Annotated in this window: 38 protein-coding genes and 2 pseudogenes; 19 read left to right on the top strand and 21 right to left on the bottom strand. The window is 70.2% G+C overall.

Annotated elements, in window-relative coordinates:
• Window positions 1-138: 138 nt before the first annotated feature.
• From AC3A6X_RS35650 to imuA, 3 genes are read right to left on the bottom strand one after another with little or no spacing between them, the layout of a single operon-like run.
• Window positions 139-3,507 (bottom strand): error-prone DNA polymerase, encoded by a 3,369-nt coding sequence (locus tag AC3A6X_RS35650; protein ID WP_487846584.1) that lies wholly within the window; start codon window positions 3,505-3,507, stop codon window positions 139-141.
• 15 nt (window positions 3,508-3,522) lie between these two features.
• Window positions 3,523-4,941 carry a DNA polymerase Y subunit UmuC family protein gene (locus AC3A6X_RS35645; protein WP_487846583.1) on the bottom strand — a complete coding sequence of 473 codons (1,419 nt, stop codon included), beginning with the start codon at window positions 4,939-4,941 and terminating at the stop codon, window positions 3,523-3,525.
• Window positions 4,910-5,710: a translesion DNA synthesis-associated protein ImuA gene (gene imuA, locus AC3A6X_RS35640; RefSeq protein WP_487846582.1), complete on the bottom strand. Its 801-nt coding sequence runs from the start codon at window positions 5,708-5,710 to the stop codon at window positions 4,910-4,912. Before imuA ends, AC3A6X_RS35645 begins: the two co-directional genes overlap by 32 nt.
• 89 nt (window positions 5,711-5,799) lie before the next feature.
• Between imuA and AC3A6X_RS35635 the strand changes: the two genes are divergently transcribed.
• Entirely contained in the window at window positions 5,800-6,633 is an 834-nt protein-coding gene (locus tag AC3A6X_RS35635; RefSeq protein WP_487846581.1) for an aldo/keto reductase, read from the top strand.
• Between the two features lie 35 nt (window positions 6,634-6,668).
• On the opposite strand, the gene AC3A6X_RS35630 is transcribed toward AC3A6X_RS35635, so the two are convergent.
• The 6 genes and pseudogenes from AC3A6X_RS35630 to AC3A6X_RS35605 all read right to left on the bottom strand — a co-directional run bounded on the left by AC3A6X_RS35630 (window position 6,669) and on the right by AC3A6X_RS35605 (window position 13,537).
• On the bottom strand, window positions 6,669-7,628 hold the full coding sequence (locus AC3A6X_RS35630; protein WP_487846580.1) for a Bug family tripartite tricarboxylate transporter substrate binding protein: 960 nt from the start codon (window positions 7,626-7,628) through the stop codon (window positions 6,669-6,671).
• 57 nt (window positions 7,629-7,685) lie between these two features.
• Window positions 7,686-9,377 (bottom strand): dihydroxy-acid dehydratase, encoded by a 1,692-nt coding sequence (gene ilvD, locus AC3A6X_RS35625; RefSeq protein WP_487846586.1) that lies wholly within the window; start codon window positions 9,375-9,377, stop codon window positions 7,686-7,688.
• Window positions 9,378-9,416: 39 nt separating this feature from the next.
• A pseudogene (locus AC3A6X_RS35620) lies at window positions 9,417-9,830 on the bottom strand (aconitase X swivel domain-containing protein); the annotation flags it as partial.
• Between the two features lie 53 nt (window positions 9,831-9,883).
• Window positions 9,884-11,179, bottom strand: coding sequence for an aconitase X (locus AC3A6X_RS35615; RefSeq protein WP_487846579.1), 1,296 nt, complete (start codon window positions 11,177-11,179; stop codon window positions 9,884-9,886).
• A 16-nt stretch (window positions 11,180-11,195) separates the two neighbouring features.
• Window positions 11,196-12,032, bottom strand: a complete 837-nt coding sequence (locus AC3A6X_RS35610) for an IclR family transcriptional regulator (RefSeq protein WP_487846578.1) — start codon at window positions 12,030-12,032, stop codon at window positions 11,196-11,198.
• A gap of 38 nt (window positions 12,033-12,070) precedes the next feature.
• On the bottom strand, window positions 12,071-13,537 hold the full coding sequence (locus AC3A6X_RS35605; RefSeq protein ID WP_487846577.1) for an FAD-dependent oxidoreductase: 1,467 nt from the start codon (window positions 13,535-13,537) through the stop codon (window positions 12,071-12,073).
• A gap of 148 nt (window positions 13,538-13,685) precedes the next feature.
• Here AC3A6X_RS35605 and AC3A6X_RS35600 point away from each other — a divergent pair, with 148 nt between their 5' ends.
• Both AC3A6X_RS35600 and AC3A6X_RS35595 read left to right on the top strand, forming a co-directional pair.
• Window positions 13,686-14,681, top strand: a complete 996-nt coding sequence (locus tag AC3A6X_RS35600; protein WP_487846576.1) for a Bug family tripartite tricarboxylate transporter substrate binding protein — start codon at window positions 13,686-13,688, stop codon at window positions 14,679-14,681.
• Window positions 14,678-15,670, top strand: a complete 993-nt coding sequence (locus AC3A6X_RS35595) for a Bug family tripartite tricarboxylate transporter substrate binding protein (protein ID WP_487846575.1) — start codon at window positions 14,678-14,680, stop codon at window positions 15,668-15,670. The genes AC3A6X_RS35600 and AC3A6X_RS35595 overlap by 4 nt, the downstream gene beginning before the upstream one ends.
• A gap of 3 nt (window positions 15,671-15,673) precedes the next feature.
• Here the strand turns inward: AC3A6X_RS35595 and AC3A6X_RS35590 are convergent, their stop codons facing one another.
• Both AC3A6X_RS35590 and AC3A6X_RS35585 read right to left on the bottom strand, forming a co-directional pair.
• Window positions 15,674-16,555, bottom strand: a complete 882-nt coding sequence (locus tag AC3A6X_RS35590; RefSeq protein WP_487846574.1) for an alpha/beta fold hydrolase — start codon at window positions 16,553-16,555, stop codon at window positions 15,674-15,676.
• A gap of 44 nt (window positions 16,556-16,599) precedes the next feature.
• Entirely contained in the window at window positions 16,600-17,466 is an 867-nt protein-coding gene (locus tag AC3A6X_RS35585; protein WP_487846573.1) for a DODA-type extradiol aromatic ring-opening family dioxygenase, read from the bottom strand.
• A gap of 91 nt (window positions 17,467-17,557) precedes the next feature.
• On the opposite strand from AC3A6X_RS35585, the gene AC3A6X_RS35580 reads away from it, so the two are divergent.
• The 14 genes and pseudogenes from AC3A6X_RS35580 (at window position 17,558) to AC3A6X_RS35515 (ending at window position 32,902) form a co-directional block, all read left to right on the top strand.
• Window positions 17,558-18,463, top strand: coding sequence for a LysR family transcriptional regulator (locus tag AC3A6X_RS35580; RefSeq protein WP_487846572.1), 906 nt, complete (start codon window positions 17,558-17,560; stop codon window positions 18,461-18,463).
• A 41-nt stretch (window positions 18,464-18,504) separates the two neighbouring features.
• A pseudogene (locus tag AC3A6X_RS35575) lies at window positions 18,505-20,352 on the top strand (ABC transporter ATP-binding protein); the annotation flags it as partial.
• A 363-nt stretch (window positions 20,353-20,715) separates the two neighbouring features.
• Window positions 20,716-22,044 (top strand): DUF2868 domain-containing protein, encoded by a 1,329-nt coding sequence (locus tag AC3A6X_RS35570; protein WP_487846571.1) that lies wholly within the window; start codon window positions 20,716-20,718, stop codon window positions 22,042-22,044.
• Window positions 22,041-23,468: a GTPase/DUF3482 domain-containing protein gene (locus AC3A6X_RS35565; protein WP_487846570.1), complete on the top strand. Its 1,428-nt coding sequence runs from the start codon at window positions 22,041-22,043 to the stop codon at window positions 23,466-23,468. The genes AC3A6X_RS35570 and AC3A6X_RS35565 overlap by 4 nt, the downstream gene beginning before the upstream one ends.
• An 8-nt stretch (window positions 23,469-23,476) precedes the next feature.
• Window positions 23,477-24,229 carry a glutamine amidotransferase gene (locus AC3A6X_RS35560; protein WP_487846569.1) on the top strand — a complete coding sequence of 251 codons (753 nt, stop codon included), beginning with the start codon at window positions 23,477-23,479 and terminating at the stop codon, window positions 24,227-24,229.
• Window positions 24,230-24,318: 89 nt separating this feature from the next.
• Window positions 24,319-24,963, top strand: a complete 645-nt coding sequence (locus AC3A6X_RS35555; RefSeq protein WP_487846568.1) for a CDP-alcohol phosphatidyltransferase family protein — start codon at window positions 24,319-24,321, stop codon at window positions 24,961-24,963.
• 37 nt (window positions 24,964-25,000) lie between these two features.
• Entirely contained in the window at window positions 25,001-26,557 is a 1,557-nt protein-coding gene (locus AC3A6X_RS35550) for a phospholipase D family protein (RefSeq protein WP_487846567.1), read from the top strand.
• Window positions 26,558-26,606: 49 nt separating this feature from the next.
• Window positions 26,607-26,768: a response regulator transcription factor gene (locus tag AC3A6X_RS35545; protein WP_487846585.1), complete on the top strand. Its 162-nt coding sequence runs from the start codon at window positions 26,607-26,609 to the stop codon at window positions 26,766-26,768.
• A gap of 29 nt (window positions 26,769-26,797) precedes the next feature.
• Complete coding sequence (locus AC3A6X_RS35540) at window positions 26,798-27,763, top strand: Bug family tripartite tricarboxylate transporter substrate binding protein (protein ID WP_487846566.1); 966 nt, start codon at window positions 26,798-26,800, stop codon at window positions 27,761-27,763.
• Between the two features lie 60 nt (window positions 27,764-27,823).
• Entirely contained in the window at window positions 27,824-30,196 is a 2,373-nt protein-coding gene (locus tag AC3A6X_RS35535; protein WP_487846565.1) for an acylase, read from the top strand.
• An 8-nt stretch (window positions 30,197-30,204) separates the two neighbouring features.
• The gene (locus AC3A6X_RS35530) at window positions 30,205-30,819 is read left to right on the top strand and encodes a histidine phosphatase family protein (protein WP_487846564.1); all 615 of its coding nucleotides are present in this window, start codon (window positions 30,205-30,207) and stop codon (window positions 30,817-30,819) included.
• Window positions 30,820-30,862: 43 nt separating this feature from the next.
• Window positions 30,863-31,834: a DnaJ C-terminal domain-containing protein gene (locus tag AC3A6X_RS35525; protein ID WP_487846563.1), complete on the top strand. Its 972-nt coding sequence runs from the start codon at window positions 30,863-30,865 to the stop codon at window positions 31,832-31,834.
• 5 nt (window positions 31,835-31,839) lie between these two features.
• On the top strand, window positions 31,840-32,163 hold the full coding sequence (locus AC3A6X_RS35520) for a chaperone modulator CbpM (protein ID WP_487846562.1): 324 nt from the start codon (window positions 31,840-31,842) through the stop codon (window positions 32,161-32,163).
• Between the two features lies 1 nt (window position 32,164).
• Entirely contained in the window at window positions 32,165-32,902 is a 738-nt protein-coding gene (locus AC3A6X_RS35515; protein WP_487846561.1) for a zinc ribbon domain-containing protein, read from the top strand.
• Between the two features lie 2 nt (window positions 32,903-32,904).
• Here the strand turns inward: AC3A6X_RS35515 and AC3A6X_RS35510 are convergent, their stop codons facing one another.
• The 3 genes from AC3A6X_RS35510 to metE form a co-directional block, all read right to left on the bottom strand.
• Entirely contained in the window at window positions 32,905-34,632 is a 1,728-nt protein-coding gene (locus tag AC3A6X_RS35510; protein ID WP_487846560.1) for a dipeptidase, read from the bottom strand.
• A gap of 132 nt (window positions 34,633-34,764) precedes the next feature.
• Window positions 34,765-35,412, bottom strand: coding sequence for a TetR/AcrR family transcriptional regulator (locus AC3A6X_RS35505; RefSeq protein WP_487846559.1), 648 nt, complete (start codon window positions 35,410-35,412; stop codon window positions 34,765-34,767).
• Between the two features lie 181 nt (window positions 35,413-35,593).
• Window positions 35,594-37,915, bottom strand: a complete 2,322-nt coding sequence (metE, locus tag AC3A6X_RS35500) for a 5-methyltetrahydropteroyltriglutamate--homocysteine S-methyltransferase (protein ID WP_487846558.1) — start codon at window positions 37,913-37,915, stop codon at window positions 35,594-35,596.
• A 70-nt stretch (window positions 37,916-37,985) separates the two neighbouring features.
• Between metE and AC3A6X_RS35495 the strand changes: the two genes are divergently transcribed.
• Window positions 37,986-38,912, top strand: a complete 927-nt coding sequence (locus AC3A6X_RS35495; protein ID WP_487846557.1) for a LysR family transcriptional regulator — start codon at window positions 37,986-37,988, stop codon at window positions 38,910-38,912.
• Window positions 38,913-38,918: 6 nt separating this feature from the next.
• Here the strand turns inward: AC3A6X_RS35495 and AC3A6X_RS35490 are convergent, their stop codons facing one another.
• The 5 genes from AC3A6X_RS35490 to AC3A6X_RS35470 all read right to left on the bottom strand — a co-directional run bounded on the left by AC3A6X_RS35490 (window position 38,919) and on the right by AC3A6X_RS35470 (window position 45,663).
• On the bottom strand, window positions 38,919-40,784 hold the full coding sequence (locus AC3A6X_RS35490) for an ATP-dependent metallopeptidase FtsH/Yme1/Tma family protein (protein ID WP_487846556.1): 1,866 nt from the start codon (window positions 40,782-40,784) through the stop codon (window positions 38,919-38,921).
• A gap of 112 nt (window positions 40,785-40,896) precedes the next feature.
• Window positions 40,897-41,793, bottom strand: coding sequence for a 3-hydroxyisobutyrate dehydrogenase (mmsB, locus tag AC3A6X_RS35485; protein ID WP_487846555.1), 897 nt, complete (start codon window positions 41,791-41,793; stop codon window positions 40,897-40,899).
• 43 nt (window positions 41,794-41,836) lie between these two features.
• Window positions 41,837-42,952 (bottom strand): enoyl-CoA hydratase/isomerase family protein, encoded by a 1,116-nt coding sequence (locus AC3A6X_RS35480; RefSeq protein ID WP_487846554.1) that lies wholly within the window; start codon window positions 42,950-42,952, stop codon window positions 41,837-41,839.
• Window positions 42,953-42,977: 25 nt separating this feature from the next.
• Window positions 42,978-44,132 carry an acyl-CoA dehydrogenase family protein gene (locus AC3A6X_RS35475; protein ID WP_487846553.1) on the bottom strand — a complete coding sequence of 385 codons (1,155 nt, stop codon included), beginning with the start codon at window positions 44,130-44,132 and terminating at the stop codon, window positions 42,978-42,980.
• Window positions 44,133-44,142: 10 nt separating this feature from the next.
• Entirely contained in the window at window positions 44,143-45,663 is a 1,521-nt protein-coding gene (locus tag AC3A6X_RS35470) for a CoA-acylating methylmalonate-semialdehyde dehydrogenase (protein WP_309969449.1), read from the bottom strand.
• A gap of 102 nt (window positions 45,664-45,765) precedes the next feature.
• Between AC3A6X_RS35470 and AC3A6X_RS35465 the strand changes: the two genes are divergently transcribed.
• Window positions 45,766-46,659, top strand: coding sequence for a LysR family transcriptional regulator (locus AC3A6X_RS35465; protein ID WP_487846552.1), 894 nt, complete (start codon window positions 45,766-45,768; stop codon window positions 46,657-46,659).
• An 18-nt stretch (window positions 46,660-46,677) separates the two neighbouring features.
• Here the strand turns inward: AC3A6X_RS35465 and AC3A6X_RS35460 are convergent, their stop codons facing one another.
• Entirely contained in the window at window positions 46,678-47,730 is a 1,053-nt protein-coding gene (locus AC3A6X_RS35460; protein ID WP_487846551.1) for a helix-turn-helix transcriptional regulator, read from the bottom strand.
• Between the two features lie 226 nt (window positions 47,731-47,956).
• A complete protein-coding gene (locus AC3A6X_RS35455) occupies window positions 47,957-49,144 on the bottom strand; it encodes a winged helix-turn-helix domain-containing protein (RefSeq protein WP_487846550.1) in 1,188 nt (395 codons plus the stop codon).
• Between the last annotated feature and the right edge of the window lie 111 nt (window positions 49,145-49,255).

Below are 49,255 nucleotides of genomic sequence, written 5' to 3'. Positions count from 1 at the left end.
ATCACCGGGCCCGCGGAATGGCAGAAGCGCATCGCCAGCGGGGAGTTCAAGACCATCATGATGGAAGCGGCTTGAGCCCAGGTTTTCAGCTTCGCGCGATGCACGGTTGCGGCGCGCGCAGCCTCGCCTCTCGTCGATTCAATGGAAGTCCCGGCTCCTGCTGCTCTTCGCGATCCGCCCCAGCAGTGGCGTCAGGTCCCGGAAGCCGGTGGCCACCAGGTGCCGCACCTCGCCGCCGCTGTCCACGTCGCGCTGCCAGGTGCCCTGCACCGCGAGCAGGTGCGACTTCAGCAGCGGCTCGCGCCAGGCCTCGACCACGTGCTTCCAGACGATCACGTTGACGTTGCCGGTCTCGTCCTCGAGCGTGACGAAGATGGTGTCGTTGGCGGTCTGCGGGCGCTGGCGGCCCATGACGATGCCGCAGGCGCGCACGGTCCGGCCACTGGGCAGGTCGCGCAGCTGCTCGGCGCTGCTGAGCTTCATGCGCGCGAGCCGCGGGCGCAGCAGCGCCAGCGGATGGCGGCGCAGCGTGAAGCCCAGCGAGGCGTAGTCGCCGACGATCTCCTCGCCCTCGGGTGCCAGGGGCAGCTGCAGCGCGCGCTCGAGGATGGGCACGCCCTTGAGCAGCGCCGGCGCGCGCCGCTGCGCGGTGGCGTCCCAGACCTGCTGGCGCCGGTGGCCCGAGAGCGCCAGCAGCGCATCGGCGGCAGCCAGTGCGGCCATGTCCTTGGCGTCGAGCTCGGCGCGCAGGGCGAGGTCTTCGGTGCTGGTGAAGGGGGCTTGGGCGCGGGCTTCGAGGATGCGGGTGGCGCCGGCTTCGCTGAGGGTGGCGATGCGGCGCAGGCCGAGGCGTATGGCGGGTTGGTGGGGGTGGCCTCGGCGATGTTCGAAGCGGGGTGGGATGCTTTGCGGACTTCCCCCAGAGGGGGAAGGAGCAACAGCCGGGGGCTCCAGGGTGCAGTCGAGATCGCTCATCGTCACATCGACCGGGCGCACCTCGACGCCATGCCGTCTGGCATCCTGCACCAGCTGCGAGGGCGAATAGAAGCCCATCGGCTGCGAATCGAGCATCGCGGCGAGGAAGCAGGCGGGCTCGTGCAGCTTGAGCCAGCTGCTCACGATCACCAGCAGCGCGAAGCTGGCGGCATGGCTTTCAGGAAAGCCGTATTCGCCGAAGCCCTGGACCTGCTTGAAGATGGACTCGGAAAACCCGCGCTCGTAGCCGTTCTCGACCATGCCTTCGACCAGGGGCTCGCGGAACTTCTCGACGCCGCCCTTGCGCTTCCAGGCCGCCATCGAACGGCGCAGGCGATCCGCCTGATCGGGCGTGAACCGGGCCGCGATCATCGCGATCTGCATCACCTGCTCCTGGAAGATCGGCACGCCGAGGGTGCGGCCCAGCGCCGGGATGAGATCGGGATAGCGGTAGTCGATCTCGCTGCCCTTGCGCACCTTCTCGCGGTTCTTGAGGTACGGATGCACCATGCCGCCCTGGATCGGCCCGGGCCGCACGATGGCGACCTCGATCACCAGGTCGTAGTAGCTGCGCGGCTTGAGGCGCGGCAGCATCGACATCTGCGCGCGGCTCTCGATCTGGAACACGCCGATGGTGTCGGCATCGCAGATCATGTCGAACACGGCCTCGTCGTCGTTCGGGATGTGGTGCATCTCGATCGCCGTGCCGCGCCAGCCGTTGACCAGGGCCAGCGTGCGCCGGATCGCGCTCAGCATGCCCAGGGCCAGGACGTCGACCTTGAGCATGCCCATGGCCTCGAGGTCGTCCTTCTCCCACTGGATGACGGAGCGGTCCTTCATCGAGGCGTTCTCCACCGGCACCAGGCGCGTGAGCTTGCTCTGCGTGAGCACGAAGCCGCCCACATGCTGGCTCAGGTGGCGCGGGAATCCGCGCAGCTGCTGCGTGAGCTCGATCCACTGCAGCAGCCTGGGCATGGCCTCCTGCACGCCCGTGCGCTGCATCGCCTCCTGCAGCCGCTGGTCGAGCACCACGCCATCGAACCAGTAGTGGTCCTTGGCGAATTCGTCGACCAGGCGGGCATCGATGCCCAGCGCCTTGCCCACGTCGCGCAGCGCGCTGCGCGAGCGGTAGCAGATCACGACCGCGGCGATGGCGGCGCGGTCGCGGCCGTACTTCCGGTAGATGTACTGGATCACCTCCTCGCGCCGCTGGTGCTCGAAGTCGACGTCGATGTCGGGCGGCTCGCGGCGCTCGCGGCTCAGGAAGCGCTCGAACAGCAGATGGCCGGTCTCGGGGTCGATGGCGGTGATGCCCAGGCAGTAGCAGACCGCCGAGTTGGCCGAGGAGCCGCGGCCCTGGCACAGGATGCCCTGGGAGCGCGCGAAGCGAACGATGTCTTCCACCGTGAGGAAGAACATCTCGTAGTGCATCTCGATGACCAGGTCGAGCTCGTGCTGGATCTGCCTGCGCACCTTCTCCGGAAGGCCCTGCGGATACTTCTCGCGCGCCCCTTCCCAGGTCTTGCGCACCAGCGTCTGCGCCGGCGTCTCGCCGTTCGCCACGTTCTCGAGCGGGTACTTGTAGTGCTCGCGGATCACGTTCAGGTCGAAGCTGCAGCGCCGCGCGACTTCGAGCGTGTTGGCCAGCAGCTCGGCCGGATAGAGGTTTGCCAGCCGCAGGCGCGAGCGCAGGTGCCGCTCGGCATTGGGCTGCAGGGCGAAGCCGCATTCGGCGACCGGGCTGCCCTCGCGCACGGCCGTGATCACGTCCTGCAGCGGCTTGCGCGAGCGCACGTGCATGTGTACGTCGCCGGCCGCCACCAGCGGCACGCCGGCCTGTGCGCCGGCCTGCAGCAGCGTGACGAGCCAGAGGTCGTCGTCGAGCTCGTTGGGCAGCTCGGCCGCGATCCAGAGGCGGCCCGCGAAGAGGCGCGCGACCTGGGCCACGTCGGCGCAGAGCGCTTCGGCGTCGGGCATGGCGCCGGGCGCGCGCAGGGGCACGAAGAGGATTTCGCAATCGCACAGCGAGACGACGTCGCTGTCGTCCCAGCTCACGTGGTAGCTGCCCTTGGGCGCCGTGGTGCGCGCGGCGGTGATGAACTCGCAGAGGTTGCCCCAGCCTTCCAGATCGTGCGCGATCGCCACCAGCTTGAAGCGCTCGAAGCGGAACTCGCTGCCGAACAGCAGGCGGAAGGGATGCTGCTGCGAAGGATCGAGCGTCTCGAGGAGCTCCCGCAGCGCTTCGTGCGCGCGCACCACGCCGGCCACCGAGCATTCGTCGGTGATCGCGAGCGCCTCGTAGCCGAGCGCGTAGGCGCGCTGCACGAGCTCTTCGGGATGCGAGGCCCCGCGCTGGAAGCTGAAGTTCGTGAGGCAGTGCAGCTCGGCGTAGGCCGGCAGTACCGGCAACCCCTGCGGCATCGGCGGCATCGGCGGCCCGGCTTCCGGCTGTGGCAGCCGCGGCGGCAAGGCATGCACCGTGGCCGAGGCACGCTTGCGCTTCAGGATCTGCTTGTCGCTGAGTTCGGGCATGGCCTCATCCTTCGCTCAGGCGTAGAGCCCTTGCAGGAACCAGCGCGGCGCCTCGTCGGACAGGAAGGCCGAGGGCCGCTCGCGAAAGATCCAGACCAGGCCCGCCTCCGGGCTCTCGGCGATGTAGTAGTCGCGCACGGCCGGGTGGCCGCCCTCTTCCGCGCCCTCCTTCGCGCCCTGCCCCGGGCCGCCCCACCAGCCGGCCTCCAGCCGCTGCGGCCCGACCCGCTTGCGCAGCACGCCGCGGAAGCAGGGATGGCCGTCGCGCACTTCCAGCCGCAAGGGCTCGCGCAGCAGCCAGGACGGGTAGATGGCCCCCTGCTCCCCGACGGGGCCATCGGTCGCCTTGGGGCGGCCCGGCGTCGGCCGAGCCGCCGATTGCGAAGCCGCCGGCGGTGGCGAGGCAGCAGCCTGCGGCTTGTGCAATGCAGGCCGCCACGTCTGCCGGCACTCGGGCCGGTGATCGGCCTGGGCGACCGCGCGCAGCACCTGCTGCGGCCCCAGCCGCGCGCTGAGCCGTTCGACCAGCTCGTGCAGCTTGTCGCCCTTGCGGTTGTCTTCGGGCAGGAAGCTGGTGCTGGCCCCGGCCCAGGGCGCGGTCTCGACCGAGCGCAGACGCAGCCAGCTCGCCGGCGCGGCCAGCGTCGTGAGCGCGAGCCGCTCGGCCAGGAGGCGCCGCAGGTGCGCCATGTCCTGCGTGGGCTCGGCCGTGCGCACCGTGAGCTGCTGGTGCGGCGGCAGCGTGACGCCGTTGAGCCGCTTCAGGTCCAGCGTCCATTGCAGCTCGATCGCCACCGCGCCGCGCTGGCGCGCCCGCAGCCAGATCTGCAGCGCCGCCAGCAGGCGGTTGGCCGACCACATGAGCTCGGGCGCGCCCTCGGCCAGCGCGGGCAGCTCCAGCTTCTGCTCGAACACGTCGGGCAGCTGCAGCCACTCATGGCCGTCGGGCGCCAGGCCGTAGGCCACGTCGAGGGCCGCGCGCAATGCCTTGCCGAAGCGGCGCGTGAGGCCGCCGCGTGGCAGCTTCTCGACATCGCCCCAGCTGCGGCAGCCCAAATGCGCCAGCACTTCCAGGTGATCGCGCGCCGCGCTCAGCGTGTCGAGCGGCAGGCCGGACGGCAGCTCGTACGGCGGCTGCTCGCCGCGCGCGAACATGCGCAGCCGCGCCAGCGCGACCAGGCTGGTCGCGCCCTGCGCGCGCTGCACGGGGATTTCCGGCACCGGGTTGAGCCGCGCGATCTCGCGCATCAAGGCCAGGCGCCCACCCCACAGCCGCTCGCAGGCCGAGACTTCGAGCAGCAGGGCTTCGCCGTCGACCCAGGCAACGTGCGGCGTGAACTGCAGGGCCCACCAGCCGAGCGCCTCGGGAGACGGCAGCGGCACCTCCTGGGCGGCGGCGATCTCAGGCGGCCAGCGCAATGCGATCCAGTGCATGGCCTTGCTCCGCGTGGAGGCCGAGGCGGAGCACGGTCGCGCCTTCGGTCCTGGGTGGCAGCCCGCCCTCCTGCTGCCGGCGCAGCTTGCGCCGGAGCTGGCTGGCCGCAAGCAGCGCCGTCATGCGCTCGCTGCGCGCCGGCAGTTGCAGGGGCGCCGCCAGCGGCGGGCCGCGGCGCTTGAGGATGTGGACGTCGATCTGCGCGGCGTCTGCGGCGCAGGCGGCGAGCCGCAAACGCAACCGCGCCGGCGACGCCGAATGGGCGGCCGCGTCCGGGCGAAACACGAACAGCAGGCGGTCGTGCTGCGCCGCCGCAAGCTGCAGCCGCCGCAGATCGCCCACCCGCGCCTGCGGCAGCCAGGCCAGCACGGCGGCCACCTCGGCGCAGCGCAAGGCTTGTTCGCAGGCCCAGAGCCGCGCGGCCTGTGCTTCGCTGCGCACCCACAGCAGCGCCTCGACCGGCAGGCCCTGCGCCGCAAGCGCGGGGCCGAAGGGTTCCTGCGGCGCGCCGATCAGCGCAACGGGCCCCGCGCCGCCCTGCACGGCCTGCGCCAGCGCCGGCAGCAGCAGTTGCCAGGCATGGGCTTCGGGCGCAGCCTGCAGCAGCTCCGTCATCGCGCCCACCGGCCAGCCGCCGCCGGGCAGTTGCGCATCGAGCGCCGCATGCCCCGTGCCGATGACCTGCCCATCGGCCAGGCCCAGCGTGTCCCCGCGCCAGACCTTGTGGCGGGCGGCGGAGGAAAAGGAGTCGAAGGAAGGCAGGCCCATGATGATCCAGATAACTGTATTTTTATACAGTATTCCTGGGTGCCAAGGTTTTCTTTTTCCGAGTCCAGGACGATCATGTGGAAAAGTCCATGGCGCCCATGACCACCCGCCCCATCCCCTCTACCCGCGAAGCCCTGCCGGTGATCGGCTGCGGCACCTGGCTCGGCTTCGATGTCAGCCCCGGCAGCGCCGAGCACCAGCGCCTGCCGGGCGTGCTCGATGCGCTGTTCGCCGCCGGCGGCTCGCTGATCGACAGCTCGCCGATGTACGGCCGCGCCGAGTCCGTGGTGGGCGCGCTGCTGGCCGCGAGCGGGCAGCGCGAGAAGGCCTTCCTCGCCACCAAGGTCTGGACCTCCGGCCGCGAGGCCGGCATCGCGCAGATGGAGCAGTCCTTCCAGCGCCTGCGCACGCCGCGCATCGACCTGCTGCAGGTACACAACCTGGTCGACTGGCGCACCCACCTGGCGACGCTGCGCGACTGGAAGGCCCAAGGCCGCGTGCGCTATATCGGCATCACGCACTACACCGCCTCGGCCTATGCCGAGGTCGAGGCGGTGCTGCGCGCCGAGCCGCTCGACTTCCTGCAGATCAACTACTCGGTCGACGCGCGCCAGGCCGAGGAGCGACTGCTGCCGCTGGCAGCCGAGCGCGGCATGGCAGTGATCGTCAACATGCCCTTCGGCGGCGGCGGCGGGCTGCTGCGCCGGCTGCGCGCCCAGCCCCTGCCCGGCTGGGCGAACGAGATCGGCTGCGCAAGCTGGGCGCAGCTGCTGCTGAAGTTCGTGCTGAGCCATCCCGCCGTGACCTGCACCATCCCCGGCACCACCTGGCCCGAGCACATGGCGGACAACGCGGCGGCCGCTGCGGGCAGCTTTCCCGATGCGGCCTTCTGGCAGCGCAACGCTGCCTCGCTGCCGCTTTAGGGCCTGTCAGGACGCATCGGCCGCAGGCATCGGCGCTACGCGTCGAACTTCAGGTTGTGCTGTTTCACGGTCGCGCCGAAGGCCTCGTACTGCGTGCGGAAGAAGGCGGCGAATTGCTCCGGACTCATGCCGTAGCCCTCGAAGCCCTGCTGTACGAGCTGCTCGCGCACCTCGGGGCGCGCCAGCGTCTTCTGAAGCTCGGTCGAGAGCCGCTCGGTGATCGCCGCGGGCAGGCCTGGCGGTCCGAAGAAGCCGGCCCAGGGCGTGATGGTGAGCTTGCCCAGACCCAGCTCGGCCGCCGTCGGCACCTCCGGCAACAAGGGGCTGCGCTGCGGCTGCAGTGTGAGCAGGGCCCGGATGCGCCCCTCCTTGACGAAGGCCGGCGCCAACGTGCCGGTGGTGAACATCATGTGGATCTGCCCGCCCAACAGGTCGGTCATGGCCTGCATGTCGCCCTTGTAGCGGGCGTTGACCACCTTGCGCTGCTGGCCGAGCAGCTGGAGCATCGCGAGCTCGGAGGCGCTGTTGCTCGAGGCCGAGTTATAGCCCCCGGGCTTGGCCGCGACCGCCGCAAGCAGCTCGTCGACGCTCTTCGCCGGAAAGCCGGAGGGCACCACGAGGAACATCGAGAACTGGCCGGCCGAGCTGATCGGCGTGAAGGCCTTAAAGGGGTCGTAGGGCGGGTTGGGCCGCAGCGTGGGCGCCGCCACCATGGCGGTGTTGGTGCCCATCAGCAGCGTGTACCCGTCGGGCGGCGCGCTCGCCACCGCCTGCGCCGACAGGATGCCGTCGGCGCCGGGCCGGTTGTCCACGATGACCTGCTGTCCCAGCTGCTTCGCGAGCCCCTGCGCAATGATGCGCGTGAGCGCGTCGGCGCCGCCGCCGGGCGCGAAGCCCACGACCAGGCGCAGCGGCTTCTGGGGGTAGCTGTCCGCCGCCCAGGCGGTGGCGGACAGCGCCGAGGCGGCCCATGTCAGGAAGATTCGGCGTTGCATGGCTGTCTCCTTGTTCTGGTTGGCTTGCATCGAAAGCGCGGCGCCCTTGGATGAGGCTTAGCTTGGCGGCTCGCTGCGCACCAGCACAGCGCCTTGCGACAGCGCGCCCACGTTGCGCCGGTATTGCTGCAGCCAGCCGGTGTCGTGCATGAGCGCAGGGGCGCGCCACCCCGCGCGGCGCGCCTGCAACTGCACGTCGCTGAGGTCGACATCGAGGCGGCGCGCGTCGAGGTCGATGGTGATCGTGTCGCCATCCTGCAGCAGCCCCAGCGGGCCGCCCAACGCCGCTTCCGGCGACACCTCCGCCACCACCAGCCCCTTGCAGACCAGGCCGGAGAGATGGCCGTCGGTCAGCAGCGCGACCTGGTCGCCCAGGCCCGCGCCGTCGATCGCGAACACCACGCGCGAGGCGCCGCCGCCCATCGCCGGCCCACCGCAGGCGCCGGCGCCGCGCATCACCACCACCTGGCCGGGATGGATGCCGCCCTGCTTCAGCGCCGCGATGGCCGCGTCCGCGCTCCAGAAACACACGGCCGGCCCGGTGAAGCGGCGCTGCTTGCGCTCCACGATGCCGGTCTTGATCAGGCCCGACTCGGGCGCGAGATTGCCGCGCAGCAGCACGATGGCCGGCAGTGGCGCGACCGGGCGTGCGATCGGGCGGATCACTTCCGCGTCCGCCACCTCGGCATGCCGCAGGTTGTGCGCGACCGTGTCGCCGGTCACGGTGAGCGCTGCGGTGTCGAGCAGCGGCGCCAGCTGCTTCATCAAGGCGCGGCAGCCGCCGGCGGCCTCGAACTGCTCGATGCTGTGCTCGCCGATGGGCCGCACGCCGGCCAGCACCGGCGTGAGCGGTCCCAGCTTCTCGAACAGGCCATAGACATCCACGCCGCACTGCCCCTCGGTCGCCACGGCCTGCAGATGCTTGGCCGTGTTGAGCGAGCCGCCGATGGCCAGCACCGCGCGCACGGCGTTGGCGAAGGCGCCGGGCCCGAGGATGTCGCGCGGCTTCAAGTCCGCCCACACCATCTGCACGATGCGCGTGCCCGCGGCGCGCACGTCGGCCATCATCTTCGGGCTCAATGCCGCCACCGGCGCGCTGCCTGGCAGCGCCAGGCCGAGCGCCTCGCAGACGATGTGCATCGAGTTCGCGGTGCCCAGGCCCGAGCACACGCCCGGGCCGCGGATGGCTTCGCGGCTCATGCCGACCAGCTCTTCCACCGGCAGGCTGCCGGTGACCGCGTGCATGGCGCCGATGAACACCTCCTCGATGTCCATGTGCCGGCCGCGGTACTCGCCGCTGGGCTGGTAGCCGCAAGGCACCAGCAGCGTCGGGATGTTCAGGCGCGCGGCGGCCATGAGCTGGCCCGGCACGGTCTTGTCGCAGGACGTGAGGCAGACCATGCCGTCGAGCTGCGCGCCCTCGACCGCGACTTCGATGTCGTTGGTCACCAGGTCGCGTGCGGCCAGCATGTAGGCGCCGCGCGCGCCGGCGCCGGTGATGAAGTCGCTGGGCGCGGCGGTGCGGATCTCGAAGGGCACGCCACCTGCGGCGCGGATCGCGGTCTTGACCTCGGCCGCCACCTTGTCCAGATGGCTGAAGCAGGCCGCGAGCTCGGAGGAGCTGTTGACGATCGCGATCTTGGGCTTCTCGCAGTCCTCCTCGGGAATGCCGAGCGCGCGCCAGTGCGCGTTGCGCACCGACCAGAGGTAGGAGCCGCGCGGGAAGTTGCTGCGCAGGGGGCGTGTCATGCGTGGTCTCCCGGTTGTCTTCTTCGTGACTTCGACGATCCCGCGCTCGGCATCCACGCGCACCCAGTCGCCGGTCTCGATGCAGCCGAGCGGGTCGCGATCGAAATCGGTCAGCGCCGGCGCGTGCGTGACCACGGCGCCGAGCGCGATCTTGGTGGTCATCTCGTTGAACAGCATGGCCGCGGGCGCCATGCCCATCAGCCGCGCGACATGGAACATCGCGGACCAGCCCGAGGAGCCCTTGGCGCCCGGAAAGACCAGCACCTTGCCGGCGAAGGACCGGCCGCGCAGCTCGTGCCGCGTTTCGATGATGGTGCCGGTGCGCGGGTCGATGCCGCCCCAGCCCGAGATGCGCTCGCGCGTGACCAGGGCCTCGCCTTCGGCGATGCCGCCCACCACCTTGCGGCCGTGCAGCGTGAACACCGAGGTCTGTTCGGCAACGACGGCGTTCATTGGAGTACCTTCGCCTTCGGCTGCGGTATTCGCCTTGGGAGCGGCCCGGCGGCTCATGCAAGGCTCCCGTTCCAGCGGCCGGTGCAGGCCGCATCAATGCACTGCGCCGTGCTGCCGAACCAGGCCTCGACGCCCAGGATCGCAGGTAGGTAGTGGGCCTGCTTGGCGGAATCGAGCGCCACGGTCTTCGTGCCCTTGGGCACGGCACGGCTCATGGCCGAGCAGCTGTCGGACATGAGGATGCCGCCCGCGTCCTCGATGGTCTTCGTGTAGCCGTTGCGGTCGGCCAGCGACTTGATGGCGCGCGGCGTGAAGATCCAGAGCTCGCAGTTCTCGTGCACCTTGCGGCCTTCCAGCAGCTGTGCGGCTTCCCAGATCTGCTCGATGGTGTAGTGCGGACAGCCCAGCATCACGTACTGGACCTCGGCGTCACGCCCCGTGGCGTTGATCTTCTCGTAGGTGGCGCGGCGCTCGGCCGCGCCGTAGCGCAGCACCTCGCGCGGCGCCTTGCCGCCGAGCGCCTGCTCCAGCGTCAGCGCCTCCGGCGTGACGCCGACGATGTGGTACATCTCGACGCCGCCCGAGGACGAGGCCGCGGCGCCGAAGTGCTTGAGCCGCGGCAGGTTCGGCACCCGGCCGATGCCGTGCCGGGCGTGGACCACGGGCACGCGCTCCTGCACGAGATCGCCGATGTAGTAGCCCAGGAGGCCCCAGTCCTCCACCGACTCGACCTCGATGTCGAGCTCCACCACGTGCGTGGCGCGGCGGTTCTCGTCGAGGTGCAAGCCCCAGTATGGAATGCGCCCGGTCAGCATGGCGGCGCCGGTGCTCTCGCGGCCTTCGGTGTTGGTGCGCGCGCCCAGCACCGAGTTGCAATACACCACCGCCGACGACTCCATCCACGCGCAATGCTCGCCGCGCGTCGGGATGTTGCCGACCTGATAAGGGGTGCAGGTGTTCATGATCTGCGCGCCGAGCCCGGCTGCGTGCCGCTCGCTCTTTGCGTAGAACTCGACGATCGCCTCGCTCACGCCCATGCGCTGGGGCTGACCGGGATCGAAGCCCAGCTGCAGATGACTGGTGAAGGTCTTGAACTTCGGGATCGCCACCACCTCCTGGCTGTCGAGGCTGAACTCGGAGAACACCGCGTCCATGCCTCCGCCTCGTTGCAGCGCGAAGTCGCGCTGGAAGGGCGTGGTCGAGGTGATTGTGGCGCAGACGTTGTGCGTCTCGACCAGGCGTTCGGCGCCGAGCGCTTCGCCGTAGCGCAGCAGCAGGTGCATCGCCTTCTGCAGGGCAGGGCCGCCCTGGCCGTCGCGCATGGCTTTCTCTTCGTCGCTCAGGTGCATGGCCTGTGCCTCTCGATCAAGGCCTGGGCACCGGCACATGGCCGCCGATGTCGCGCGCGATGCTGAGCGCGATGTCGTGCAGGCGCGGCGCCAGCTCGTTGCGAAGCCGCTCCTCGGAGAAGACGAAGGCCGCGCCGCCGCCGTTGAGCGCCATGATCTCGTCGCCGGGCCCGATCAGCGGCACCGAGACCGAGTTGATCTCGCGATGGAACTCGCCCAGCGACAGGCAATAGCCCAGGCGCCGGGCCTCGTCGATGGCGCGCAGCATGTTGGGTGCGAGGGCATCCCATTCGGGGCCGCGCAGCAGGCGCATCGAATCCAGCAGCTGCGTGCGCTGCGCCTCGGGCAGGGCCGACAGGTAGGCCCGGCCCAGCGCGGAGTTGGGCAGCGGCGCGCGCGAGCCCACGTCCAGCCGTGCCGACAGCATCGACGAGCGCGGCCGGCAGGCCTCGATCAGCACCATCTCCATGCCGTCACGCACCGCCAGGTAGACCGATGCGCCCACCTCCTCGGCCAGCGCCTGCATGCTGGGCCGCGCCGCGGCGCGCACGTCCAGGCTGCCGAGGAATACGCGCGCTAGCGACACCACGCCGGGCCCGAGCATGAAGCGGTCGGCCGCCGGCGCGGACTTGAGCATGCCCATCGCGAGCAGCGTCGCGACCAGGCGGTTGACGGTCGGCCGCGGGATGCCGGTCATGCGCGCGACATCGGCGTAGCCGAGCACCGGGCGGTCCTCGCTGAAGCAGCGCAGCACCGAGATGCCGCGCTCGAGGGCGCTGACGGTGTCGGAGCGGTCGGCGCGCGATTCGGCGGGCTCGGCGTTGAGGGCGTTGTCGTTGGGGTCGGCTGGCATGGAAGAACCCTTGGCAAGAGTTCCCAATGTAGATGGGCTCATGCGTTCGCTCCGGCGACGGCTGCCTGCCGATGCGACGGCGCCGATGCGTGCCCGGCCGCCGCGCCGCGCAGATAGACGCCCTGGTCCAGCAAGGCTGCCTGCAGCGCATCGACCGCCACAGCCCGCGGCGCGATGCGGGCGCGCGAGGCCAGCGCGGCCGCCACGCCCGCGGCCTGGCCGGTGATCCAGCACTGCGGGATCTCGCGCATGAAGCCGTGCGAATTGCGGTCGCAGGAGATGTGCCGCCCGCAGGCCAGCAGGCCGTCGAGCTGCTGCGGCACCAGCGCGCCGTAGGGGATCGAGATGTTGGGGAACTTGGGCGAAACGGCCGGCGACACGCCCACCTCGTCGGCCAGCGCGCGGCCCTCGGGCCACTGGCTGCGCAGCACCGCGCCCACGCCGCTCAGGCGCCGCGCATGGCGCACGCCGATCTGCGGCGCGCTCAGCATCAGGTAGGCGTTCTCGAAGCCCGGCGCATGGGCGCGGAAGTAGTCCAGGTGCGCCGCCATCGCACGGTGCGAGCGCACCTCCACGGCGGTCAGGTCGTCGACGTCCAGCGCCGAATAGCCCGACTGGCGCGGCCCCATGAAGAGCGCGATGTCGTTGCGCCAGGAGACGAAGGGCCGCTCGAACAGGCCGAGCGCTTCGCGCCCGCGCGCCATGAAGGCGGAGAACTGCTCGGGCTGGCCGGCCTTGAATTCGATCCAGCGCGCCATGTCGACGCCGCCGAACAGCCAGGAGGTGTTCATGCAGTGATGCACGTCGGCCTCCTCGATGTCGTTGACGTAGGCCGCGCCGGCGCGCGCGAACAGGTCGCCGTCGCCGGTGGCGTCGACCACCACGTCGGCCATGATGGCCATGCGGCCTTCCTTGCTCTCGAACACCACGCCCTTGACCGCGCCGTCCTGCACGATCGGGATGGCCGCCCACGAGTGGTAGATCAGCTTGACCTTGCGCTCCAGCACGATCTCTTGCGACAGCAGCTTCAGGCGCTCCGGGTCGATGGTGGGCGACCAGGTAACGACGCCGTGGTAGGCCGCGGTGCGCTGCGACCAGTGCGCCGCCTTCGCCGCGTCCTGCGAGCCCCAGTCGGCGCGCGGCGGGCCGGCCACGGCATCGGCGGGCAGGCGGTCGAAAAGCTCCTCCGCGAAGCCGCGGATCACGAGACGGCCTTCCCAGTCGCTCATGCGGTCGATCCAGATCACGAGGCCGCCGGTGGACAGCCCGCCCAGGTGGTTGTAGCGCTCGAGCAGGGCGACGTCGGCGCCCTGCCTTGCTGCCGCCGCCGCGGCCGCCGTGCCCGAGGGGCCGCCGCCCACGACCAGCACGCCGCAGCGGTGATAGACCGGGATGTCCCTGCCGGGCTCCGACCAGGTGCCGTGGTCGGGCCGCTGGACGCGGTTGTCGCGATCGAAGATGTCGGAGCTCAGGATGCGCTCGTCGGTACGGACCACAGTTTTCATGGGCTCGGGCTTCGTGTTGGTTGTATTTTGGACAAACTAATCATTTATCAAACAACACAAGCCGAAAACACGGGTATTCCCTGGTATTTAAACATCATTAATGAATAGATAGTCCACAAAAATCACCCAACCAAAATCAGGAGACCTGATGAATCCGCTCTTCCGGGCTCGCCGGGCCGGGATCGTGCTGGCCGGCCTTGCACTGCTCCTGGGCCCGGCGCTGCCGGCCGCGGCGCAGGACTTCCCCGTCAAAGGCAAGCCGATACGCATCGTGGTGGGCTTCACCGCCGGCGGCGGTACCGATGCGCAGGCGCGCATCGTGGCGCAGAAGCTCGGCGAGCTGCTCGGCACCAGCGTCATCGTCGACAACAAGCCCGGCGCCAGCACCATGCTGGCCGCCAGCGAGGTCGCCCGTGCCGCGCCCGACGGCCACACCCTGCTTTACGCGCCCTCCTCCACCATGGCGCAGAACCCGCACACGCTTTCGCAGGTGCCCTACGACCCCTTCAAGGACTTCACGCCGATCACCATGGGCGGGCGCGGGCCGCTGGTGCTGTCGATGAATGCCGGCCTGCCGGTCGCCAACGTGCGCGAGCTGGTGGCCTACGTCAAGGCGCGGCCGGGCACGGTGAGCTATGCCTCCTTCGGGGCCGGCACCTCCTCGCACATCTACGGCGAGGCCTTCGTCCAGAAGACCGGCCTGGATGCGGTGCACATCCCCTACAAGGGCGGCTCGGACGCGGCCAAGGACCTGATCGGCGGCCGCGTCCAGTACATGTTCGACTCGGCTTCCTCGGCCGTCATCGCCGCCGGCACCGGCAAGGTGAAGATCCTCGCCGTCGCGGCGCCGGCGCGCATCGCGGCCCTGCCGGAGGTCCCGACCCTGGCCGAAGAGGGCGTGGCCGGGCTCGACCTGCCGAGCTGGCTCGGCTTCTACGGACCGGCGCGGATGCCGGCGCCGGTGGTCGCGAAGCTCAACGCGGCGCTGGCCCAGGTGCTCGCCCTGCCCGCGGTGCGCGACTTCTACCGCAACGGCGGCTACGAGGCCGGCGCCACCACGCCCGCTGAATTCGCCGACATCACCCGCGCCACCTTCGAGCGCTGGGGCGACATGGTCCGGCAGGTTGGGCTCGCGAAGCAATGAGCGCGGGTACCTCGCGTCGCAGTGTCCTCGCGTGGCTGGCGGGCGGGGGTGCCTTCGCCGCGCTGGCCCAGACATCGGCGTTCCCGGAAAAGGCGAGAACCATCCGCATCGTGCTCGGCCTGGCCGCGGGCGGCGCCTCGGACGCGCAGGCGCGCTTCGTCGCCAACAAGCTCGCCGAGGTGCTGCAGACGCCGGTGATCGTGGAGAACCGGCCGGGCGCCAGCTTCATCCTGGCGACCGAGGAGGTGATCCGCGCGGCCCCCGATGGCTACACGCTGATGTACGCGCCCTCCTCCGTGGTGGCGCAGAACCCGCAGACGCTGGCGCAGGTGCGCTACGACCCCTTCAGGGACCTAACGCCGATCTCGCTCGGCGCCCGCGGCCCGCTGGTGCTGACGGTGCATGCCAGCGTGCCGGCGCACAACGTGCAGGAGCTCGTCGCCTACATCAAGGCCAACCCCGGCAAGCTGGGCTACGCCTCCTTCGGCACCGGCACCTCCTCGCACATCTATGGCGAGGCCTTCGCGCGGCAGGCCGGGCTGGACGTGGTACACGTTCCCTACAAGGGCGGCGCCGATGCGGCGAAGGACTTCCTGGCAGGCCGGGTGCAGTACTACTTCGACGCCGCACCCAACGCGATCCAGAACGCGGCGACCGGCAAGGTCCGCATGCTGGCCGTGGCCGCCCCGCGGCGCAGCCCGATGCTGCCCGACGTGCCCACCATGACCGAGCAGGGCATGCGCGGCCTGGACATGCCGAGCTGGCTGGGCTTTTACGGCCCGGCGCGCATGCCATCGGCGGTGGTCGACAGCCTCAACGCTGCGCTGGTGCAGGTCCTGGCGATGCCGGCCACGCGCGAGTTCTTCCGCCAGGGTGCCTACGAGGCCGAGTCCTCGAGCCCGCAGCAGCTGCGCGAGCTCACGCGCGCGACCTACGACCAGTGGGGCGACATCATCCGCAGGCTGGGCCTGACGAAGCAGTCGCAGTAGCGCTCAGGCCAGGAAGCGCGCGAGCCGCGCGTTCACCTCGTCCGCGCGCTCGTACTGCGCCCAGTGGCCGGCGCCGTCGACCACGACCCCCTCGCGCCGCGGATGGCCCGCGGCCAGCTGCGCCACCAACGGGCGCGCGTCAGCCGTCACGTCGTGCTCGCCCCACAGCAGCAAGGTCGGTCCGGCAAAGGCGTCGAGCGCCGCCTGCAGCCCGCCGGCCATCGAGACGTCCTTGCTGCGGAAGCGCGTGCCGTGGCAGGAGGCATCGTGGATGGCGAAGGCCAGCGCGTCGATCGCGGCCGGGTCGTGCAGCATCAGCGCGCCGAGGTTGTGCAGCAGCGCGGCGCGCTCCTCTTCGCGGTCCTTCGCGGCGCGCCAGTTGATCATCTCCGCCGCCATGCGGCGCTTGGTGCCATGCCCGGCGCTGCCCAGCAGTGCCAGCCGGCGCACGCCGCCGCGCCGCAACGCGAGCTTCGCAGCCACCAGCCCGCCGAAGGAGAAGCCGCCCAGGTCGATGGGCGTGCCGGCGCCGACCAGGCTGTCGAGCGTGGCGGCCAGCGCATCGAGCGACGGGTCCAGCGCGGTCTGGCCGCCCGACGGCGGGGGTGGCGTGTCGGAGTCGTTGAAGCCCGGCATGTCGGGCAGCCACAGGGTGCGCGTGGCCGCCAGCGCCTCGATGTTGCGCAGCCAGTGCATCCAGCTGCCGTGGCCGCCGTGCAGCAGCACCAGGGGCGGCTGCGTGTTGTCGCTCCCGAAGCGGCGCCAGCGCACGCGCCGGCCGGCGTGCAGGGCATCGTGGGAGGTGGAGAGCGCGGCAATGCGCGTGATCAGGCGATGCGCGGCGGCATCGGCTTCGGGGTCGGGATGGGAAAGTAGATCGCTCACCGGACCATTTTGCAGCCCTCGCACGGTCTGCGTGCAGTGCCTGCTCAGGCCGCTTCACCCGCCGCTTCACCCGCCGCTTCACCCGCCGCTTCAGCCACCGCGGCGCCGAAGCGGTAGCTGGACACCACGACCCCGCCCATGAAGGCCTCCTCGTGGTAGATGCGCATGCCCGCATCCTCCCCGGCCGCACCGGCGGCGACCATCAGCGGGATCAGGTGCTCCTCGCGCGGATGCGCGATGCGCGCCGCGGGCGCCTGCGACCAGGCCAGCAGGCGCTCGATGCGTTGCGCCGGCGGCGCATCGACGGTCTGCGCCAGCCAGTCGTCGAAGGCCTTCGACGGCTCGTGCGCCTGCGGGCCCAAGTTGCGCAGGTTGTGGTAGCTCAGGCCGCTGCCGACGATCAGCACGTTCTCGTCGCGCAGCGGCGCCAGCGCGCGGCCCAGCGCCACATGCTCGGCCGGGTCGAGCCCGCGCCGCAGCGACAACTGCACCACCGGCACCTCGGCCTTCGGGTACATCGCGGCCATCGGCGAGAACATGCCGTGGTCGAAGCCGCGCTCGGCATCGAAGGCCGCCGGCAGGCCGGCCGCCTCGACCAGGCCCTGCACGCGGCGCGCCAGCGCGGGCGACCCGGGGGCGTCGTAGTGCACGTGGTAGGTGTGCTCGGGGAAGCCGCCGTAGTCGTAGATCATCGGCGGCTTCGGGTTGCCCATCACGGTGAAGGCCGGCGCCTCCCAGTGCGCCGAGACCATCAGGATGGCGTCGGGCGTGCGGCCGATCTGGCGCGGCATGTCGGCCAGCGCGGCCTCGAGCTGCGCGTAGGCGTTGCCCATCTCCTTCTTCATCCAAGGCCAGGGGCCGCCGCCGTGGGAGATGAAATAGGTGGGAAGGATGTCGCGGGTCGTGCTCATGGAATGCTCCTTGGCTGCCAGTCTAAAGATTTCCCACCGAGAAATCGACAGGCTAGGATGCATCGCTTCCCTTCTTCCCAGGAAATCGACCATGGACCGACTGACCAGCCTGCGCGTCTTCCGCGAGGTCGTGGAGGCGGGCAGCTTCGCCGCCGCCGCGGCCCGCCTGGAGATCTCGGCGCCGATGGCGAGCAAGCATGTGGCGCAGCTCGAGCAATCGCTGGGCGCGCGGCTGCTGCACCGCTCGAGCCGACACCTGAGCCTGACCGAAGCCGGCCGCGCCTGGTACGAGCAGAGCGGGCGCGCGCTCGATCTGCTCGACGCCGCCGAGGCGGCGATCGGTCAGAAGAACGAGGCGCCGCGCGGCCAGCTCAAGGTCAGTGCGCCCGTGTGGTGCGCCACGCCGCGCATCGCGCGGGTGCTGGCCGATTACCGCGAGCGCTTTCCGGAGGTGCTGGTCGACATGCACCTGGAGAACCGCAAGGTGGACCTGGCGGCCGATGGCTACGACCTCGCGCTGCGCGCCACGCAGGAGCCCTCCCCGGCCCTGATCGCGCGGCCGCTCACCCGCCTGCAGTTCCACCTGGTGGCCGCGCCCGACTACCTTGCACGCGCCGGCCGGCCTGCGACGCCGGGCGAGCTGGCGAAGCTCCATGCCATCGTCCCCAGCTACGTGAATATCGAGGGGCTCACGCTCAAGGGGCCGGGCGGGCGGCAGGCGCCGCTGCGGCTGCAGCCGGTGATGAAGTCGGACGACACCACGCTCACGCTGCATGCCGTGCGGGCGGGCATGGGCATGGCCTTCCTGCCCGAGTGGCTGGTGGACGAGGACCTGGGCGCGGAGCGGCTGGTGCGGCTGGTGCCGGACTATGCGGCGCCGCCGGTGACGCTGTTCGCGGTCTACATGAGCCGGCAGTACATGGCGCCGAAGATGCGCAGCTTCATCGATTTCCTGGGGGAGCGGTTGGCGAAACCCTTGCAAGGCGCATCAACATAGGCACCCCGCTACAGTGACGCCTCACCGGAGGCCGCCCCCCCTTGTTCACCTACTTCGAAAAACTCCTCCACCCCTACCCCACCACCGAACCCGCCCTGCCCCCGCGCGGCTTCTTCGCCTTTCTCTGGGCCTGCACCGAGGGCCTGCGCGGCAAGATCCTCGCGATGGCGCTGCTCACGGCCGCCATGTCGGCCTTCGAGGCGCTGCTGTTCGCGATGCTGGGGCGCATCGTCGACTGGCTCGGCGGCCAGGCGCCGGCGCGGCTGTGGGAAGAGCGCGGCGGCACGCTGATGTGGCTGGGCATTGCGCTGGCCGTCAGCATCGCCGTGGTGGCGCTGCAGACCATCGTCAAGCACCAGACGCTGGCGGTGAACCTGCCCATGCGCCTGCGCTGGAACTTCCACCGCCTGATGCTGGGCCAGAGCATGGCCTTCTACCAGGACGAGTTCGCCGGCCGCATCACCGCCAAGGTCATGCAGACCGCGCTGGCCGTGCGCGAAACCCTCTTCGTGCTGGCCGACGTGCTGGTGGCCATGACGGTCTACGTCGCCACCATGATCGTGCTGGCGGCCGTGCTCGACCGCCAGCTGATGCTGCCCTTCGCGGTCTGGCTCGCGCTCTACATCGCCGCGCTGTGCTTCTTCGTGCCGCGGCTGGGCAAGATCGGCAAGGCGCAGGCCGATGCGCGCGCCATGATGACCGGCCGCATCACCGACGCCTACACCAACATCGCCACCGTCAAGCTGTTCTCGCATGCGCACCGCGAGGCCGGCTTCGCGCGCGCGGCGATGCAGGACTTCATGCTCACCGGCTACGGCCAGATGCGGCTGGTGAGCGCCTTCGAGATCACCAACCACGCGCTCAGCATGGGCCTCACGGCCGGCATGGCGGGCATGGGCCTGTGGCTGTGGTCGCAGGGCGCGGTGGGCGTCGGCGCGGTGGCGGCGGCGACCGCGATGGCGCTGCGGCTGCAGGGCATGTCGCACTGGATCATGTGGGAGATGACCAGCCTGTTCGAGAACATCGGCACCGTGCAGGACGGCATGAAGACGCTGTCGCACCGGCGCACCGTGCTCGACGCGCCCGATGCGGCCACGCTCGCCGTGCCGCGCGGCGAGGTGCGCTTCGAGCACGCGAGCTTCCGCTACGGCCTGGACCCGGCCGAAGGCGGCCGCCGCGTGATCGACGACCTCACGCTCACGGTCGCGCCCGGCGAGAAGATCGGCCTGGTCGGCCGCTCCGGCGCCGGCAAGTCCACGCTGGTGAACCTGCTGCTGCGCTTCCACGACCTGGAAAGCGGCCGCATCCTGATCGACGGCCAGGACATCGCGCATGTCACGCAGGACTCGCTGCGCGCGCACATCGGCATGGTGACGCAGGACACCTCGCTGCTGCACCGCTCGGTGGCCGACAACATCGCCTACGGCCGGCCCGACGCGAGCGCGGCGGCGATCCGCGCGGCGGCCGAGCGGGCCGAGGCGCACGACTTCATCGAATCGCTCGGCGACCCGAACGGCCGCCGCGGCTACGAGGCGCACGTGGGCGAGCGCGGCGTCAAGCTCTCCGGCGGCCAGCGCCAGCGCATCGCCATAGCGCGCGTGATGCTGAAGGACGCGCCGATCCTGCTGCTCGACGAGGCCACCAGCGCGCTCGACTCCGAGGTCGAGGCCGCCATCCAGGCCAGCCTGTACCGGTTGATGTAGGGCAAGACCGTGATCGCGATCGCGCACCGGCTCTCCACCATCGCGGCCATGGACCGGCTGATCGTGCTCGACCAGGGCCGCGTGGTCGAACAGGGCGACCACCAGACGCTGCTGGCCCGCGGCGGGCTCTATGCGCGGCTGTGGGCGCACCAGAGCGGCGGCTTCCTGGGGGAGGACGACGGGGATGGCGACGACGAGGGACCCGGAATCCCTGGAGAGTCCTACAGTGCGCGAGGTCGGGCGACTACAGCCCGCCAGCCCGTTGCTGGCACTCTGGAGCCATCTTCAACGCAAGAGGAGCCTGCGCCGTGAATTCCATCATCTACATCGTCGGTCTGGTCGTGGTCGTGGTGGCCGTCCTGTCTTTCTTCGGGCTGCGCTGACACCACCAGCGCCGCACTTCCTGCCCAGCGGGCAGGTATCTCGGGGCCGGTCGCGGCCCCGTTTTTCATGGAGGCCCCGGGCATAATTCCGCGCTCTTCTCGAAGGAAGCCGTTGAATCCCGGAGCGCACCCCTTTTCTTTTCAGGATGCGGCGATCGCCGAGGCCGTGCAACAGGTCGAAGAGGCCGGCCCGCTCGACGATGCGCAAGCGATGCGCCAGGCGATGGCGCTCTACGCCGACGGCGGCGGACGGATCGTCGAGCGGGCCCGCCTGCTCGGGCAGCGCATCGGCCTGCAGGACGAGCTGGCACGCGCCCGCACCTGGGCCCCTTGGATCCTGCTGGCTCTGGTCGCCCTGATCGTGCTCGGCGGCCTCACGCTCGCCGGCAGCGTGGTCGGCGGCAGCGAGCGCAGCATCAACGTGGTGGTGGCGCTGGCCGGCCTGCTGGGCCTGCATCTGCTGACCCTGCTGCTGTGGCTGCTCGGGCTGCTGCTGCCGCTGGGCTCCCTCAACCTCTCCCTCGGCTGGCTCTGGCTCGCGCTCACGGCCCGGGTGGCCGGTGGGCGCCGGGGCCAGGCGCCGCTGCTTTTGCGGGCGGCCACGCGGCTGCTGGTCCGCGCGCGGCTTGCGCCCTGGGCCCTGGGCTTCGTGAGCCATGCGATCTGGTCGCTGTCCTTCACGGTCGTGCTGGCGGTGCTGCTGTTCTCGCTGGCTTTTCGAAGCTACACGCTGAGCTGGGAAACGACCATCCTCGACCCGGGCTTCTTCGTGCAGGCCGTCCAGTGGTTGGGGCGCGCACCGGCGTGGTTGGGCTTCCCGGTGCCGGATGCGCAGACAGTGCTGTCGCCCCGGGCCGCCGCGGCCGGCCAGCGCGCCTGGGCCCTGTGGCTCACGGGCTGCATCCTCGTCTACGGGCTGCTGCCGCGCCTCGTCCTCGCCCTGCTGTGCGCGGGGGTCTGGCGCGCGCGGCGCCGGGCGCTGCAGCCCGACCTGTCGCAGCCCTACCACCGCCGGCTGCTGGCGCGCTTCGACGCGCTGGCGCCGCGGCAGATCGTCGACGCCGATCCCGGCAGCGCGCGGCACGGCGCCCTCGCCGGCCTGGCCGCGGACCAGACCCGCGACACGCTGATGGCGATCGGCTTCGAGCTGCCCGAGGAGCTTCCCTGGCCGCCCGCCGCGCTCGATGCCGCGGGCGCACAGGCGCTGCGCATCGACGGCAGCGCCGGCGCCCGGCGCGAGGCGCTGGACCTGCTGGCGCGGCTGCGGCCGCGGCGCGTGCTGGTCGGCTGCAACGCCGCCGCCAGCCCCGACCGCGGCACCGAGCGCTTCCTGCGCGAAGTGGCCGCGCTCAGCAGCGAATGCCGCCTGTGGCTGCAGGGCAGCGGCGCCACGCCGGAGGCACGCAGCCGCTGGCATGCCTGGCTGGCCGATGCCGGCCTCGAGCGCATCGAGGCCAGCGACGAAGCGCGGGGCGCGCTGCGCGGATGGGCATGAGCGTGACGGAACCCATCCGCATCGCCGTCGTCGGCCACACCAACGCCGGAAAAACCTCGCTGCTGCGCACGCTGACGCGGCGTGTCGACTTCGGCGAGGTGTCGCGCCAGCCCGGCACCACGCGCCACGTCGAGGCCATCGAACTGCAGGTGGACGGCCGCGCCGCCGTACGCTTTCTCGACACGCCGGGCCTGGAAGATGCGGTCGCGCTGCGCGAGCACATCGACGCCCTCGACGAGCGCGGCGATCTCACGCCGCCCGAGCGCATCCGCCGCTTCCTCGCGGGGCCCGAGGCGCACGGCGTGTTCGAACAGGAGGCCAAGGTACTGCGCGCCCTGCTGGAGGTCGATGCCGCCTTCCTGGTGATCGATGCGCGCGAGCCGGTGCTGCCCAAGTTCCGCGCCGAGATCGAGCTGCTCGGCGCCTGCGCCCGGCCGCTGCTGCCGGTGCTGAACTTCCTGCGCGAGGCCGGCACCCGCGAAGGCGCGTGGAAGGAGTTGCTCTCCGCCTACGGGCTGCATGTGGTGGTGCGCTTCGACGCGGCCGCGCCCTTCGTCGGCGCCGAGCGCGAGCTCTACCGCGACCTCGCCACCCTGCTGCGCGAGCGGCGCGCGCAGCTCGACCGCATCGCCGCTTTCCTCGACGAGGAATTCGCCCGCCGCCGCGAGGCGGCCGGCGAGCGCATCGCCGAGCTGCTGGTCGATGCCGCGGCAATGCGGCGCACAGCCTCGGCCGTCGAGTTCGAGATCGAGAGCAGCCGCGCGCGCCTGGTCGCCGCCCTGCAGAAGGCCGTTTTCGACAAGGCGCAGCGCTGCGCCTCCGACCTGCTGGCCCTCTACGGCTTTCGCGAGAACGATGCCGACGAGGCGCCGCTGCCGCTGATCGAAGGCCGCTGGACCATGGACTTCTTCCACCCCGAGGTGCTGAAGGATGCCGGCATCCTGCTCGGCAAGGGCGTGGCGGTGGGCGCCGCCGTCGGCGTGGTGGCCGACCTGGCGCTCGCCGGCTTGTCGCTGGGCGCAGGCGCGGCGCTGGGCGGCGCCATTGGCGGCGCGCTCTCGCAGGGCTTCGGTCCGCTGGGCCGAAAGTTCGTCAACAAGCTGCGCGACGTACACGAGCTCACCGTCGAAGACCGCGTGCTGGTCGTGCTGGCCGCCTGGCAACTGAAGCTGCTGCGCGCGCTCGAACAGCGCGGCCATGCGGCCGTCGATCGCATTGCCGCCCACACGCCGACGGACCCCCTGGAAGCCGCCCGGCGACCGCTCACCGAGCTGGTGCGCGCCGCCCAGCCCGCGCGCAGCCATCCGGACTGGGACAGCGAGGCGCGGCTGCGCTGGCGCGAGGCGCCGCAGCGGCGCGACGTGGTGCTGCGGGTGGCGCAGCAGGTGCCGGCCGCCATTCAGGCCTTCGAGCGTGCGGCATGATCGGGCGCATGGAAGACTCCTCTCCCCGACCGCTGGCGATCATCAAGGCCGGCGATACCTTCGGTCCGCTGCGCGAGGAGCGCGGCGATTTCGAGCACTGGGTGCTGGCCGGCCTGGGCCCGATCGGGCTGCCCGTGGTCGTGCTCGATCCGCGCCGCGGCGACACCCTGCCCCAGCCCGCGCAGATCTCGGGCGCCGTCGTGACCGGCTCGCACGAGATGGTGTCGCACCGCGAGCCCTGGAGCGAGGCCACCGGCGCCTGGCTGGCGCAACTGGTCGCGCACGGCACGCCGCTGCTGGGCATCTGCTTCGGCCACCAGCTGCTCGCGCACGCGCTGGGCGGCGAGGCCGGCAACCATCCCGGCGGCCCCGAGATCGGCACCGTGCCGATCGAGCTGACGCCCGAGGCCGCCGACGACGCGCTGCTGCGTGAGATGCCCGCGCGCTTCGACGTCCAGGTGGTGCATTGGCAAAGCGCGCTGCAGCTGCCCGCGGGCGCCGTGCGCCTGGCCGGCAACGCCTTCGAGCCGCATCAGGCCTTCCGCATCGGGCCACGCGCCTGGGGCCTGCAGTTCCATCCCGAGTTCGATGCCGAGGTGATGCGCGGCTACGTCGACCACCTGGCCGGGGAGCTGCGCGCGCTCGGCACCGACCCGGACGTACTGCGCAGTCGCGTGGCCGGCACCGAGGCCGCGACCGGCCTGCTGCGGCGCTTCGCCTGCATCGCCGAGGCGCACGAAACCGCAGCGGCGCCGGCCTGAACCCCCACGCCGGCATCGACCGGCGACTACACGCGGCCCGCGGCAGTTGCGCTAAGGTGCGTCGCATCCCGTCTCACTGAAGCACAGCCATGTCCACCCCCAATCCGGTCGCGGCGCGGCCCCGCAAGCATTTCTCGATGATCCGCGGCTTCCACCTGGCCGACATCTTCACGCTCGGCAATGCGGCCTGCGGCGTCGGCGTCGTCTTCCTCGCGATGGCCTACATCGCGAGCCAGCAGCTCGCGCATTTCATGTGGGCGGCGGCGCTGGCGCCCGCTGCCTTCGTCTTCGACGTCTTCGACGGCCGCATCGCGCGCTGGCGGCAGACGCAGTCGGCCCTCGGGCGCGAGCTCGATTCGCTGGCCGACGTGATCTCCTTCGGCGTCGCGCCCGCCGCCCTCGGCTTTGCGGGCGGACTGGACGGCGGCTGGGACTGCGCGATCCTTACCTATTTCGTCTGCTGCGGCGTCAGCCGGCTGGCGCGCTACAACGTCACGGCCGAGTCACTCTCGGGCGGCGGCGACAAGGTCAAGTACTTCGAGGGCACGCCGATCCCGACCAGCGTGGTGTTGGTCGGCGTCCTGGCTTGGGCGGCGTGGCAAGGTCGTATCGGCGATGCGGCCTGGGGCGGCGCGTGGATGCTCGGGCCCTGGGTGCTGCATCCGCTGACGCTGCTGTTCGCGCTTTCGGGCACGCTGATGATCAGCAAGACCTTGCGCATTCCGAAGCTGTAGGCGCCTTCCCGCCCCGCATGCCGGTTACCCTCCCGGCATGCGATCCCTGCGCGCCTTCCTTGCACTTTCGCTGGCCTTCCTCCTCGCGGCCTGCGCGACGCTGCCGGCGACGGTCCAGCGCCCGCCCTCGTCCGCCTTCACCAGCACCGACGACACCTTCCTCGGCCGGGCCCTGGCACCCGAGCTGGCCGCGCATCCAGGGTTCACCGGCATCCTGCCGCTGATCGACGCGCGCGAGGCCTTCGCGGCGCGGATGACGCTGACCCAGGCCGCCGAGCGCAGTCTGGACATGCAGTACTACATCTGGCGCGGCGACACCACGGGGCAGCTCCTGTTCGAGGCCGCCTGGGCGGCGGCCGAGCGCGGCGTGCGCGTGCGCCTGCTGGTCGACGACAACAACACCAGCGGACTGGACGACACCCTGGCCGCGCTCGATGCGCATCCGAACCTCGAGGTCCGGCTCTTCAACCCCTTCGCCAACCGCGGCCTCCGGGCCGGCGACTTCGCGCTCGACTTCTCGCGCGTCAACCGGCGCATGCACAACAAGTCCTTCACGGCGGACAACCAGGCCGCCATCGTCGGGGGGCGCAATGTGGGCGACGAATACTACGGGGCCGACCAGCAATTCGGCTTCCAGGACCTCGATGTCGTCACGGTCGGGCCGGTGGTGCGCGAGGTCTCGCGCCAGTTCGACCTGTACTGGAACAGCGAGGCCGCCTACCCCGCCGCCGCCCTGCTCGGCCAGCCGCCGCCCGACGCGGCTGCGCGGCTGCTCGCGCAATGGGCCGGCCTGCGCCAGCAGCCGCAGACGCAGCACTATCTGGAGGCCGTGCGCCAGACGCCGCTGATGCGCGAGGTGGCCGCGCGCCGCCTGCCCTTCGAGTGGGCCGATGCGCACGTGGTGAGCGACCTGCCGTCGAAAGTGCAGGCGTCCGACGGGCGCGAGCAGCAGCAGCTCATGTTCCCCCTGCTCAGGGAAGCGATGGGCGAACCCCGGCGCGAGCTCGACCTGGTGTCGCCCTACTTCGTGCCCGGCGCGGAGGGTGCGCAAGAACTCGCCGCATTGGCCCGGCGCGGCGTGGTGGTGCGCGTGCTGACCAACTCGCTGGCCGCGACCGACGTCGCCGCGGTGCATGCCGGCTATGCCCGCTACCGCAAGGAGCTGCTGGCCGGCGGAGTCGTCCTCTACGAACTCAAGCCAGGCGCAGCGCCGCCGCCACGGCCGGAGGAGGAAAGGCGCCGCAACCCCGGCGGCAGCTCGGCCGCGAGCCTGCATGCCAAGACCTTCGCGGTGGACCGCAGCCGCGTCTTCGTCGGCTCGCTCAACCTCGATCCACGCTCGGTACACCTCAACACCGAGATGGGCGTGGTGATCGACAGCCCCACGCTCGCACGGCGCCTGGGGGTGCAGATCGACCAGGTGGTGCCGACGCTGGCCTACGAGGTGCGCCTGCCCCGGCAAGGCGGCGGCATGGAGTGGATCGAGCGCGGCCCCGAGGGCGAGACGCGCTACCGCAGCGAGCCCGACACCAGCGGGCTGCGGCGCCTGTGGGTCGACTTCTTGTCGCTGCTGCCGATCGAGTGGCTGTTGTAGCTCGGACCGCAACGCGCGCGGAGCCAGGGGCAAAGACGAGGTCCTCGCCCTGCTGTCCGACGGCCAGAGCAACAAGCTGATCGCGCGGGAACTGGACCTGAGCCCGCACACCGTCAAGCGCCATGTCGCGCGAATCCTCGATCGGCTCGACCTGGCCTCGCGCATGCAGGCTGCCGCCTGGTACCGCACGCGCTCAGTCGGCCGCGCGTAGTCCCGGAGACGATCACAAGGAGATGTCGCATGGCACATCGACGCAAGATCGTGCTCGTACTCGTGTTCGGTGTAGCCAGCCTCGCCGGTGCCGCGGGCGCCGACGAGGCGCCCATCCGGCTCATCGTGCCCTTCGCGCCCGGTGGCTCGGCCGACCAGATCGCGCGTCTGGTCGCCGCCGGGCTCGCGCAACGGCTCGGTGCGCCGGTGGTGGTGGAGAACAAGGCCGGCGCGGGCGGCACGCTCGCCGCCGAGTTCGTCGCCAAGGCCGCGCCGGACGGCAAGACCTTGCTCATCGGCTCCAACGGCCCGCTGGTCATCAACCAGGCCGTGTACCCGAAGCTGCGGTACGACCCGCAGCGCCACTTCGTGCCGGTCGTCGCGCTCGCCGAGACGCCGCTGATGCTGGTGGTGCGGCGCGGCACGGGCTTCGGCTCGGTGGCCGAATTGCTGGGCCGCGCGCGCAAGGGCGAGACGCTGACGATGGCCTCGGCCGGGACCGGCGGCATCAACCACCTCGCGGGCCTCTACCTGTCACAACACATCGGCTTTACGCCGCAGCACATTCCGTATAGGGGCAGTGCGCCAGCGATCGCCGCGCTGCTGGGCGGCGACGTGACCATCATGTACGACGCGCTTCCGTCGTCGCTGCAGCACGCCAAGGCGGGCGGACAGTTGCAAGCGCTGGCGATCACCACCGCGCAGCGGCTGCCCTCGCTGCCCGACACGCCGACCTTCAACGAGTTGGGCTTCGACACCGGCAAGGTCACCGCCTGGTTCGGCATCGCGGCGCCGGCGAAGACACCTCTTGCGACGATCATGCGCATCAACACCGCGGCCAACGCGGTGCTTGCCGAAGCAGCGGTGCGCGAGCGGTTGGTCGCGATCGGATTCGACGCGATGGGCGGCAGCCCCGGGGATTTCAAGGCCGTGATCCAGACCGAGACGAAGCGCTGGGTACCGCTCGCGAAGGCGCTCCACGTGAAAGCGGACTAGATTACGGACTGATCAGGGGGTGAACGTTCGATCGGCAACTCCACCTTTGAAGCATTGAACATGAACCCCTTCCGCCTCGCACCGCACGCCCTCGCCCTCGCAACCCTCCTCGGCGCCTGCACGACAGCACCCGAACCCGGCTCGCGCAGCGTCACCATCGAGCGCACCACCTACGGCATCGCCCACATCACCGCCCCCGACTACGAAGGCATCGCCTACGGCGTGGCCTACGCCTACGCGCAGGACAACATCTGCCAGAGCGCCGAGCACCTGCTGACCGTGCGCGGCGAGCGCTCGATGTTCCTCGGCCCGCAGGCCATGGGCGATCTGGGCCTGGCCCGGCTGCCGAACGCGCAGATCGACCTTTTCGTGCGCGCCCACATGGACGATGCCGCGCTGGCGCGTGCAGCCGCCGCGACCAGCGAGGAGGTCAAGGCCTCGCTGCGCGGCTACATCGCCGGCTACAACCGCTACCTGCAGGACACCGGCCCGGCCGGCCTGCCCGAGGCTTGCCGCAACAAGCCCTGGGTGCGGCCGATGACGCCGTCCGATGCCGCCCGCGGCACCGAGCTGTCGATGATCCAGGTCGGCTTCGGCGCGCTGGCCGGCGCGATGCTCGCGACGGTGCCCCCTGCCCCCGGCACGCGAACCGGCGAGGCGCCCGTGCCGCTGGAACAGGCCGTCGCCGAAATCGCGCGCCACAGTCCCACCGCCAACCCCGAAGGCGGCGAGCTCGGCTCCAACGGCTGGGCCTTCGGCCGCAACGCCACGCCGGACGGCCGCGGCCTGGTGCTGGGCAACCCGCATTTCCCGTGGACCGGCACCAACCGCTTCTGGGAAATGCACCTCACCATCCCCGGCAAGCTCGACGTGATGGGCGTCACCATCGGCCCGGGCTCCTTCGTCGTGATCGGCTTCAACAAGGACGTGGCCTGGACGCACACCGTCTCCACCGGCAAGCGCTTCACGCTGTACGAGCTCAAGCTCGACCCGGCCGACCCCACGGTCTACATCGTCGACGGTCAGCGCCGCAAGATGACGGCGAAGACGGTGGTCCTGCCCGCGATGGACGGTGCCGCGCCGGTGCAGAAGACCTTCTACGGCACCGAGTGGGGCCCGGTCGTCGGGATGCCGCGCGCCGGGCTCGGCTGGACCGCCGCCACCGCCTATGCCGTGCGCGACGCCAACACGCAGAACACGCGCTCGGCCCAGAGCTGGATGCAGATGGCCGTGGCGCGCAACGTCGGCGAGCTGCGCGCCGCGATGGGCAACCAGGGCATGCCGTGGGTCAACACCATCGCGGCCGACCGCGACGGCAACGCCCTGTATGCCGACCTTTCGGTGGTCCCCGATGTCTCGGCCGAGATGCTGAAGTCCTGTGCGCCCTCGCCCCGCGTTGCCGCGCTGCTCAACACCGCCGGCCTGGCGGTGCTCGACGGCTCGCGCTCGGCCTGCGCCTGGACCCGGGACGCGGCCGCCGCCATGCCCGGCGTGACGCCGCCACAGCGCATGCCCGTGGTCGTGACGCCGGACTGGGTGCAGAACAGCAACGACAGCTTCTGGCTTGCCAACCCGCGCATCGCGCCGCCCCCCGGCATCTCGCCGCTGGTCGGCTTCGTCGGCACGCCGCAGCGGCTGCGCACGCGCAGCGGCATCCAGGAAATCGAGGCGCGGCTGGCCGGCAGCGATGGCCTGCCGGGCAACCGGATGGGCGCGGCCGAGCTTCGCAGCGTGATCTTCCGCGACCGCAACCAGGCCGGCGTGCTCGTGATGGACGACCTGGCCGCCGCCTGCAGCGCCAACGCCACCGCGCTCACGTCCGACCAGGCGCTGGGCTGCCGCGTGCTCGCAGCCTGGGACCGCACCAGCAACAGCGCCTCGAAGGGCGCGCCGCTGTTCCGCGAGTTCTGGCGCAAGGCGAGGAACGTGCCCACGGTCTGGCGCGTGCCCTTCGACCCGGCCCGCCCGGTCGCCACGCCGGCCGGCCTGGACATGGCCACGCCCGCAACGCGCGACGCGGTCTTCAAGGCGCTGGGCGAGGCCGTCGGCATCGTGCGCACCGCCGGCTTCGCGGCCGACGTGCCGCTCGGCGAGGTCCAGGCCCGCGTGGTGCGGGGGCAGAAGATCGCGATCCACGGCGGCGACGAGTTCGAGGGCGTGCTCAACAAGGTGGAAAGCCAGGGCCAGTCGCTGATCGATCCGAAGGGCTACAACATCAACTTCGGCAGCAGCTACATGCAGGTGGTGGGCTTCGACGAGCGCGGCCCCGTCGCGCAGGCCATCCTGACCTACGGCCAGAGCAGCGATCCTGCCTCGCCCTACGCCTACGACCAGCTGCCGCTGTTCGCCGCCAAGCAGTGGCATCCCCTGCCCTTCCACCGCGCCGACATCGAGGCGCAGCGGGTCGGCGCTCCGCTTCGACTCGCCTACTGAGGACTCGCATGCAAGACGGCCTTGCCCGACTGATCGACCTGGCCGCGGCCGTGCCCCTGGCGCCGGCCTGCGACCACTTCTACTTCTTGCGCCATGGCCAGACCGCGGGCAATGCGCAGCGCATCTTCCAGGCGGTCGACGCGCCGCTGAGCGAGCTCGGCCTGGCGCAGGCGACGCGGGCCGCCGAGCGGCTGGCGGGCGAGCCGATCCGCAGCGTGGTCTGCAGCGACGCCCGGCGCGCCTTCGACACGGCCCATGCGGTCGCCGCCGGCCTGGGCATGGCGCCTTTGCATTTCGAGGGCCTGCGCGAGCGCAACTTCGGCGCGCTGATCGGCACCTCCTCCGCCGAGCTGGACTGGGCTTGCGAGCCCGAAGGCGGCGAAACCCTGCCCCAGTTCGTCGCGCGCAAGCGCGCTGCGCTGGAGGCGGCGCTGGCGCACCCGGCGCCGGTGCTGATCGTCGCCCACGGCGGCTCGCTCTTCGTATTGGCGGCGGCGCTGGGCGTGCCGCTGGATCTTGGCGTGCTCGGCAACGCACAGCCCTTGCGCTTCGAGCGAAGCGGTCCTACATGGGCGGTGAAGCCGCTCCTGCACCATTCGGGGGGTGGAGCGGCCGTGGCCTGACGCCTGCCCTGGGCGGCTCCACGAAGCCACCCCTCACTGAAACATGGACTTCAAGGACTACTACCAGGCACTCGGCGTTGAGCGCAACGCGTCGGACGAGGACATCCGCAAGGCCTACCGCAAGCTCGCGCGCAAGTACCACCCGGACGTCAGCAAGGAGCCTGACGCCGACCAGCGCATGCGCGAGATCAACGAGGCCAACGACGTGCTGCGCGACAAGGAAAAGCGCACCGCCTACGACGCGCTGGCCGACCAGGTCGCGCAGGGCCGCTACGCGGGCGCGCGCCCCGGCGAGGGCTTCCAGCCGCCGCCGGGCTGGGACGAGGGCTTCGAGTTCCACCGCCGGCCGGGCCAGGGGCCGGCGGACCATGCCGAGTTCAGCGAATTCTTCTCCTCGCTCTTCGGCGCCGCCGAGCGCCGCAGCGCCGAGCGCCGCCAGTACCGGGCGCGCGGCGAGGACCACCACGCCGCCATCGAGATCGCGCTGGAAGACGCCTTGAAGGGCGCCGAGCGCGAGATCACCCTGCGCTCGCAGGAGCTCGACGAGCAAGGCCGGCCCCAGTGGAAGACCCGAACGCTCAGCGTGAAGATCCCGCCCGGCGTGCATCCGGGCCAGTACATCCGCCTCGCCGGCCAAGGCATGCCGGGCCACGGCGGCGAGCCGGCGGGCGACCTGTATCTGGAGGTGCGCATCGCGCCGCATAAGCTCTATCGCATCGAGGGCCGCGACCTCTACATGACGCTGCCGGTCACGCCGACCGAAGCGGCGCTGGGCGCGCAGGTGAAGGTGCCCACGCCCAGCGGCGGCGTGGTCGAGGTGACGGTGCCGCGCGGCGCGCGCAGCGGTCTCAAGCTGCGGCTCAAGGAGCGCGGCCTGCCGGGCCAGGCGCCGGGCCACCTCTACCTGCTGCTGGAGATCGCGCTGCCCCCGGCCGATACCGAGGCCGCGCGCAAGGCCTACGAGCAGCTGGCGCAGGCCGCTCCTTATGATCCGCGCCACCATCTGGGAGTGTGAACGACATGGCCAATCCCTCCTTCGACACCACCACGCTGGGCGCCGCCCATCCGCTGCGCGCCGGGGAGCTCGCGCATGCCTGCGGCGCCGAAATCGACTGGGTCGTGCAGCTGGTCGAGGTCGGCATCGTCGAGGTGCGCAGCCCGGCCGAGCGGCCGGACGACTGGTGCTTCCACAGCGCCGACCTGCAGTGCGCGCTCGATGCCCGCCGGCTCGAACGCGACTTCGGCGTCGGGCTCGACGCGGCGGCGCTGATCCTCGACCTCCAGCACGAAGTGCGGCGGCTCAAGGCCCTGCTGATTGCGCGGGGGCTGGCCCGGGAGATCTGACATGCATGTGGTCTGCGACCAGTGCGGGACTGAGAACCGCGAGAGCGCGAAGTTCTGCAGGGGCTGCGCGGCCAAGCTGCCCGCCTTTACCGCCACCGGTCCGTCCGCGCTCCAGAGCATGAAGGCGATGAAGACCGCGCCGCATGCGCCGCCGCCGCCCGATGCTCCGATACCCGGCATGCTGCCGATCGAAACGCGCGCCTTCTGGATCCGCTTCGCGCTGCTGTCATTGCTGATCACCACCGCCTTCGTCAGCTGGTATGCCTATGTGACGCGCAAGGTGCCGCCGAATCCGGCGCCCGGGCCGCCCGCCGTCGTCGCCGCCGCATCGCCACCAGCAGCACGAGTGCGTGCAGCCACGCCTCCCCTGGCGCCCCTCGACCACGAGAAGCTCCCGCCTGCCGACCCCGTGCGCCCCGCGGAGGCGCTGGACCCGACCGAGAGCTTCGTCGTCCCCGGCCCGGCGCAGCAGCGCGAACCGGTGCAGGTGGCACCGCCACCGCGCCGCGACAATGACGCGCGGGCAGTGCGGACGGAAGAGTCGCGCAAGATCGTCGCCCGCCCGAGCGCGAACGACCCGCGCCCCGGCTGCGCGCACCTCAACTTCATCGCGGCGGCGCGTTGCGAAGCGGCGCAATGCGCCAAGGCGCAGTACGCCCGGCACCCGCACTGCAGCGCGGTGCGCGAGCAGACGCGGCGCGACGTGGCGCGGCGCAATCCGCTGCAGCTCGGGTATTAGGCTTACTGCATCGACTTCAGATTGCCGACGCGCACCAGCATCTCGGTGAACATCTGCATGTCGGCATCCAGGTCGGCGACTTCCTTGAACTCCTTGGCGTTGTGCGCGGTGTACTTCTTGCCGGGCATGGCCGGGCCGAAGTTGATGGCGTTGGGCATGAGCTTGGCGGTGGTGCTGCCGGCGGTGGGCACGGGCTTGGCTTCCAGGCCCGTGGTGTCGCCGAAGATGTTGAGCAGCGTGGAGAGCCACGCCCCCTTGGGGTCGCGCGCCATCCAGTCGCCCTGCTGGTAGTCGACTTCGACCTTGGCCTGCTTCGCGGCCGCCCAGGCGTCGACCTTCTCGCTGATGGCGCGGGTCAGCTGCTCGGGCGTGCGGCCGCGCGGCATGCGCACGTTGGCCGTGACTTCGAGCTTGCCGTCCTTCTCGCGGATCAGATTGGGCGACATCGTGAGCGGCCCCATGAAGTCGTCCTTGTAGGCCACGCCCATCTTCTCGCCGAGGTAGTCGGTGCCGTAGAGCGTGACCAGATAGTCGATGGCCTTCGCATAGTGGTTGTCGGCCAGCACCACGCCGGACTCGCGCAGGAACAGCGCCAGGCGCGGCAGCGGATTGACGCCCTCTTCCGGCCGCGAGCCATGGGCCGAGACGCCCGTGACCTTGATGTCCACGCTGTCGGCGCCCTTGGCGATGTCGATGCCGAACTTGCCGCCCTGGCCTTCGTATTTCTGGACGAAAGCGGCCTTGGCGGCTTCCAGCCGGTCCGCCGCCTGGGCCAGGTCGCCGCCCTTGAGCGTGGCGGTCGCGGTCTGCGGCACGGCATTGGCCGCGGCCGAGCCCGCCATCGCGGTGATCGCCGTGCGCTGGCCGTCCGGAGCCTGCACCGGGAACAAGACCTTGAGCCCGCCCGAGCCCTTCTCGGCCACCACCGCGGGGTACTTGCTGTCGAGCACAATGTTGTAGTCGGGCAGCGGGGTCTTTTCGCGGTAGTACTTCATCGCGTCGCCGCCGGTTTCCTCGGTGGTCTCGATCATCAGGCGGATGCTGCGGTCCAGCGGCAGGCCGCTTTCCTTGACCGCTTTCATCGCGTAGAGCACGGCGGCGATGGAGCCCTTGTCGTCGATGGTGCCGCGGCCGTAGAGCTTGTCGTCCACGCGCGTCATCTTGAACGGATCGAGGCGCGTGCCGTCGTCCAGCACCCACTCCTCCAGCACCGCGGGCACCACGTCGGCATGGGTGAGGATGCCGAATTCCTGGCTGCCGCTGCCCGGCAGCTTGACCTCGAAGATGCGGTTGTCGACGTTGCGGTACTGGAGGCCGAAGTCCTTCGCCATCTTCTCGACCAGCTGGCCGAATTCGATGATGGCCTTGTTCTCGTGCGGCGGCACCTTGTCCATGCGCACGGTGGGCATCGCCACCATGGACTCGATGCTCGCGATCACGGCCTTCTGGTTGTGAAGGCGGTTGTAGAGGCCGAGCAGGCGGGCGATGTTGGTGAGTTCATCGCCCTGGAGCGGCAACTTCTTCTCGTAGGCCGCGACGGCGGGCTTGAGGCGCGGATCGGCCTTGGCGGCCTGCGCGAGGAAGGCGCGGAAGCTGGGCGCCGGCCTGGCCTGCTGGGCCGCGGCGAGCCGGTCGAGCTCGGGCTTCTTGAGGGTTTCGGCCGAAGCCGGCAGGCTCAATGCAAGGGCCAGGCCGAGCGAGAGGACGGACAGGGAAAGAGAAGACTTCATGGAGGGCTCCCGGTGGCGGGGATCGATTCGCTGCAAAGGCGACGAGTCTACGCAGACACGCGCACCAGCCGCGCCGCGTGCCCAGGAAAAAGGCCGCCATGACGAGCGGCCTGTCTCTGATCTTCCGAGCTGCTACTCGGCGTGCACGGCCACGCCGAACAGCGTGTCGATCGCGGTCCGCGCGTCCGCGCGCAGCGCCTCCACCGCCTCCTCGTCGCCCGACAGGTGGCGCAGCAGGTACTGCTGGAACAGCCCGTCGAACAAGGCATAGAGCACCGAGGGCGCCAGCGCCAGCGGCGCCTCGGCCAGCTCCGAGAAGCGGTTCATGATCCGCAGGACCATGTTCTCCAGGCTCTTGTCGATGGCCGCGACATCGGCGCGGAAGGCCTCCTCGAACAGCGCCTGCGCGCGCAGGTCGTACCACAGCCGGTGCATGTGGGCCTCGTCGCGCAGGGTGTCGCCCAGGGCGCGCAGGAAGCCTTCCATCATCTCGTCGTAGCTCGCCGCATCGGCCGTGACGCGGTCGTAGCGGGTGACGCAGCGCGCCTTGTACTGGCGCACGCTGCACACGATCAGGTCGACCTTGTCGCTGAAGTAGTAGTGCAGCACGCCATGCGAGAACACCGAGTTCTGCGCGATCTCGCGCAGGCTGGTGCGCGCGTAGCCCAAGGTCGCCAGGGTCTGCAACGCCGCCTCGCCGAGCTCGGCGCGGCGCTCGGCGAACTTGTCGACGCGTGTGCGCGGAACGCGATGCGTCTGCTTTTCCCGCTGTGAAGTCATGACTGACGATGGTGGGACCATTGTCCGGAACCAAAAAGGATAGCACGCTGACCTCTGCGACGGCTGACCAGCGCTGCGCACGGTCTATCGCCGCCTCGAAGCCTTGCTCCGCGGCCGCGTCGCTACGACCGCGCCGCGGTTTCGCTCAGCCGGCATGACGCTGCTGGACTGACTCACTTTCTCAGGATGGCTGCGCCAGCTCCTGCCGCAACAGCTTCGCCGCCGACACCATGTTCACCAGCGCCGCCTCGGTCTCGGCCCATCCGCGGGTCTTCAACCCGCAGTCCGGGTTGACCCACAGCTTCGACGGCGGCACCACCGCCGCAGCCTTGCGCATGAGGCGCACCATCTCCTCGACCGCCGGCACGCGCGGCGAGTGGATGTCGTAGACGCCGGGGCCGATCTCGTTGGGGTACTCGAAGTCGCCGAAGCCGCGCAGCAGCTCCATGTCGGAACGGCTGGTCTCGATGGTGATCACGTCGGCATCCATGGCCGCGATCTCGGGCAGGATGTCGTTGAACTCCGAATAGCACATGTGGGTGTGGATCTGCGTGCGGTCGCCCACGCCCGAGGCGCTGATGCGAAAGGCACGGGTGGCGCCCTCCAGGTAGGCCTTCCAGCCGGCACGGCGCAGCGGCAGGCCCTCGCGGATGGCCGGCTCGTCGATCTGGACGATGCCGATGCCGGCGCGCTCCAGGTCGACCACCTCGTCGCGGATCGCCCACGCGATCTGCTCGGTGGTGACGCTGCGCGGCTGGTCGTCGCGCACGAAGGACCACTGGAGGATGGTGACGGGGCCGGTCAGCATGCCCTTCATCGGCCGCGGCGTGAGGCTTTGCGCATAGGCGCTCCACTCGACCGTCATCGGCGCCGGGCGCGCGACGTCGCCGAAGATGATGGGCGGCTTGACGCAGCGCGAGCCGTAGGACTGCACCCAGCCGTTGGCGGTGAAGGCGAAGCCGTCCAGCTGCTCGCCGAAGTACTCGACCATGTCGTTGCGCTCGGCCTCGCCGTGTACCAGCACATCGATGTCGAGCGCTTCCTGCTTGCGCACCGCCAGCGCGATCTCGGCGCGCATCTTCTCGCGGTAGCCTGCGGCGTCGAGCTCGCCGCGCTTGAAGGCGGCGCGCGCGGCGCGGATCTGCGCCGTCTGCGGGAAGGAGCCGATGGTGGTCGTGGGCAGCGGCGGCAGCGCGAAGCGAACCCGCTGCACGGCCTGGCGCTCGGCGAAGGGCGAGGCGCGGCGATCGTCGCCGGCCACGCGGCGCGCGAGGCGCAAGGCCACCTCCGCGCGATGCACGCGCGGACTGGCGCGGCGCGCTGCAACTGCGGCACGGGCGGATGCGAGCGCCTCTGCGACGCCCTCCTCCTCGCCGTCGAGCACGGCGCGCAGCACGCGCAGCTCGCCCAGCTTCTCGACCGCGAAGGCCAGCCAGGACTTCAGCTCGGCATCGAGCTGCTTCTCCGCCGCCAGGCTGAACGGCACATGCAGCAGCGAGCAAGAAGGCGCGATCCACAGCTCGCCCCGGTGCTTGGCGGCGACCGGCCGCAGGCGCGCGAGCGCGGCGTCGGGGTCGGTGCGCCAGATGTTGCGGCCATCGACGATGCCGACCGACAGCACCTTGTGCGCCGGCAGCCAGTCGGCCACGCCGGTGAGCTCGTCGGGCGCGCGCACCGCATCGACGTGCAGGCCGGCCACCGGCAGCTGGCAGGCCAGGCGCAGGTTGTCCGCGAGCGGCGAGAAATACGTGGACAGCAGCAGCTTCGGCGCGTTGCGTGCAAGCTGCCAGTAGACGCGCTCGAAGGCATGGCGCCAGGGTTCAGGCAGGTCCAGGCCCAGGATGGGCTCGTCGATCTGCACCCATTCGACGCCCTGCGCCTTCAGGCGCGCCAGCACCTGCTCGTAGACTGGCAGCAGGGATTCGAGCAGGCCGAAGCGGTCGAAGCCGGCCTGCTTCTCCTTGCCCAGCCAGAGAAAGCTCAACGGCCCGAGCAGCACGGCCTTGACCGCGTGGCCGGCCTTCTGCGCCTCGGCCACCTCGTCGAAAAGCCGGACCGACGCCAGGCCGAAGTGCGTATGCGGCGAGAACTCCGGCACCAGGTAGTGGTAGTTGGTGTCGAACCACTTGGTCATCTCCAGCGCGAAGCGGCCGTGCTCGCCGTGGGCGCAGCCGGCGTGGTCATGTACCTCGGCCGCGACGCCGCGCGCCATCGTGAAGTAGCGCGAGAGCTCGGGCTCGTCGCCCCTGAAGTCGAAGCGCGCCGGCTCGCAGCCCAGCAGCTGGATGTGGTTGGCCACGTGGTCGTAGAAAGCGAAGTCTCCCACGGTCACGAAGTCCAGGCCGGCGTCGCGCTGGGCCTGCCAGTGGCGTCGGCGCAGCTCGCGGCCGGCCGCTTCGAGGGCCTCGCGGTCGATCTCGCCGCGCCAGTGTTGTTCGAGGGCGAACTTGAGTTCGCGCTGCGCGCCCATGCGCGGGAAGCCGAGGGTGTGGATGCGTGTCATCCCCCGATGGTCGGGCTTACTGCCCTATGATTCAAACGAAAGCTTTTGCCGTTCAACTTGAATTTTGTTCATGTCCCAGTCCATCCTCGAGATCCGCCACCTGCGCACCCTGGTCGCGCTGCGCGACACCGGCAGCCTGGTGCGCGCGGCGCAGCTGCTCAACCTCACGCAGTCGGCGCTGTCGCACCAGATCAAGCTGCTCGAGGAGCGCTACGAGGCGGCCCTGTTCGAGCGCAAGTCCGTACCGCCCCAGTTCAGCGGCGCCGGCCTGCGCCTGCTGCAGCTGGCCGACGCCGCGCTGCCGCTGGTCGAGGAAGCGGAGCGCGACCTGTCGCGGCTGGCGCAAGGCGGCGCCGGCCAGCTGCGCATCGTGGTCGAGTGCCACACCTGCTTCGACTGGCTGATGCCGGCCATGGACGCCTTCCGCACCCGCTGGCCCGAGATCGAGCTGGACATCGTCTCGGGCTTCCACCCGGACCCGATCGCGCTGGTGCTGCAGAAGCGCGCCGAGGTCGCCATCGTCTCCGAGCAGGATGCCGCGGAGACGGTGGACTACCACCCACTGTTCCGCTTCGAGATCATGGCGCTGGTCGCCAACGAGCATCCGCTGGCGTCCAAGCCCTATCTGACGGCGCGCCATTTCGCGGACCAGACGCTGATCACCTACCCCGTGCCAGACGAGATGCTCGACATCGTGCGCCAGGTGCTGGCACCGGCCGGCGTCGAGCCCGCGCAGCGGCGCACCACCGAGCTCACGGTCGCGATGCTGCAGCTGGTCGCCAGCGGCCGCGGCATCGCGGCCCTGCCGCTGTGGGCGGTGCAGAACTACCTGGACCGCGGCTACGTCACGGCCCGGCCGGTGGGCAAGAAGGGACTCACGGGCGAGCTGCACATGGCCTGCACCGCATCGACCTCGGCGCGGCCCTGGCTGGAGGATTTCGTGCGGATCACGCGGGAGAGCTGCTTCAAGAGCCTGCCGGGGATCGAGCTGCTGTAAACGCCCTCAGGCGACCAGCGCCACCGGCGCGCGCTGCCCGACCAGCTCCAGCACCCGCTCGCCCGACACCGTCTCGTGGGCCAGCAGCTCTTCGGTCAGCGCATCCAGCGCACGGCGATGTGCGCGCATGACCTGCTGGCACTGGAGGTTCAGCGCCTCGAGCAGCTCGTTGGCCTGGCGCACCGCCACTGAGATCTGCCGCGAGGCATGCTGGGCCGGGAGCGCGCCGATGCTGAAAAGCGTGCCGTCCTGCCCGAAGCCGTAGCGCCCCACCATGTCGAGCGCCAGCTTGGACGCCTGCTGCAGGTCCTGGCTGGCCCCGCTCGACGCCTCGTCGAAGACGGCCAGCTCGGCGTTGCGCCCGCCCAGCAGCATCTGGATGTGCTTCTCCATGTCGCTCTTGAGCACCAGCGTCTGGTCTTCTTCCTGCGTGACGAGCGTGACGCCCAGCGCGCCGCCGCGCGGCAGGATGGTGACCTTCTCCACCTTGCCGTAGCCCAGCACGGCCGAGACCAGCGCATGGCCGGCCTCGTGGACGGCGATGTAGCGGCGCTCGCGCTCGCCGAGCGCGCGCTGCGCGCCGTTGAGCTCGCCGATGCGCGTGGTCTCGATGGCTTCCATCAGGTGGCCCATCGTGACGGCCAGGCTGCCCGCGCGCGCGGCCACGAGCGCCGCATGATTGACGATGTGGGCGATGGTGGCCGGCGACAGGCCGGTGGTCAGCCGCGCGAGCTGCTCGTGGTCGATCGCGCCTTCGGTGCGCAGCTTGCCCGCGTAGAGCCTGAAGATCGCAGAGCGGTCGCGCACGTCCGGCAGCTTGACGTGGACGCGGCGGTCGAAGCGGCCTTCGCGCAGCAGGGCTTCGTCGATGTGCTCCTCCAGGTTGGTCGCGCCGACCACGATCACGCCCTGGTTGGCCTCGAAACCGTCCATCTCGACCAGCAGCTGGTTGATGATGCGGTTGCTTTCCGACTCGGCCGGCCCCGCGCCCGCCGAGGTGCGCTTGGAGATGCCATCCAGCTCGTCGATGAACAGGATGCAGGGCGCATTCTTGCGTGCGGTCTCGAAGAGCTTCTTGACCTTCTGGACGCCGACGCCGTAGAACTTCGAGGTGAACTCGCTGCCGTTGGTGGCGATGAAGCGCGCGCCGCACTCGCCGGCCAGCGCCTTCGCCAGCAGGGTCTTGCCCACGCCGGGGCCGCCGAGCATGAGCACGCCGCACGGTGCGCGCGCGCCGATCGCGCGGTAGCGGCCGGGGTCCTTCAGGTAGTCGACGATGTCCTGCAGCGCGTGCTTGGCCTCGCCTGCGCCGATGACCTCGTCGAAGCCGACGCCGGTCGGCGCCTCGACCAGCTTCGCGCCGCCGCCGATCGAATCGCGCATCGTGTAGACCACGAACGCAATCAGCAGCAGGGGCAGGAAGATGCCGGCCAGGTCGCGCGCGGTGGTGAGCGTCCGGTTGTCCGCGGCAGGCGCGCCCACGGTGCTGTCCGGCAGCACGACGAGCTGGAACGGGTGCGCGCCGCCTTCCTTGGCCTGGGCGACGGCGACTGCGGCAAAGGAGCCGCGCCCGTCGACCACGAAGTAGCGCTCGCCCGCGGTGGTGGAAACGAGCAGCGCGTTGGGCGCAAGACCCACGGCGCCGACCTGGCCGGTACGCAGGTCGCGCAGCAGGTCGGAACCGTCCTTCTCGACGGCCGTCCAGGCTTCCGGCGCATGGCGCATTTCATGCGCCGGCCCGTCGAGCCGGCGAGTGGGCGAGCTGTCGTTCAGATGGAGAAACACGGCTGCGGCGGCGAGCGCAGCCAGGGCGAGAACGAGTGCGAGGGCCAGGCGGCCCTTCGAGCGAAGGAGTCGATGGAAATGCTTCATGCGGCGGTTGCGCGGGCGGGGATGCCGGATCGTAGGCAATCCCCCGCGTGCAAAGCCGCCTGGGCGCCGCAGCGCGCAGGTAACAGTCAGGGTGCGTGCAATTGTTGGCGCTTTAGCCGGCCTTCTGCACCAGCTTGATCACGCTCGAGAAATCGAGCACCCCGTGCCCCGCCAGGCTGTGCGCCGCATACAGGTTGCGCGCCAGCCCGCCCAGCGGCGTCGAAGCGCGCACGGCCGCGGCGTTCTCCTGCGCCAGGCCGAGGTCCTTGAGCATCAGGTCCGTGCCGAAGCCACCGGCATAGCCCTTGGAAGCCGGCGCGTTCTCCATCACGCCCGGCAGCGGGTTGTACTTTTCGAGCGCCCAGTTGCCGCCCGAGCTGCGGCGCATGATCTCCGACAGCACCTTGGGGTCCAGCCCGTTGGCCACGCCCAGCGCGATGGCTTCCGAGGTGCCGATCATCAGGATGCCGAGCAGCATGTTGTTGCAGATCTTGGCGGTCTGGCCCGCGCCGGCCTCGCCGGCGTGGAAGATGTTGGCGCCCATCTTCTCCAGCACCGGGCGCGCGCGCTCGAGGTCGGCCGCGGCGCCCCCGACCATGAAGGTCAGCGTGCCCGCGATCGCGCCGCCGGTGCCGCCGGAGACGGGCGCGTCGATCACCGCCACGCCCCGCTTCGCGCCGGCCTGCGCCAGCTTGCGCGAGGTCGCCGCGGCGATGGTGCTGCTGTCGATCACCAGCGTGCCGGGCGCGATGCGCTCCAGCAGCCCGGGCTGGCCCTCGCTGCCGAAGTAGAGCGACTCCACATGCTGGCTCGCGGGCAGCATGCTGATCACCACCTCGGCGCCGGCCAGCGTATCGGCCGCGGAAGCGGCGATGGGAACGCCTTCGGCAGCGAGCGTCTTGCAGGCCTCGGCCGAAAGGTCGAAGGCGCTGAGCACATGGCCGGCCTTGTGCAGGTTGAGGGCCATGGGGCCGCCCATGTGGCCCACGCCGATGAATGCGATCTTCATGCTTGTCTCCGTTCTTTCTGGTGAATGCGTATGCGGGGCAGGGTCAGGCCAGCCGGGCCAGCGCTTGCGGCATCTCGCCGCGCGGACGCAGGTGGTCCTCGACGAATTCCGGCGTGATCTCCTCGAGCGTGGCCGGGTTCCATTTCGGATTGCGATCCTTCTCGATCAGCAAAGCGCGGATGCCCTCGGCAAAGTCCTTGTGCGCGCAGAAGCCCAGCGAAGTCCAGTACTCGAGGCGGAACACTTCCGCCAGCGACATGTGCTTGACGCGCTGCCACAGCGCAAAGGACACGGCTGCAGTGCTCGGCGCGCCCTTGGCGAAGGTCTGGGCAGCGGTCTGCAGCCAGGAGTCTTCCGACTTCAGCGCACGCAGGCGCTTCGCGATGTCCAGCAGGTCGTCGCCCGCCATCAGGTCGTTGATGGTGTCGAAATGTTCGCGCACCTTCGACGGCTGCCGCTCTGCGCCCCGGCCCGCCTCGGCCAGCAGGCGCGACAGCGTGGCACGGTCGGCCGCGAGCTCGCCGCTCCAGGCTGCGGCCGCGATTCCCTCCAGCACCTGCGGCTTGCGCTCCTGCGGCACCACGAGGTCTGCCAGGCCGCAGAAGATCGCATCGGCCGCGTTGAGGGGCGCCGCGGTCAGTGCCAGGAACACTCCCACGCGCCCCGGCATGCGCCGCAGGAACCAGCTGCCGCCGACGTCGGGGTACAGGCCGATGTTGATTTCCGGCATCGCCACGCGGCTCTGCAGCGTCACGACCCGGTGCGAGGCGCCCGCCATCAGGCCCACGCCGCCGCCCATCACGATGCCGTGGCCCCAGCACAGCAGGGGTTTGGGGAAGGTGTGGATCAGGTAGTCGAGCTCGTACTCTTCGCGGAAGAAGTCCTCCGCATAGGTATTGCGCGCCGGACCGCAGGCCAGCAGCGTCTGGTAGAGCTGCCGCAGGTCGCCGCCGGCGCAGAAGGCCTTCTCGCCCGCGGCCTGGAGCAGCACGCCGGCCACGGACGGGTGCTGCGCCCATTCGCGCAGCTTCGGCGTAAGCAGGCGCACCATCGCCACCGACAGCGCGTTGAGCGAGGCAGGCGCGTTGAGGGTGGCAACGCCGAAGCGCTTGCCGCCGGCGGTCTTGATTTCTTCGAAGAGAACTACGGGATCGGTCATGGGGTGTCGAGTCAGGGAAGCAGGCTCAGCGGATGTCGCTGTCGCCCTCCAGCAGCTTGCGCGCAACGATCACGCGCATGATTTCGTTGGTGCCTTCGAGGATCTGGTGCACGCGCGCATCGCGCACCAGCCGCTCCAGCGGGAATTCGCTCAGGTAGCCGTAGCCGCCGTGCAGCTGCAGCGCATCGTTGCAGACGTTGAAGCCGGCATCGGTCGCGAAGCGTTTGGCCATCGCGCAATAGGTGCTGGCATCGGCATGGCCCGCATCGAGCTTGCTCGCCGCCAGCCGCACCATCTGGCGCGCGGCCACCAGCTCGGTCGCCATGTCGGCCAGCTTGAACTGCAGGGCCTGGAAGCTTGCGAGCGGCTTGCCGAACTGCTGGCGCTCGTGCAGGTAGCGCCGCGCGGCATCGAGCGCGCCCTGCGCCGCGCCCACCGAGCAGGTCGCGATGTTGATGCGCCCGCCGTCCAGCCCCTTCATCGCGATGCGGAAGCCCTCGCCTTCGCTGCCCAGCAGGTTTTCTGCCGGAATGCGCACGTTGTCGAAATTGATGGTGCGCGTGGGCTGGCTGTTCCAGCCCATCTTGTGCTCCTTCTTGCCGTAGCTGATGCCGGGGGCGTCAGCTGGCAGCGCGAAGGCCGAGATGCCGCCCGCGCCGCCGCCGCCGGTGCGAGCCATCAGCACCAGCACGTCGGTCGAGCCCGCGCCGGAGATGAAGGCCTTGCCGCCGTTGATGAGGTACTCGCCGCCCTTCAGCTCGGCCCGCGTCTTGAGCGAGCCGGCATCCGACCCGGCGCCCGGCTCCGTCAGGCAGTAGGACGCCAGCTTGCGCCCGCTCGTGAGATCCGCTCCCCAGCGCTCGCGCACCGCTGCCCCGCCCCAGGTGCCGAGCATCCAGGTGGCCATGTTGTGGATGGTGATGAAGGCCGTGGTCGACGGGTCGACCGCGGCCATCTCCTCGAACACCAGCGTGGCATCGAGGCGCGGCAGGGCCAGGCCCTCGATGCTCTCGGGCGCATAGAGGCCGCAGAAGCCCAGCTCGCCGGCCTTCGCGATGGCCTCCTTCGGGAAGATGCCTTCCGCATCCCACTGCGCGGCGTGCGGGGCGAATTCCGCGAGCGCGAACTCGCGCGCAGTCTGGGCGAAGGCGCGCTGCTCCTCGGAAAGTTCGAAGTCCATGCAGCCGAGATTACTTGAGGCTGATGGTGGTGTTCAGGCCATGGGCGGTGGCGTCGTCGAACCAGCGCGCCGTCACAGTCTTGGTCTGCGTGTAGAACATGATGACCTGCTTGCCATAGGGGCCGAGGTCGCCCAGCTTGGAGCCGCGCGAGCCGGTGAAGGAGAACATCGGCACCGGCACCGGGATCGGCACGTTGATGCCCACCTGGCCGACGTCGATGTCTTCCTGGAAGCGGCGCGCCGCCGCGCCCGACTGCGTGAAGATCGCGGTGCCGTTGCCGTTCGGGTTGGCGTTGATCATCTCGATCGCCTCGTCGATGCTCTCCGCGCCGGCCACGCACAGCACCGGTCCGAAGATCTCCTGGTCGTAGATGGTCATGCCGGGCTTCACGCCGGAGAAGATGGTCGGGCCGACGAAGTTGCCCTTGTCGTAGCCGGGCACCGTGGGCTTGCGGCCGTCGAGCTCCAGCGTCGCGCCGTCGGCCACGCCGCGCTCGATCAGGCCGGTGACGCGCTCGTAGGCCGCACACGACACCAGCGGGCCGACGTCCACGCCCTTGTCGATGCCGGCGCCGATCTTGAGCGTCTTGGCCTTCTCGACCAGGTCCGGAATCCACTTGCGCGCATCGCCCACCAGCACCGCGACGGACACCGCCATGCAGCGCTGCCCCGCCGCGCCGAAGCTCGCGCCGACCAGCGCGTTGAGCGACTGGTCCTTGTGCGCATCGGGCATCACGATGGCGTGGTTCTTCGCGCCCATCATGCATTGCACGCGCTTGCCGGCCAGCGTGGCGCGGTTGTAGACGTGGGTGCCGACCTTGGTGGAGCCGACGAAGGAGATCGCCTTGATGTCCTTGTGGTCGCAGATCGCGTTGACCACGGCCTCGCCGCCATGCACCACGTTCAGCACGCCCGGCGGGATGCCGGCTTCGAGGGCGAGCTCGCACAGGCGCATGGTCACCATCGGGTCCTGCTCGGAGGGCTTCAGCACGAAGGTGTTGCCGGTGACGATGGCCATCGGGAACATCCACAGCGGAATCATGGCCGGGAAGTTGAAGGGCGTGATGCCCGCGCACACGCCCAGCGGCTGCAGCAGCGTGTAGGTGTCGACGCCGCCGGCCACGTTGTTGGCCAGCTCGCCCAATTGCAGGTTGCCGATGTTCGACGCGTGCTCGACCACCTCGAGGCCGCGGAACACGTCGCCCTCGGCATCGGGCAGGGTCTTGCCCTGCTCGGCGGTGAGGATGGCGGCCAGCTCGCCCATGTGCTCGCGGATCAGCTGCTGGTACTTGAGGAAGATGCGCGCCCGGGCGCCGATGGCGGTCTTGCGCCAGGTCTTGAAGGCATCCTGGGCCGAGGCCACGGCGGCATCGACCTCGGCCTGCGTCGCGAAGGGCACGCGCGCCAGGACCTCCTGCGTGGCGGGGTTGACGATGTCGCGCCATTCGCTGGTCTTCGACTCGACGAACTTGCCGCCGATCAAGAGCTTGACGGTGGCGACCTGGGTCGCGGGCGTGGTGGTGGCATCCATGGATTTGTCTCCTGAGTAAAGGCTTCAGCGACCCATGCTAGCTTTGCACTTTTGCCATGGCAATAGACAAATACGCACCCATGATCTGCATAATTGCAACGCATGGACTGGGACAACCTGCGCTTTTTCCTGGAGCTGGCGCGCTCCGGCACGCTGGTGAGCGCGGCGCGCCGGCTGGCGGTCGATCACACGACGGTGGCGCGCCGCATCCAGGCGCTGGAGAAGGAGATCGGCAGCGCCCTCTTCGCCCGTGAGGCCGGCGGCCATCGCCTGACCGAGGCCGGCCGGCGGCTGCAGCCGCAGGTGGAGGCGATGGAGGGGGCCTTTCTCGCGGTGGAAAGCGCGGCGCCGGCCGCGCAGGCGGGCCTCTCGGGTCTGGTGCGCATCGGCGCCACCGAGGGCTTCGGCACCATGGTGCTGGCGCCCCAGCTGGCGCGCTTTGCGCAGCAGCATCCCAAGCTGGTGATCGACCTGCTGGCGATGCCGCGGCTCGTGCATCTGTCGCGGCGCGAGGCCGACATCGTGATTTCGCTGGAGCGGCCGGCGCGCGGCCCGGTGGTGGTGAGCAAGCTGACCGACTACGTGCTGCGCCTCTACGCCTCGGTCGACTACCTGGACGCCCATCCGCCCATCGCCTCGCGCGAGGACCTGCGCGGCCACACCTTCATCAGCTACGTGGACGACCTGCTCTTCAGCAAGGAATTGCAGTACCTCGACGAGCTGTACCGCCCCGACGCCTTCGCGCTGCGCAGCACCAGCATCCTGGCGCAGCACCAGGCGACTGCGGCCGGCGCCGGCATCGCGGTGCTGCCGGCTTTCCTCGCCGGGCGCGATTCGCGGTTGCGCACCGTGCTGCCCGGCGAGGCGAATTTCACGCGCACCTTCTGGATGTCGATGCCGGCGGAGAACAAGCACCTGGCGCGGATGCAGGCGGTGTGGCAGTTTCTGCGCGAGACGGCGGAGGCGCAGCGGGTGGTGTTGCTGCCAAAGGCGTAGAGCTGTTCAGGCGCTCACTCAACCGCGGCCGGCAAGGTTCTTCGCATACCAGGCCGCGGCTTCGCCTCGCGAGGACAGATCGAGCCTGTCGAGGATGCGAGCCACATGACGTTTGACGGTGTGCGGGCTCAGATCGAGTGCGCGGGCTATCAGCTTGTTGCTCTGACCTTCAGCCACCATCGCCATTACTTCGAATTCGCGCCCACTCAGCCGCGGTGGGTGGACATTGTCGCGATCCGAAGTGTCATGCATGCCATAAAGGCGGCCGAGCTCGGCCCATCTCTGCAGCATTGCAATGCCTTCGGCCGGCGCGGGCTCGCCCCACTCGGCTTTGGACAGTTCCGTCAGCGCATTCACCCCAGGTATCAATACTTGCCCGATTTCGCCGGTCGCCGATATACGCTCCACCATCGTTGCGATGGCTTCCCATGCCGCGCGGGGCGTTCCATATCTGAGCTCCGCCAGTGCGAGCCGGGTGCAAACCGTCGCGTGGAGCGTGAAGATATCCCTTTGGCGCGACGGCTCGTGCAACTTCCGCAGGAGGGTCAATGCTTCGTCGCCTCGCCCCTCGGCCAATGCAAGCTGGGCATCAAAGGTTTCAAAGTAAAGCTCGAGACTCGCTAGACGGCGCACCGGGTGCCCTTCCAGCATGGCCAAAGCTTTTCGCACGGCATCCCAGTCTTCCGCCGCGGCAGACATCCTGATGATGGTAGGAAGGAAAAGCCCGACCAGCCTGCCCCCAGGCGCGAGCGCGTGTGCATGCGCCAGGATCGCCTGGCGACTCGCCTCGAATGCATTGCGATCATCGCGAACCAGGTCGATCTGCGCTTTGTAGATCAGCAAGGGGCCACGCAGGCTATCCGGCTGACCCAGCCATCGGCTGTCTTCGAAGGTCCGCTCCAACGCCGCTTGGGCGGCAGTGACGTTGCCTTGCCACAGCAGTTGCGCCATCTCGATCAGGCTAACGGAGGCCCGCAGCGAAGGATGCTCTTCGCCCGCAACGATCTTGGCTGCCTCGGTCAGCCGACGCAACTGATCGCAAACGCCGGGCCGGCCGAGGAACAGACTCACTCGAGGCATGCAGCGGTACCAAAGGGCGGGGTCAGGGCTGGCCAACAAGCAGTCGACGATCGTGCGCAGATGCTGACCCGGGCCTTCAGCAGGACCATAGTAGCCGCTGTACCAATGTACCAATGGTCAAAAAGCGCGATTGGCAGCCTCCTGCCCTCCAGGTCTGCGGGAGAAGCCCGAATGCGCACTGACAGGTCGAGGGCTTCGTTCACATCGCCCGAAGACATCAGGCCGAGGGCCGCAAGCGCCCTGGCCCACAGCGCCTGCTTCGGTTGGCCGAGCACACCGAACTGAGCGGCAGCAACCTGCATGGCGTCCCGCTGACGATGCTGTCGGCGTCGTGCCAGGCGCACAGGCCGCGCGCGAATGCCAGGTTCGCCGACTGCTCGCGCAGGTGCACCGGAAACTGATCGATCAGGCGCTTCGCCTGCGCAATCCGGCCAAACGCCAGCGCGACGTCAACTGCGTCGACCACAGCGTGCTCGGCCGCAGCCCAGGCGCCGGCTCGCAGCAACAGCGCGACCTTGCGCGCCGGATCGGCCTCGACCTCGGCAGCACGGCGCAGGAGCAACGGCACTTCGTCCGGATAGCGCCTGCGCAATTGCTCCTCCAGAAAATCGCGAAAGAGGTCATGCAGGCGCAGTGTGAGCGTCTCGCCGTCAAGCACTGCAACGAACAACCCCCGCCTTTCGGTCTCCTCGATCAGTTCAGCAGCGCGCGGCTGCGGCTGGGCACTGAGCGCCGCGCAGCGCTCCGCGCTGAGTTCGGGCAGCACCGAGCAACGCAGCAGGAATTCGCGCAACTCATCCGGCATCCGCGTCAGAACCTCTTCGGCCAGGTATTCGAACATGTGACGGCGACTGAGCTTCTGGCTCGCCGGCCTCGACGGGACTTCGGGCTGCCTGCCGACGGCTGTGTTCAGGCTTAGGCTCAGCCCGGCGGGCCATCCTTGGGTACGTTCATGCAGACTGCGGGCGACCGCAGGATCGTCCTGGCCAGTCGCGATGCGCGACAGTTGCTCCACCTCCTGCAACGAGAAACTTAGCTCGGCGTGCCGGAACTCGGCCATTTCGCGCCGGCTGCGCAGGCGCGCCAGGGCCAGCGGCGGCTCGGTTCGGCTTGCGATGGCCAGGGTCCACTTGTCCGGCAGGCTGTGGAGCAACAGCCGGAGGAACTCGAATACCTGCACGTCCGAGATGGCATGCACGTCGTCCAGGGCAATGACGCCGCGCTCGACGGCAGTTGCGGCCAGTGCGGCGCGCAGCACCTCTACGGCTTCGCGCAGCCCTACCTTCTGGGCCGCTTGCTCTACCAGGGCCTCCGGCGCCATGCGCCAGGGCAGATCGTAGGGCTCCAGCGCCTCGACCAGGCACAGCAGCAGGCGCGGCAGGTCGTCGTCGGCATCGGCGGTCACCCACGCGACGGCGTGGTCCGGCGGCAGTGCCTGCAGCGTATGCGGTCAATGAACCGCGTCCTTGAGTCACAGGCGGAGAGCTGACAGCCTACGTTCCCACGTAAACGAACG

The organism is Variovorax sp. Soil_C_12 (assembly GCF_057657375.1).
This window is presented reverse-complemented; position numbering and strand designations above follow the sequence as displayed.

Bases quoted from the DNA above. Each gene is read 5' to 3' on its own strand.
- AC3A6X_RS35520 (WP_487846562.1), top strand. From the start codon at position 31,840: ATGGCCAATCCCTCCTTCGACACCACCACGCTGGGCGCCGCCCATCCG.
- AC3A6X_RS35505 (WP_487846559.1), bottom strand. From the start codon at position 35,412: ATGACTTCACAGCGGGAAAAGCAGACGCATCGCGTTCCGCGCACACGC.
- AC3A6X_RS35635 (WP_487846581.1), top strand. From the start codon at position 5,800: ATGGCGCCCATGACCACCCGCCCCATCCCCTCTACCCGCGAAGCCCTG.
- AC3A6X_RS35560 (WP_487846569.1), top strand. From the start codon at position 23,477: ATGGAAGACTCCTCTCCCCGACCGCTGGCGATCATCAAGGCCGGCGAT.
- AC3A6X_RS35490 (WP_487846556.1), bottom strand. From the start codon at position 40,784: ATGAAGCATTTCCATCGACTCCTTCGCTCGAAGGGCCGCCTGGCCCTC.
- mmsB (WP_487846555.1), bottom strand. From the start codon at position 41,793: ATGAAGATCGCATTCATCGGCGTGGGCCACATGGGCGGCCCCATGGCC.
- AC3A6X_RS35515 (WP_487846561.1), top strand. From the start codon at position 32,165: ATGCATGTGGTCTGCGACCAGTGCGGGACTGAGAACCGCGAGAGCGCG.
- AC3A6X_RS35540 (WP_487846566.1), top strand. From the start codon at position 26,798: ATGGCACATCGACGCAAGATCGTGCTCGTACTCGTGTTCGGTGTAGCC.
- AC3A6X_RS35525 (WP_487846563.1), top strand. From the start codon at position 30,863: ATGGACTTCAAGGACTACTACCAGGCACTCGGCGTTGAGCGCAACGCG.
- AC3A6X_RS35465 (WP_487846552.1), top strand. From the start codon at position 45,766: ATGGACTGGGACAACCTGCGCTTTTTCCTGGAGCTGGCGCGCTCCGGC.
- AC3A6X_RS35615 (WP_487846579.1), bottom strand. From the start codon at position 11,179: ATGCACCTGAGCGACGAAGAGAAAGCCATGCGCGACGGCCAGGGCGGC.
- imuA (WP_487846582.1), bottom strand. From the start codon at position 5,710: ATGGGCCTGCCTTCCTTCGACTCCTTTTCCTCCGCCGCCCGCCACAAG.
- AC3A6X_RS35600 (WP_487846576.1), top strand. From the start codon at position 13,686: ATGAATCCGCTCTTCCGGGCTCGCCGGGCCGGGATCGTGCTGGCCGGC.
- AC3A6X_RS35510 (WP_487846560.1), bottom strand. From the start codon at position 34,632: ATGAAGTCTTCTCTTTCCCTGTCCGTCCTCTCGCTCGGCCTGGCCCTT.
- AC3A6X_RS35565 (WP_487846570.1), top strand. From the start codon at position 22,041: ATGAGCGTGACGGAACCCATCCGCATCGCCGTCGTCGGCCACACCAAC.
- ilvD (WP_487846586.1), bottom strand. From the start codon at position 9,377: ATGACACGCCCCCTGCGCAGCAACTTCCCGCGCGGCTCCTACCTCTGG.
- metE (WP_487846558.1), bottom strand. From the start codon at position 37,915: ATGACACGCATCCACACCCTCGGCTTCCCGCGCATGGGCGCGCAGCGC.
- AC3A6X_RS35555 (WP_487846568.1), top strand. From the start codon at position 24,319: ATGTCCACCCCCAATCCGGTCGCGGCGCGGCCCCGCAAGCATTTCTCG.
- AC3A6X_RS35650 (WP_487846584.1), bottom strand. From the start codon at position 3,507: ATGCCCGAACTCAGCGACAAGCAGATCCTGAAGCGCAAGCGTGCCTCG.
- AC3A6X_RS35475 (WP_487846553.1), bottom strand. From the start codon at position 44,132: ATGGACTTCGAACTTTCCGAGGAGCAGCGCGCCTTCGCCCAGACTGCG.
- AC3A6X_RS35470 (WP_309969449.1), bottom strand. From the start codon at position 45,663: ATGGATGCCACCACCACGCCCGCGACCCAGGTCGCCACCGTCAAGCTC.
- AC3A6X_RS35480 (WP_487846554.1), bottom strand. From the start codon at position 42,952: ATGACCGATCCCGTAGTTCTCTTCGAAGAAATCAAGACCGCCGGCGGC.
- AC3A6X_RS35630 (WP_487846580.1), bottom strand. From the start codon at position 7,628: ATGCAACGCCGAATCTTCCTGACATGGGCCGCCTCGGCGCTGTCCGCC.
- AC3A6X_RS35530 (WP_487846564.1), top strand. From the start codon at position 30,205: ATGCAAGACGGCCTTGCCCGACTGATCGACCTGGCCGCGGCCGTGCCC.
- AC3A6X_RS35645 (WP_487846583.1), bottom strand. From the start codon at position 4,941: ATGCACTGGATCGCATTGCGCTGGCCGCCTGAGATCGCCGCCGCCCAG.
- AC3A6X_RS35595 (WP_487846575.1), top strand. From the start codon at position 14,678: ATGAGCGCGGGTACCTCGCGTCGCAGTGTCCTCGCGTGGCTGGCGGGC.
- AC3A6X_RS35495 (WP_487846557.1), top strand. From the start codon at position 37,986: ATGTCCCAGTCCATCCTCGAGATCCGCCACCTGCGCACCCTGGTCGCG.
- AC3A6X_RS35585 (WP_487846573.1), bottom strand. From the start codon at position 17,466: ATGAGCACGACCCGCGACATCCTTCCCACCTATTTCATCTCCCACGGC.
- AC3A6X_RS35610 (WP_487846578.1), bottom strand. From the start codon at position 12,032: ATGCCAGCCGACCCCAACGACAACGCCCTCAACGCCGAGCCCGCCGAA.
- AC3A6X_RS35605 (WP_487846577.1), bottom strand. From the start codon at position 13,537: ATGAAAACTGTGGTCCGTACCGACGAGCGCATCCTGAGCTCCGACATC.
- AC3A6X_RS35535 (WP_487846565.1), top strand. From the start codon at position 27,824: ATGAACCCCTTCCGCCTCGCACCGCACGCCCTCGCCCTCGCAACCCTC.
- AC3A6X_RS35550 (WP_487846567.1), top strand. From the start codon at position 25,001: ATGCGATCCCTGCGCGCCTTCCTTGCACTTTCGCTGGCCTTCCTCCTC.
- AC3A6X_RS35580 (WP_487846572.1), top strand. From the start codon at position 17,558: ATGGACCGACTGACCAGCCTGCGCGTCTTCCGCGAGGTCGTGGAGGCG.